The 56,858-nt window shown below is 58.0% G+C and carries 57 protein-coding genes and 1 tRNA gene (1 of these 58 only partly in view); 30 read left to right on the forward strand and 28 right to left on the reverse strand.

What is annotated here, in order from left to right; all coding sequences use genetic code 11:
• The first annotated feature begins 40 nt into the window (after positions 1–40).
• From tig to SIB58_RS14315, 5 genes are all read left to right on the forward strand, one after another.
• Entirely contained in the window at positions 41–1,486 is a 1,446-nt protein-coding gene (gene tig, locus SIB58_RS14295) for a trigger factor (protein WP_067327110.1), read from the forward strand.
• Between the two features lie 41 nt (positions 1,487–1,527).
• Positions 1,528–2,217: an ATP-dependent Clp endopeptidase proteolytic subunit ClpP gene (gene clpP / locus SIB58_RS14300; protein ID WP_066908872.1), complete on the forward strand. Its 690-nt coding sequence runs from the start codon at positions 1,528–1,530 to the stop codon at positions 2,215–2,217.
• A gap of 88 nt (positions 2,218–2,305) precedes the next feature.
• Positions 2,306–3,661 (forward strand): ATP-dependent protease ATP-binding subunit ClpX, encoded by a 1,356-nt coding sequence (clpX, locus tag SIB58_RS14305; RefSeq protein WP_066908506.1) that lies wholly within the window; start codon positions 2,306–2,308, stop codon positions 3,659–3,661.
• A gap of 126 nt (positions 3,662–3,787) precedes the next feature.
• The gene (locus SIB58_RS14310; protein WP_067327112.1) at positions 3,788–4,492 is read left to right on the forward strand and encodes a lecithin retinol acyltransferase family protein; all 705 of its coding nucleotides are present in this window, start codon (positions 3,788–3,790) and stop codon (positions 4,490–4,492) included.
• A 23-nt stretch (positions 4,493–4,515) separates the two neighbouring features.
• Positions 4,516–6,471, forward strand: coding sequence for a DNA polymerase III subunit gamma/tau (locus SIB58_RS14315; protein ID WP_066908512.1), 1,956 nt, complete (start codon positions 4,516–4,518; stop codon positions 6,469–6,471).
• Here SIB58_RS14315 and SIB58_RS14320 read toward each other — a convergent pair.
• A complete protein-coding gene (locus SIB58_RS14320) occupies positions 6,468–7,841 on the reverse strand; it encodes a glycosyltransferase (RefSeq protein ID WP_066908515.1) in 1,374 nt (457 codons plus the stop codon). The genes SIB58_RS14315 and SIB58_RS14320 overlap by 4 nt on opposite strands.
• Before the next feature lie 7 nt (positions 7,842–7,848).
• Positions 7,849–9,456, reverse strand: a complete 1,608-nt coding sequence (locus tag SIB58_RS14325) for a SpoIID/LytB domain-containing protein (protein ID WP_066908879.1) — start codon at positions 9,454–9,456, stop codon at positions 7,849–7,851.
• A gap of 106 nt (positions 9,457–9,562) precedes the next feature.
• Between SIB58_RS14325 and rpmI the strand changes: the two genes are divergently transcribed.
• The 3 genes from rpmI (at position 9,563) to SIB58_RS14340 (ending at position 10,801) form a co-directional block, all read left to right on the forward strand.
• Entirely contained in the window at positions 9,563–9,760 is a 198-nt protein-coding gene (gene rpmI / locus SIB58_RS14330) for a 50S ribosomal protein L35 (protein ID WP_066908876.1), read from the forward strand.
• A gap of 68 nt (positions 9,761–9,828) precedes the next feature.
• Positions 9,829–10,176: a 50S ribosomal protein L20 gene (gene rplT / locus SIB58_RS14335; RefSeq protein ID WP_066908518.1), complete on the forward strand. Its 348-nt coding sequence runs from the start codon at positions 9,829–9,831 to the stop codon at positions 10,174–10,176.
• 34 nt (positions 10,177–10,210) lie between these two features.
• On the forward strand, positions 10,211–10,801 hold the full coding sequence (locus tag SIB58_RS14340) for a tetratricopeptide repeat protein (RefSeq protein ID WP_067327115.1): 591 nt from the start codon (positions 10,211–10,213) through the stop codon (positions 10,799–10,801).
• Here the strand turns inward: SIB58_RS14340 and SIB58_RS14345 are convergent.
• Complete coding sequence (locus SIB58_RS14345; RefSeq protein ID WP_369813433.1) at positions 10,769–11,404, reverse strand: hypothetical protein; 636 nt, start codon at positions 11,402–11,404, stop codon at positions 10,769–10,771. The two genes, SIB58_RS14340 and SIB58_RS14345, sit on opposite strands and share 33 nt — an antisense overlap.
• Here SIB58_RS14345 and SIB58_RS14350 point away from each other — a divergent pair.
• The 4 genes from SIB58_RS14350 (at position 11,382) to SIB58_RS14365 (ending at position 14,864) form a co-directional block, all read left to right on the forward strand.
• Complete coding sequence (locus tag SIB58_RS14350; protein WP_066908882.1) at positions 11,382–12,191, forward strand: thiazole synthase; 810 nt, start codon at positions 11,382–11,384, stop codon at positions 12,189–12,191. The two genes, SIB58_RS14345 and SIB58_RS14350, sit on opposite strands and share 23 nt — an antisense overlap.
• Before the next feature lie 87 nt (positions 12,192–12,278).
• The gene (gene psb34 / locus SIB58_RS14355; protein WP_066908527.1) at positions 12,279–12,446 is read left to right on the forward strand and encodes a photosystem II assembly protein Psb34; all 168 of its coding nucleotides are present in this window, start codon (positions 12,279–12,281) and stop codon (positions 12,444–12,446) included.
• Positions 12,447–12,504: 58 nt separating this feature from the next.
• Complete coding sequence (locus tag SIB58_RS14360; protein WP_066908885.1) at positions 12,505–13,701, forward strand: NAD-dependent epimerase/dehydratase family protein; 1,197 nt, start codon at positions 12,505–12,507, stop codon at positions 13,699–13,701.
• A 14-nt stretch (positions 13,702–13,715) separates the two neighbouring features.
• A complete protein-coding gene (locus SIB58_RS14365; RefSeq protein WP_067327117.1) occupies positions 13,716–14,864 on the forward strand; it encodes a glycosyltransferase family 4 protein in 1,149 nt (382 codons plus the stop codon).
• Position 14,865: 1 nt separating this feature from the next.
• Here SIB58_RS14365 and mrdA read toward each other — a convergent pair whose 3' ends face one another.
• The 4 genes from mrdA to SIB58_RS14385 all read right to left on the reverse strand — a co-directional run bounded on the left by mrdA (position 14,866) and on the right by SIB58_RS14385 (position 18,601).
• On the reverse strand, positions 14,866–16,671 hold the full coding sequence (gene mrdA / locus SIB58_RS14370) for a penicillin-binding protein 2 (protein WP_066908533.1): 1,806 nt from the start codon (positions 16,669–16,671) through the stop codon (positions 14,866–14,868).
• A 5-nt stretch (positions 16,672–16,676) separates the two neighbouring features.
• Entirely contained in the window at positions 16,677–17,057 is a 381-nt protein-coding gene (locus tag SIB58_RS14375; RefSeq protein ID WP_066908536.1) for a hypothetical protein, read from the reverse strand.
• Positions 17,058–17,075: 18 nt separating this feature from the next.
• Complete coding sequence (locus tag SIB58_RS14380; RefSeq protein WP_067327163.1) at positions 17,076–17,687, reverse strand: hypothetical protein; 612 nt, start codon at positions 17,685–17,687, stop codon at positions 17,076–17,078.
• Between the two features lie 167 nt (positions 17,688–17,854).
• A complete protein-coding gene (locus SIB58_RS14385; RefSeq protein ID WP_074159324.1) occupies positions 17,855–18,601 on the reverse strand; it encodes a hypothetical protein in 747 nt (248 codons plus the stop codon).
• A gap of 784 nt (positions 18,602–19,385) precedes the next feature.
• Here SIB58_RS14385 and SIB58_RS14390 point away from each other — a divergent pair.
• A complete protein-coding gene (locus SIB58_RS14390; RefSeq protein WP_067327120.1) occupies positions 19,386–21,425 on the forward strand; it encodes an acyltransferase family protein in 2,040 nt (679 codons plus the stop codon).
• Positions 21,426–22,080: 655 nt separating this feature from the next.
• Here SIB58_RS14390 and guaA read toward each other — a convergent pair.
• Positions 22,081–23,667, reverse strand: coding sequence for a glutamine-hydrolyzing GMP synthase (gene guaA / locus SIB58_RS14395; RefSeq protein WP_066908542.1), 1,587 nt, complete (start codon positions 23,665–23,667; stop codon positions 22,081–22,083).
• A gap of 51 nt (positions 23,668–23,718) precedes the next feature.
• Positions 23,719–24,891 carry a cobalt-precorrin-5B (C(1))-methyltransferase CbiD gene (gene cbiD / locus SIB58_RS14400; RefSeq protein WP_067327123.1) on the reverse strand — a complete coding sequence of 391 codons (1,173 nt, stop codon included), beginning with the start codon at positions 24,889–24,891 and terminating at the stop codon, positions 23,719–23,721.
• A 53-nt stretch (positions 24,892–24,944) separates the two neighbouring features.
• Between cbiD and SIB58_RS14405 the strand changes: the two genes are divergently transcribed.
• Positions 24,945–26,096, forward strand: coding sequence for a pyridoxal-phosphate-dependent aminotransferase family protein (locus SIB58_RS14405; RefSeq protein WP_067327165.1), 1,152 nt, complete (start codon positions 24,945–24,947; stop codon positions 26,094–26,096).
• A 53-nt stretch (positions 26,097–26,149) separates the two neighbouring features.
• Positions 26,150–26,221, forward strand: a tRNA-Gly gene (locus SIB58_RS14410).
• A 417-nt stretch (positions 26,222–26,638) separates the two neighbouring features.
• On the opposite strand, the gene SIB58_RS14415 is transcribed toward SIB58_RS14410, so the two are convergent.
• Entirely contained in the window at positions 26,639–26,884 is a 246-nt protein-coding gene (locus SIB58_RS14415) for a hypothetical protein (RefSeq protein ID WP_066908552.1), read from the reverse strand.
• Between the two features lie 38 nt (positions 26,885–26,922).
• Positions 26,923–27,240, reverse strand: a complete 318-nt coding sequence (locus SIB58_RS14420) for a chemotaxis protein (protein WP_066908555.1) — start codon at positions 27,238–27,240, stop codon at positions 26,923–26,925.
• Between the two features lie 118 nt (positions 27,241–27,358).
• On the opposite strand from SIB58_RS14420, the gene SIB58_RS14425 reads away from it, so the two are divergent.
• The 3 genes from SIB58_RS14425 to SIB58_RS14435 all read left to right on the forward strand — a co-directional run bounded on the left by SIB58_RS14425 (position 27,359) and on the right by SIB58_RS14435 (position 28,785).
• Positions 27,359–27,874 (forward strand): AbrB family transcriptional regulator, encoded by a 516-nt coding sequence (locus tag SIB58_RS14425; RefSeq protein WP_066908559.1) that lies wholly within the window; start codon positions 27,359–27,361, stop codon positions 27,872–27,874.
• A 63-nt stretch (positions 27,875–27,937) separates the two neighbouring features.
• Positions 27,938–28,354 (forward strand): DUF6554 family protein, encoded by a 417-nt coding sequence (locus SIB58_RS14430; RefSeq protein WP_066908562.1) that lies wholly within the window; start codon positions 27,938–27,940, stop codon positions 28,352–28,354.
• Positions 28,355–28,359: 5 nt separating this feature from the next.
• Positions 28,360–28,785, forward strand: a complete 426-nt coding sequence (locus tag SIB58_RS14435) for a hypothetical protein (protein ID WP_231857104.1) — start codon at positions 28,360–28,362, stop codon at positions 28,783–28,785.
• Here SIB58_RS14435 and SIB58_RS14440 read toward each other — a convergent pair.
• Complete coding sequence (locus SIB58_RS14440; RefSeq protein WP_067327125.1) at positions 28,740–30,248, reverse strand: DEAD/DEAH box helicase; 1,509 nt, start codon at positions 30,246–30,248, stop codon at positions 28,740–28,742. The two genes, SIB58_RS14435 and SIB58_RS14440, sit on opposite strands and share 46 nt — an antisense overlap.
• Positions 30,249–30,498: 250 nt before the next feature.
• On the opposite strand from SIB58_RS14440, the gene SIB58_RS14445 reads away from it, so the two are divergent.
• Positions 30,499–30,930, forward strand: a complete 432-nt coding sequence (locus SIB58_RS14445) for an HNH endonuclease (protein WP_067327127.1) — start codon at positions 30,499–30,501, stop codon at positions 30,928–30,930.
• A 289-nt stretch (positions 30,931–31,219) separates the two neighbouring features.
• Complete coding sequence (locus SIB58_RS14450) at positions 31,220–32,146, forward strand: SDR family oxidoreductase (protein ID WP_067327130.1); 927 nt, start codon at positions 31,220–31,222, stop codon at positions 32,144–32,146.
• Here the strand turns inward: SIB58_RS14450 and SIB58_RS14455 are convergent.
• Positions 32,112–32,315 carry a 4-hydroxythreonine-4-phosphate dehydrogenase gene (locus SIB58_RS14455; RefSeq protein WP_231857105.1) on the reverse strand — a complete coding sequence of 68 codons (204 nt, stop codon included), beginning with the start codon at positions 32,313–32,315 and terminating at the stop codon, positions 32,112–32,114. The genes SIB58_RS14450 and SIB58_RS14455 overlap by 35 nt on opposite strands.
• Between SIB58_RS14455 and pdxA the strand changes: the two genes are divergently transcribed.
• Positions 32,302–33,336: a 4-hydroxythreonine-4-phosphate dehydrogenase PdxA gene (pdxA, locus tag SIB58_RS14460; RefSeq protein WP_067327131.1), complete on the forward strand. Its 1,035-nt coding sequence runs from the start codon at positions 32,302–32,304 to the stop codon at positions 33,334–33,336. The two genes, SIB58_RS14455 and pdxA, sit on opposite strands and share 14 nt — an antisense overlap.
• On the opposite strand, the gene accB is transcribed toward pdxA, so the two are convergent.
• Both accB and efp read right to left on the reverse strand, forming a co-directional pair.
• On the reverse strand, positions 33,323–33,808 hold the full coding sequence (accB, locus tag SIB58_RS14465; protein ID WP_067327133.1) for an acetyl-CoA carboxylase biotin carboxyl carrier protein: 486 nt from the start codon (positions 33,806–33,808) through the stop codon (positions 33,323–33,325). The genes pdxA and accB overlap by 14 nt on opposite strands.
• Positions 33,809–33,810: 2 nt before the next feature.
• Positions 33,811–34,374 (reverse strand): elongation factor P, encoded by a 564-nt coding sequence (gene efp, locus SIB58_RS14470; protein WP_066908590.1) that lies wholly within the window; start codon positions 34,372–34,374, stop codon positions 33,811–33,813.
• A gap of 32 nt (positions 34,375–34,406) precedes the next feature.
• Here efp and SIB58_RS14475 point away from each other — a divergent pair, with 32 nt between their 5' ends.
• Both SIB58_RS14475 and thiL read left to right on the forward strand, forming a co-directional pair.
• A complete protein-coding gene (locus tag SIB58_RS14475; RefSeq protein ID WP_067327135.1) occupies positions 34,407–35,525 on the forward strand; it encodes a peptidylprolyl isomerase in 1,119 nt (372 codons plus the stop codon).
• A 5-nt stretch (positions 35,526–35,530) separates the two neighbouring features.
• Positions 35,531–36,532: a thiamine-phosphate kinase gene (thiL, locus tag SIB58_RS14480; protein WP_067327139.1), complete on the forward strand. Its 1,002-nt coding sequence runs from the start codon at positions 35,531–35,533 to the stop codon at positions 36,530–36,532.
• A 52-nt stretch (positions 36,533–36,584) separates the two neighbouring features.
• Here the strand turns inward: thiL and gap are convergent, their stop codons facing one another.
• On the reverse strand, positions 36,585–37,610 hold the full coding sequence (gene gap / locus SIB58_RS14485) for a type I glyceraldehyde-3-phosphate dehydrogenase (RefSeq protein ID WP_066908599.1): 1,026 nt from the start codon (positions 37,608–37,610) through the stop codon (positions 36,585–36,587).
• Positions 37,611–37,779: 169 nt separating this feature from the next.
• On the opposite strand from gap, the gene murC reads away from it, so the two are divergent.
• From murC to SIB58_RS14500, 3 genes are read left to right on the forward strand one after another with little or no spacing between them, the layout of a single operon-like run.
• On the forward strand, positions 37,780–39,231 hold the full coding sequence (gene murC, locus SIB58_RS14490) for a UDP-N-acetylmuramate--L-alanine ligase (RefSeq protein ID WP_066908896.1): 1,452 nt from the start codon (positions 37,780–37,782) through the stop codon (positions 39,229–39,231).
• Positions 39,207–40,139, forward strand: coding sequence for a UDP-N-acetylmuramate dehydrogenase (gene murB / locus SIB58_RS14495; protein WP_066908602.1), 933 nt, complete (start codon positions 39,207–39,209; stop codon positions 40,137–40,139). The genes murC and murB overlap by 25 nt, the downstream gene beginning before the upstream one ends.
• 24 nt (positions 40,140–40,163) lie before the next feature.
• Positions 40,164–40,505, forward strand: a complete 342-nt coding sequence (locus SIB58_RS14500; RefSeq protein WP_066908605.1) for a YbaB/EbfC family nucleoid-associated protein — start codon at positions 40,164–40,166, stop codon at positions 40,503–40,505.
• Here SIB58_RS14500 and rsgA read toward each other — a convergent pair.
• From rsgA to grpE, 4 genes are read right to left on the reverse strand one after another with little or no spacing between them, the layout of a single operon-like run.
• The gene (rsgA, locus tag SIB58_RS14505; protein WP_066908899.1) at positions 40,480–41,361 is read right to left on the reverse strand and encodes a ribosome small subunit-dependent GTPase A; all 882 of its coding nucleotides are present in this window, start codon (positions 41,359–41,361) and stop codon (positions 40,480–40,482) included. The genes SIB58_RS14500 and rsgA overlap by 26 nt on opposite strands.
• 19 nt (positions 41,362–41,380) lie before the next feature.
• Positions 41,381–41,623 (reverse strand): sulfurtransferase TusA family protein, encoded by a 243-nt coding sequence (locus SIB58_RS14510; protein ID WP_066908608.1) that lies wholly within the window; start codon positions 41,621–41,623, stop codon positions 41,381–41,383.
• 2 nt (positions 41,624–41,625) lie between these two features.
• The gene (gene dnaJ, locus SIB58_RS14515; RefSeq protein WP_414494673.1) at positions 41,626–42,756 is read right to left on the reverse strand and encodes a molecular chaperone DnaJ; all 1,131 of its coding nucleotides are present in this window, start codon (positions 42,754–42,756) and stop codon (positions 41,626–41,628) included.
• Between the two features lie 42 nt (positions 42,757–42,798).
• Complete coding sequence (gene grpE, locus SIB58_RS14520) at positions 42,799–43,536, reverse strand: nucleotide exchange factor GrpE (RefSeq protein WP_066908614.1); 738 nt, start codon at positions 43,534–43,536, stop codon at positions 42,799–42,801.
• 95 nt (positions 43,537–43,631) lie between these two features.
• On the opposite strand from grpE, the gene SIB58_RS14525 reads away from it, so the two are divergent.
• Genes SIB58_RS14525 through SIB58_RS14535 form a run of 3 tightly spaced genes read left to right on the forward strand, consistent with a single transcriptional unit; the run spans position 43,632 to position 47,746 of the window.
• Positions 43,632–45,368 (forward strand): ATPase, T2SS/T4P/T4SS family, encoded by a 1,737-nt coding sequence (locus SIB58_RS14525; protein WP_067327148.1) that lies wholly within the window; start codon positions 43,632–43,634, stop codon positions 45,366–45,368.
• A 10-nt stretch (positions 45,369–45,378) separates the two neighbouring features.
• A complete protein-coding gene (locus SIB58_RS14530) occupies positions 45,379–46,452 on the forward strand; it encodes a type IV pilus twitching motility protein PilT (protein WP_067327150.1) in 1,074 nt (357 codons plus the stop codon).
• A 16-nt stretch (positions 46,453–46,468) separates the two neighbouring features.
• Entirely contained in the window at positions 46,469–47,746 is a 1,278-nt protein-coding gene (locus SIB58_RS14535; RefSeq protein ID WP_066908623.1) for a type II secretion system F family protein, read from the forward strand.
• Here SIB58_RS14535 and SIB58_RS14540 read toward each other — a convergent pair.
• Together SIB58_RS14540 and msrB are read right to left on the reverse strand one after the other, a co-directional pair.
• The gene (locus tag SIB58_RS14540; RefSeq protein ID WP_066908626.1) at positions 47,740–49,050 is read right to left on the reverse strand and encodes an NAD(P)/FAD-dependent oxidoreductase; all 1,311 of its coding nucleotides are present in this window, start codon (positions 49,048–49,050) and stop codon (positions 47,740–47,742) included. The two genes, SIB58_RS14535 and SIB58_RS14540, sit on opposite strands and share 7 nt — an antisense overlap.
• Entirely contained in the window at positions 48,980–49,489 is a 510-nt protein-coding gene (gene msrB / locus SIB58_RS14545; protein WP_066908629.1) for a peptide-methionine (R)-S-oxide reductase MsrB, read from the reverse strand. Before msrB ends, SIB58_RS14540 begins: the two co-directional genes overlap by 71 nt.
• Positions 49,490–49,558: 69 nt before the next feature.
• Between msrB and dusA the strand changes: the two genes are divergently transcribed.
• A complete protein-coding gene (gene dusA / locus SIB58_RS14550) occupies positions 49,559–50,563 on the forward strand; it encodes a tRNA dihydrouridine(20/20a) synthase DusA (RefSeq protein WP_067327153.1) in 1,005 nt (334 codons plus the stop codon).
• 25 nt (positions 50,564–50,588) lie between these two features.
• On the opposite strand, the gene SIB58_RS14555 is transcribed toward dusA, so the two are convergent.
• From SIB58_RS14555 to SIB58_RS14580, 6 genes are all read right to left on the reverse strand, one after another.
• Positions 50,589–51,212 carry an RNA recognition motif domain-containing protein gene (locus SIB58_RS14555; RefSeq protein WP_414494674.1) on the reverse strand — a complete coding sequence of 208 codons (624 nt, stop codon included), beginning with the start codon at positions 51,210–51,212 and terminating at the stop codon, positions 50,589–50,591.
• 119 nt (positions 51,213–51,331) lie between these two features.
• Positions 51,332–52,744 carry an argininosuccinate lyase gene (gene argH, locus SIB58_RS14560; protein ID WP_066908638.1) on the reverse strand — a complete coding sequence of 471 codons (1,413 nt, stop codon included), beginning with the start codon at positions 52,742–52,744 and terminating at the stop codon, positions 51,332–51,334.
• Between the two features lie 32 nt (positions 52,745–52,776).
• Complete coding sequence (locus SIB58_RS14565) at positions 52,777–54,186, reverse strand: PP2C family protein-serine/threonine phosphatase (protein WP_067327468.1); 1,410 nt, start codon at positions 54,184–54,186, stop codon at positions 52,777–52,779.
• An 82-nt stretch (positions 54,187–54,268) separates the two neighbouring features.
• The gene (gene ftsY, locus SIB58_RS14570; RefSeq protein ID WP_067327431.1) at positions 54,269–55,900 is read right to left on the reverse strand and encodes a signal recognition particle-docking protein FtsY; all 1,632 of its coding nucleotides are present in this window, start codon (positions 55,898–55,900) and stop codon (positions 54,269–54,271) included.
• A gap of 17 nt (positions 55,901–55,917) precedes the next feature.
• On the reverse strand, positions 55,918–56,544 hold the full coding sequence (nusB, locus tag SIB58_RS14575) for a transcription antitermination factor NusB (RefSeq protein ID WP_066908644.1): 627 nt from the start codon (positions 56,542–56,544) through the stop codon (positions 55,918–55,920).
• Positions 56,545–56,572: 28 nt separating this feature from the next.
• On the reverse strand, positions 56,573–56,858 hold the end of the coding sequence (locus tag SIB58_RS14580) for a DUF502 domain-containing protein (RefSeq protein WP_066908908.1). The gene runs 452 nt beyond the window's last position; only the last 286 of its 738 coding nucleotides appear in the window; its start codon lies beyond the right edge, outside the window; it ends in the stop codon at positions 56,573–56,575.

A 56,858-nucleotide genomic window follows, 5' to 3' on the forward strand; every position in this document is an offset into this window, starting at 1 on the left:
TAATTAATGTGTTGGGCTGCTTGTACCTGCGACCCAGCCGATGAGTGCCGCCAGCCTGAAGGTTTCCACCTCCTCCCGTCCCGGTAGCCGACTGGCCGTGGAGGTCGCTGTTCCTGCAGAACGCTGTGAGGCCAGTTACGAGGAAGCAATCAAGCGGCTGAGCCGCAGTGTCAATCTGCCGGGCTTCCGCAAGGGCAAAGTTCCCCGCACCGTTCTGGTTCAGCAGCTGGGTGCTCTGCGGATCCGCGCTACAGCACTGGAAACACTTGTTGACAGCGTTTGGCGTGATGCCCTCGAACAGGAAACGATTGAAGCTCTCGGCCAGCCCGAACTGAGCGGCGGCTTCGATGAACTGCTCGAGAGCTTCAAGCCTGGAGAAGGCCTCACTCTGACGTTGGAAACCGACGTCGCCCCAACACCGAAGCTGAAGAGCACGAAGGGTCTGAAGGCCGAGGCCGAAAACGTCAGCTACGACCCGGCGCGCGTGGACGAAATGCTGGAGGACTCACGCCGCCAACTGGCCACCGTGGTTCCCGTTGAAGGACGCAAGGCGGAGAAGGGAGATATCGCTGTTGTGGACTTTAAGGGCATCTACAGCGATGACGGCAGTGAGATCGAGGGCGGCAGCGCCGATTCCATGGATGTCGATCTCGAGCATGGGCGCATGATCCCAGGCTTCATTGAAGGTGTGGTGGGCATGGCAGTCGGAGACAGCAAGACGGTGGACTGCACATTCCCTGAGGACTATCCCAAGGAAGATGCACGCGGACGCAAGGCCAGCTTTGACATCGAACTGAAAGACCTCAAGACTCGCGAGCTGCCTGAGCTGAACGACGAGTTCGCGAAGCAGGCCAGCGAGCAGGAGTCCCTGGCGGATCTGCGCAGCGACCTTGAACAACGTCTCAAGGATGACGCCGAACGCCGCGCACGCAGCAACCGCCACGACGCTCTGCTGGCCGCTCTGGTGGAACAACTGGAAGTCGAACTTCCCGAAAGCCTGATCCAACAGGAGGTTCGCAATCTGGTGGAACAGACCGCTGGACAATTTGCCCAGCAGGGAATGGATGTGAAATCGCTGTTCACTCCCGAACTGGTCCGCAACCTGATGGACTCCTCACGCCCTGAAGCTGAGGAGCGCCTGCGCCGAAGCCTTGCTCTAACAGCCCTGGCAGAGAGTGAAAAGCTCACTGTCGAGGACAGCGAGCTTGAGGCCAAACTCGAGGATGTGAAGCAACAGCTTTCCGGCGAGCGCGACATCGACCCCGAGCGGCTTCGTCAGGCTGTGCTTGATGATCTGCTTCAAGAGAAGCTTCTGGGCTGGCTGGAAGAGAACAGCACCATCACCGACAAAGCTCCGGAAGACTCTGAGAAAGATGACAAGGGATCAGCCAAGAAGGCCGCAGCCAAGAGCGACAAACCCGCTGCAAAGAAAAAAACAACCAAAGCAAAAAGCGCCAAGAAGGACAGTGATGGCGCCGAAGCCTGATCTGCAGCCATAGATTGCTTGCAAAGCCCGCTAGCCGCCGAGTGATCGACGACCGCATTCACCATCCGATTCAGAACCGCTGGCGGGGGATTCAGCCTGTCTCGCAGCATCCTCAGGCAGCTCCTGGCGTGCTGCCGACAGTGGTTGAACAGTCCGGTCGAGGTGACCGCGCCTTCGACATCTATTCCAGATTGCTGCGCGAGCGGATCATCTTCTTAGGCACCGGTGTGGACGATCAGGTGGCGGACGCCCTGGTGGCTCAGCTGCTGTTCCTGGAAGCGGAGGATCCCGAGAAGGACATTCAGATCTACATCAATTCCCCAGGCGGCTCTGTGACTGCCGGCCTGGCGATCTACGACACCATGCAGCAAGTGGCGCCTGACATTGTCACCATCTGCTACGGCCTGGCAGCTTCCATGGGAGCCTTCCTGCTGTCCGGAGGTGCCAAAGGCAAGCGACTGGCGCTTCCCAATGCTCGAATCATGATCCACCAACCCCTTGGTGGTGCTCAGGGGCAAGCAGTGGATATTGAAATCCAGGCCAAGGAGATCCTGTTCCTCAAACAAACCCTCAACGGTCTCATGGCCGATCACACCGGACAGCCACTGGAGAAGATCGCTGAAGACACGGACCGTGACAACTTCATGTCTCCCGCCGAAGCCGTCACTTACGGCCTGATTGATCGCGTCGTGGACAGTTTCGGAGACGGAGAAATCGTTACGGAGGGCTGACATCAGCCCGTTCTGTCGCGATCCTCAGTACCTGGGCCGAGTTCCATTCGATCCAGCTCTGTGTTCCGACTGACCTGCGAAGCGCCCGATGGCCAAGTTCGACGCCCATCTGAAGTGCTCCTTCTGCGGAAAGTCCCAGGAGCAAGTGCGCAAGCTGATTGCAGGCCCTGGCGTCTACATCTGTGATGAGTGCATCGATCTCTGCAACGAGATCCTGGATGAGGAGCTGATCGATGCTCAGGGTGGTAGCCGGCAGGGCAATGAGCCGACCAGGAAGAGCGGCTCAAACCAGCCCCGCAAGACCTCCAAGCCTGCGCCGACCCTCGCCTCCATTCCCAAACCACAGGAGATCAAGGGTTTCCTGGACCAGCAGGTCGTGGGACAGGACGCTGCCAAGAAAATCATGTCGGTGGCGGTTTACAACCACTACAAGCGCCTGGCCTGGCAGGGAGACGGCAAAGGGGAGACTGAACAGACCGCCACCAGGCTGCACAAATCCAACATTCTTCTGATCGGCCCAACGGGCTGTGGCAAGACGCTGCTTGCCCAAACCCTCGCGGAGATGCTGGATGTGCCCTTCGCCGTGGCCGACGCCACCACCCTCACGGAAGCGGGCTACGTCGGTGAGGACGTGGAGAACATCCTGCTGCGGCTGCTCCAGAAGGCCGACATGGATGTGGATCTCGCCCAACGGGGGATCATCTACATCGACGAGATCGACAAGATCGCCCGTAAGAGCGAAAACCCATCGATCACCAGGGATGTTTCCGGTGAGGGAGTGCAGCAGGCTCTGCTCAAGATGCTTGAAGGCACTGTGGCCAACGTTCCCCCCCAGGGCGGCCGCAAGCATCCCTATCAGGACTGCATCCAGATCGACACCAGCCAGATCCTGTTCATCTGTGGTGGTGCCTTCGTGGGATTGGACGATGTGGTGCAGAAACGCATGGGTCGGAACGCCATTGGCTTCGTGCCCAGCGACAGCCGCGGTCGCGGCAAGGCCACTCGCGATCTTCAGGCTTCACAGGTGCTGCGTCACCTCGAACCGGATGATCTGGTGAAGTACGGGCTGATCCCCGAATTCATCGGTCGCATGCCCGTGAGCGCTGTCCTGGATCCGCTGGACAAACACGCTCTTGAATCCATCCTCACCGAACCGAGGGATGCCCTGGTCAAGCAGTTCCGAACCCTCTTGAGCATGGACAATGTGAAGCTTGACTTCGAGGCAGGAGCCATCGAAGCCATCGCTCAGGAGGCGCATCGTCGCAAGACCGGAGCCAGAGCTTTGCGCGGCATTGTGGAAGAGCTGATGCTCGATCTCATGTACGAGTTGCCCTCTCGCAAAAACGTGCCTGACTTCACGATCACCCGCGCCATGGTGGAGGAACACACAGGCGGCAAGGTGCTGTCTCTGCCCGGCAAGGATCGCCAGCAGGAATCAGCCTGATCGCCATGGCCAACTCTTGAGGGTTCTGAACACAACTCATTCAGACCCAACCACTGCGGTTCGGAAGCCCCCCAGTTCCTGAGAAGGAACTCCGCGACAGACTCAAGCGAGCCCTTCTTCACGGCCATGGCCACCGCCGACCATCTGAGGGTCCCTCGTCAGCACGGTTTGTTTCTGCACCACGGGATCGATCTGGGCGATGGAACGGTCGCCCATTACCTGGAGGGTCGTGAAATCCTGCGCAGCTCCCTGGAAGATTTCAGCCGCGGTGAGGAGGTGAGCATGGTCAGCCATGAACAGGCCTCACCTGCTGGGGTGACCCTGAGAAGGGCCATGAGCAGGATTGGCGAACAGAACTACAACCTGCTGTTCAACAACTGCGAGCACTTCGCCAACTGGTGCAAAACGGGTCGGCACAGGAGCGGTCAAGTGGAGGACTGGCTCCACACAGGCAGCCTCGGTGCACTCGCATTCGGCCAGCTGATGCCTGCGGCTCTGCTCACCGGACTGGGTGTGTTGCTGCGTAAAGGGGTGGTCGATGAACAGTCACGCCAACGCGCCCGGCGTGCTCTGGAACACCTGCAGAAACTGCGAATACGCCTGATGCAGAAACTGGACAGCACCCTCGAGCAGGCGGAGACCTGGATGCAAGGCATGCCTGGTCAGGGAGCCGATGAACGGGTCGATCGACGCAGTCGGCAGCTGTTGCTCACGGGCCGGGGCATCGCCGATGAACTGGCAGCCGTCGAAGACATGGAAGACAAGCTGCATTCACTGCTGGATGAGACCTCTCAAGAAGAAGGCACAGTTTCAGGACCAGAACCTCGGTAGCCTCAGCATCCTGCCGGCAGTGCATGAGCCAGCCGTACCAGCCACTGCATCACAAGTACCGGCCCCAACGGCTTGATCAGCTGGTGGGTCAGGAAGCGATTGCGGCCACCCTCGGCCATGCCCTGCGAACCGGACGCATTGCACCGGCTTATCTGTTCAGCGGACCTCGAGGAACGGGTAAGACCTCCAGCGCCCGCATCCTTGCCCGTTCACTCAACTGCCTCAGCAACGACGGCCCGACGCCGGAACCCTGTGGCAACTGCGAACTGTGCAACTCAATCGCCGCAGGCACAGCACTGGATGTGATCGAGATCGATGCCGCCTCCAACACCGGCGTCGACAACATCCGCGACCTGATCGAGCGCTCAAGGTTCGCTCCAGTGCAGGCGCGCTGGAAGGTTTATGTGGTTGACGAGTGCCACATGCTCTCCACCGCAGCCTTCAATGCGCTGCTCAAGACCCTGGAGGAACCACCTCCACAGGTGGTGTTCGTGCTGGCCACAACCGACCCACAGAGGGTTCTGCCCACCATCCTCAGCCGCTGCCAGCGATTTGACTTTCGGCGCATTCCTCTCGATGCACTCGAGCAGCACCTTCAGTGGATCGCTGCGGAGGAATCGATTCCGATCCAACCGGAAGCTCTGCATGTGGTGGCCCAACGAGCCCAGGGGGGGCTGCGCGATGCAGAGAGCTTGCTGGATCAGCTCAGCCTTCTACCTGGACCGATCGAAGCCGGAGCGGTATGGGATTTGCTGGGAGCGGTTCCTGAGCAGGAGTTGCTGGAGCTGGTGAAAGCCATGAGCACCAGTGAGCCGGTGACATTGCTGGAAGCCAGCCGGCAACTGCTTGACCGCGGCCGCGATGCCGGATCGGTGCTGCAGGGAATGGCAGGGATCCTGCGGGATCTCGTGCTGATGGCCGCTGCTCCAGATCGACCTGAGCTCACAGGTGTCTCTCCACAGTTCCGCGATCAACTGCCTCCCCTGGCCAAATCCATTGGCCGGACACGACTGCTGCAATGGCAGGGCCAGTTGCGAGGTGCTGAACAACAGCTTCGTCAGAGCGTGCAGCCTCGCCTTTGGCTGGAGGTGCTGCTGCTCGGTCTGCTGGCTGAACCAGCCGCCTCGACAGTCGCAGCAACCTCAGCACCGGCAGCAACTCGCGTGAGCTCTGCAGCTCCGGTGTCCTCATCAGCTGTTCCACCGCCAGCTCCTGCCCAGGTTCCAGCTGTTGCTGCAGCAGCTGTTGCTTCAAAAGCCGGTGCTTCAACAGCTGTGCCAGAGGTGAGCCTTCCCGACACATCCACAACCCCTTCGCCACCAAAGCAGTCCACTACTGCATCCGAACCGCAGGCACAAGAAGCTGCAACGACTCCTGCTGCAAGCCAAGACCTCGGCGAGCTCTGGCAGCAAATTCTGGCCAGCCTGGAACTTCCCTCCACGCGAATGCTGCTCTCGCAGCAAGCCCGACTGACACGGATCGACAGCCACCGCGCTGTGGTGCAGGTGTCCGGGAACTGGATGGGCATGGTGCAGAGCCGCGCAGCCTTGCTGGAGAAGGCGATTGCGAGTGCCATGGGAGGCAACCGTCAACTGGTCCTCGAAAACCATGGAGGAGCAGCACCCATGGCAGCTATGCCGAGCGCACCTGCACCCAAACCTGCACCAGCGCCGGCAGCAGTTCCCAGCAATGGCGCTCAGCTTCCTTCAACCGCTCAGTCGGCCGCTGTTGTTCCGAACAATGCAGCATCTGCAGCACCCCCATCAACATCGGCTCCTGCCCAGCCACCGCCTGCAGCTGCAGCTCCCTCGATGGCAAGCGGCCAGGCTCCTTCCGTTCAGACAGGCCATGCGACGGTGTCTTCTCAACCAACAACGGCTCCACCAGTCCGCCCTGAGCCTTCCGCCATGGATGACAAAGTGAAACGCTTCGCTGACTTCTTCAACGGTCAGGTTCTGGACGTGGACCTCAACAGCTAGATCCCAGGCTCTGAAGCCTGAAGTGTCTCTCCCTCTCCGCTGTGCGTGGTCTTGGCCCAGACCAGTCGTTTGGGAAGAAACGCCATGCGAAGGGTGACCCAGGGGATCACAAGGAACCAGTGACTGAGATAGGCGATACCAAGCAGAAGATTGAAAACACCTGGCGAAGGCAAATCGGGCCCTTCGCTGGGGCGTCGACAGCCACGCCAGTAGGCAACACCGGACACGCTGAAGGCCACGATCGACAGAGGCCAGTAAGCGGGCGTGGTGCGGCTGATCACACTCGTGAGCAGATCCGCCCAGGAGACCACGGGAAGGGCGTACTGAAGCAGGAAGAAACAAGCCACATCGCTGCGCTGGGCAGGGGTCAGACGCGACGAAATCAAGCCAGGCCAGTAGTCGAGAAAGCGTTGCAGTCCTCCTTCGGCCCAACGCTGACGCTGCTTCCAGAGTGCCTGAAGCGACTCAACAGCCTCCTCCTGCACGGGTGGATCCCAGAGGATGCCGATCCGAGCTCCCTGCAAGATCAAACGAAAACTCAGATCCAGATCGTCGGTGACGGTGTCCTCGTTGAAACCACCGCAGGCCTCCAGCAGATCGCGGCGCAAAAGCTCACCATTGCCACGAAGTTCAGCCACTCCACCACCGGCAAGCCGTCCATCCTGAAGCTGGGCATCAAATGCCATTTCCATGGCCTGAGCACGGGTTAACCAGTTGCTGCTGGCATTGGTGACTGCCTTGCGCATCTGGACAGCTGACCAGTCGCCGCTGGTTGCGAAGGGCATCAACCGTTCCAGCTGATCAGAACCCAGCTGTGCATCCGCATCAAGAATCAGCAGCCATTCACCCTTGGTCTGAGCCAGGGCGGCATTGAGAGCACCGGACTTTCCTCCACCGGCATTGCGAGGGCGGCTGATCACCTGTAGGGACGGGAATCGGATCTGAAGCTCTGCGAGGCGGTCAGGAGTGCGGTCTTCGCTGCCGTCATCCACCACACACAAGCTCAGACGACCATCGGGGTAGCGCAAGGCACTGAGCCGCTCTACAAGCCGGGTGACAACCGCTTCCTCATCTCGGGCAGCAACCACCACATCCACTGTGGGGAATAACTCTGCAGCCTTTGAAGGGGAATCGTCCGAATCGCTGCCGTTGTTCTGCGTGGTCTGCTGATCATGACCTCGCATCAAGGTGCGCAGGGCATACCCCCCGAGCAGCATCGCCAGAGTGAAGGCAGGGATCAGGCTCCGGGATGGATCCAGCCAATGGGGCACCGCACCGGCCCAGCCACAGGCCGCCAGGAAGAAGACCGTCTTGCCGCGTCGGTGATCTCCAGTCCCTGCGGCCACAGCCCTCCCACCACGACGAAACATGGGGACTTTAGGGGGCCTCAGCAGGTACGGACCCGGCAGGAACTGTGAAAGGCCCCAGCTGCGTTCCGGGGTAATAGTGCTGAAGGATCCGCTGAGCACTCCAACCGCGATCGGCCAGATCGATTGCACCTGCCTGGGACAGCCCCACTCCATGGCCAAACCCTCCGCCTCGGAAGCGCCAGACCCCCGCCCCTTCAGCTTCAACAACAAACAACGTGCTGGGCAAACGGCGAAGGGTGCGCCGGATGGCATCCAGTTTCAGAACCACAGGCGCCGCTCCACGATCCCGGTCAAGTTCAAGCGAGAGCACCCGGCCACTGGGCCCGCGCTTCTGCACGCTGATCGATGTGGGAGCAGCATTCCCCTGACCGGCAGCGGCAAGTGCCTGACCAAGCTGTCCTGCGGTGTAGACGCGACTCCAGCGAAAACGGGGATGACCTGCTCCATAAGCACCATCCCCGCCTTTCAGCAGAGACTGCACACCCTGGTTGCTGCTCAGAGGCAGGGAGAGCGACTGACCCCAGGAGCTCAGGCCATCCGCCTGCACCCTCACGTAGGGCAGTGGCTCCATGTCCCAGGCCTCCTCAGCGTGAGCACTGACTCCGCCATTGGTGGCGTGATACACGGCATGAATCGGCTGCCCATCCCACAACAAAACCTCACCAGCCGTGGCACGGATGGCCTGTCGCACCGATGGGCTGGCCATCCGTGGATCGCTGTACACCTGGCATTGGGTGTCACTGCAGAGGTGATATCCATCCAGAGCAAAGCGATGGCTGTTGGCCAAAGCCCAGGTGCGGGCCAGCACGGCCTGGGCCTGTAACGCCGCCGCTGGGGATCCGGCTCCGATCTCATGGGGCACCACACCCTCGAGATAACGCTCGAGCGGAAGCTTCTCCAGCAACGTCCAGCTGCCGTAGGCATCCGCCTGAAGACGGAACGGTCCACGCAGAACCCCACCCTTCCAGCGCATGCCGTCGGAAGCTTGCACCTGCAGAGGCCCCTGCAGGGTTCGACCACCCGTGGGGCCCTCGAGCACGGGCATCACAACACTGCTGATGCGCTCACTGACATCGCGCAATGACACACCTGAAAGATCCTGCGCATCAGCAGGAGCCCAAACCTCCCATTCGCCTGGATGGGCCACCTGAGCCTTCACCCCCTGAGCACCCCATCGCTGGGCGATCTGGTCCGCAGACTCGAAACTCGCGAAGGGTCCCGCAACACGTCGGGCAACGTCGAGAGGTTCCGGAAGAGCAACCAGTCGCCAGCTGAAGCGCAGCCGGTCAGCCGACGACACAAGCTTTCCGGTCCGATCCCGCAGTTGCAGAGGAGCCGCTCCCGCGCTGATCAACGTCAATTGAGCAGCCGATCGATCGGGCCGCGTTCCCGCCCCGAGATGATCATCGAGTGATACCCAGAGAACGGAATTCCTGGCCGAGGGCGGCAAGGGAACGCGTCGATGAGTCGGAACCGCAACAACCTCAGACTGAGGAGAAGGCTGCTCAATGACCTGCTGCTCAATGACCTCGGCCTGACAGCCCAGGGCAGCACAGACCGGAAGCCAGATCCAGGGGAGGAGTCTGAAGACTGCATCTGGTGCAGAACGAGACATGGCAGCGGGCTTGACAGCGGATCTGAGCATGAAGCTGGACAAAGGGTTTGGCTGAAGGGGGGGTGAGGTTCTATGTTTGTCGTTTGTGCAACGCGTCGCCAGAGAAATGCCCAAGCTCAAGACCCGCAAAGCAGCCGCCAAGCGGTTCAAAGCAACAGGCACAGGCAAATTCCTGCGACGTCGCGCATTTCACAATCACCTCCTGGATCACAAAAGTCCGAAATTGAAGCGACACCTGAAAACGAAAGCTGTCGTTGATCGCACTGACGAAGAGCGCGTGGCCCTGATGATGCCCTACGCCTGAGTCCTAGCTCGCTTTCAGAGCAGTGACGGATCTGAACACATCTCCCTTAACTCCCTTTCTCAAGACCCATGGCACGCGTTAAAAGAGGCAACGTCGCCCGTAAGCGGCGCAACAAGATCCTCCGCCTGGCTCGCGGCTTCCGCGGCAGCAACGGAACCCTCTTCCGCACCGCCAATCAGCGGGTCATGAAGGCTTTGTGCAACGCCTACCGTGACCGGCGGCGGCGTAAGCGTGATTTTCGCCGTTTGTGGATTGCCAGAATCAACGCTGCAGCTCGCTTGAATGGGGTGAGTTACAGCCGTTTGATCGGTGGCCTCAAAAAAGCGGATGTGCGCCTGAACCGCAAAATGCTGGCACAAATGGCAGTGGCGGACCCCTCCAGCTTCGCCAATGTGGTGAATGCAACTCAGGCTTGAATAGCGTCCCTTCACGGGCGCTCAACCAGCCTTCATGAATTCCTTCCTGCCGCAGACCTACCTGCTTGGGCTGATCGGCTTGCTTGCAATTGCTGCCGTCATTGCAGGTCGTCAGCTTCTACGAGTGCGTCGTGATGAATTGGAGCTCATTCGTCTCGAGCAGTCCGAAGCCGGATCCTCCAAAGATGCCGGCGATCTTTATGAGCTCGCCTGTGTCCAACTACGCAAGCGTCTGTACCCGAAGGCCACAGCGACATTGCGTCAGGCCGTGAAACGCCTGAACCAAGAACCCCAGGAAGCACGGGCACTGATCCAGAACGCACTGGGATTTTCTCTGGCTGCTCAGAAGGATTTTTCTGGCGCTGTGCGTCATTACAAATTCGCTCTGCAGGCGAAGCAGGATTATCCAGTGGCCCTCAACAATCTCGCCTTTGCACAGGAGCGACTTCTCAACAGGGAGGAGGCAGCTGAGCTGTACCGCAAAGTGCTAACGCTTGACCCCGCGAACAAAACAGCAAAAAACCGACTGAAACGTTTGGAGCGGACAGCCAAAGGTCGAACAAGCAGCTCATTCATCGAACCGCAGAAGAACTCACCAGAGAGCCCTGACGGCAGGGGCTTCTGAACCAGGGCAGCTTGGAGCCAGACTGAGGCTGCCTCCACGATTGGTGATTCGTGGAGCCTGCCAACTCGAAAGGGTCATCCCTTGAAGACCGAGGTAACTGCCACCCGGCTCGAGTTCATCCGTGAGCTGGCTAGCGAGAGGCAATAAATCCACTTGGTCAGATGAGGCATTGAGATTGCCCTGCACCGGAGTGCTGATCTCGCCGATCTGCATGTTTCCCCTCAGATCAACCATCTGTCCGATGGGCTGAACACTCGCCAGGGTGAGCTTCACATCGACGCTGTTGCCGCTTGTGAAAGACATATAACTGCCGCACCACTCTCTGGGCATCGACGTTGCGATATTGGCGGCCCTGGCGATCGGATCAAAACGCTGAACCAAACCTTCAATCTCAAGTGGATCCTCCAAGGTGGAGGCATCAAGAGGTAAGGACGGTTCGAACGTCGCCGGAATCTCGATCGGCGCGTTCATGTCCATAGTGATGGGCATGACGAGAACGGATGATTGCCGCAGGGTAGGTCCCTCAACCGTGGCCTGTTCGACTTCCGATCCGGTTCCCCACCAGTCCGCAGCTCCTTCAATGGCATCGACCCCGCCCAGCACCGACCCACTTCTGATCGGTGGTCGGCAGTTCAACAGCAGGCTGTTCACCGGCACGGGCAAATATCCCAATCTGGAAGCGATGCAGCAAAGCCTCGTTCGCTCCGATTGCGACATGGTGACCGTGGCCGTCAGGCGCGTGCAAACCGTGGCAGCCGGACATGCCGGCCTGATGGAGGCCATCGACTGGACACGGATCTGGATGCTGCCCAACACCGCAGGCTGTGCCAATGCTGATGAAGCCGTGCGCGTAGCCAGGCTGGGCCGCGAGCTGGCCAAGCTTGCAGGTCAGGAGGACAACACGTTTGTGAAGCTGGAGGTGATTCCTGACGGCCGTCACCTGTTACCTGACCCCTTCGGAACTCTTGAGGCTGCCGAACAGCTTGTGAAGGAAGGATTTACGGTGCTGCCCTACATCAATGCCGATCCGCTGCTTGCACAACGGCTGGAGGAGGTGGGCTGCGCAACAGTGATGCCTCTGGGCTCACCGATCGGATCCGGTCAGGGACTGCGCAACGCTTCCAACATTGCGCTGATCATCGAGAACGCCGGTGTTCCAGTCGTGGTGGACGCAGGGATCGGGGTACCGAGTGAAGCCGCTGCGGCCCTGGAAATGGGTGCTGATGCGGTCTTGGTGAACAGCGCCATTGCCCTGGCGGGCAACCCAGCGGCCATGGCTGAAGCGATGGGTCAGGCCGTTCAAGCGGGTCGCACGGCTTACCTTTCAGGCCGACTTCCGAAACTCGAACAAGCCAGTGCCAGCTCTCCAACCACCGGCCTGGTCAAGTAAAGAGTGGTGAAGTGACATGAAGCAAGCGACATAAAAGAGGTCGTTAAGCAATTGCACTCATAAGGTCCGTCCAGTCACAAAGGACCCATGCAGGTCACAACCGAAGACGGTGGACGTCTGAATGCCTTCGCCAAGGAACCGCGCATGGAGGTGATTGCCAAGGAAACCAGCCGCAGCAGTGCCTCCAGAGTGTTGATCATCAGCGGCTCAGTACTGGTGGTGGCACTGATGGCCCTGACCGTGGCGATCAGCTGAAAACCCTGTAGTAGCTTGCACCTCATTGGCGGCTCGCACGCTTCAGCAGGAGTTTGGGGTGAAAGTTCTCGTTCTCGGTGGTGACGGCTTCTGCGGCTGGCCCTGCGCCGTGAATCTGGCGGATCAGGGCCACGATGTTGTGATCGTGGACAACCTGAGCCGGCGCAAGATCGACATCGATCTGGAGGTTGAATCACTCACACCAATTGCGAACATCGGTGATCGCCTCAAAGCCTGGCAGGAGACAGGCGGCAAGCCCATGCGCTTCGTCCATATGGACATTGCGCATGAATATCAGCGCCTGGTGGATCTGCTCAACCAGGAAAAACCCGAAGCTGTGGTGCACTTCGCTGAGCAGCGCGCAGCTCCCTATTCGATGAAAAGCAGCGCAACCAAGCGCTACACCGTCGACAACAACGTCAATGGCACCCACAACCTGCTGGCCGCCATCGTGGAATCCGGCCAAGACATTCATGTGGTCCACCTGGGCACCATGGGCGTCTACGGGTATGGCTCGCACAGAGGCGCCACCATCCCTGAGGGCTATTTGAAGGTGGAGGTCCCCCAACCCGATGGCAGTCGCTTTGAGGAAGAGATCCTTCATCCAGCCAGCCCCGGCAGTGTCTATCACATGACCAAGACGCTGGATCAGCTGCTCTTCCTCTACTACAACAAAAACGACAAGGTGCGAATCACAGACCTGCATCAGGGCATCGTCTGGGGCACGAACACAGAGGCGACGGATCGCGACCCACGACTCACCAATCGTTTTGATTACGACGGAGACTACGGAACAGTGCTCAACCGCTTCCTGATGCAAGCGGCCATCGGCTATCCACTCACCGTGCACGGCACAGGAGGCCAGACCCGTGCCTTCATCCACATCCGCGACTCCGTGCGCTGTGTCCAGCTGGCCCTGGACAATCCCCCCGACCAAGGCGAACGGGTCAAGATCTTCAACCAGATGACCGAAAGCCATCAGGTGGGCGAGTTGGCCAACAAAGTGGCCGCCCTCACCGGAGCCAAGGTGAACAACCTGCCCAACCCTCGCAATGAAGCAGTTGAAAACGACCTGATCGTGGACAATCGTTGTTTCATTGAGCTGGGGCTCAACCCCACAACACTCGACGACGGTCTGTTGAAAGAAGTGGTGGAAATCGCCACTCGTTACGCCGATCGCTGCGATCGCAACCGCATCCTCTGCACCTCTGCCTGGACCAAAACCCAGGCACAAGCCATCGGCTCCGCCTCCTGAATCAGGCCCTTCCCTTGAAAATCGCCTTCTTCACCGAAACCTTCCTGCCCAAGGTCGACGGCATCGTGACCCGCCTCACCAAAACGGTGAAGCACCTGGTGGACGCCGGCGATGAGGTGATGGTGTTCTGCCCGGAAGGCTGTCCAGAGGACTACATGGGTGCCCGCCTGATCGGTGTGCCCGCGATGCCTCTGCCGCTCTATCCGGAGCTGAAGCTGGCTCTTCCGCGGCCGGCTGTATCCGAAGCGATTGACAATTTCCAGCCTGACCTCATCCACGTTGTCAATCCAGCGGTGCTGGGGCTCGGGGGTATCTGGCTGGCCAAGACCAAATCCATCCCGCTGGTTGCCAGTTATCACACCCATCTGCCCAAGTACCTCGAGCACTACGGCATGGGCATGCTCGAACCACTGCTGTGGGAACTCCTGAAAGCCGCCCATAACCAGGCCCTTTTGAATCTGTGCACCTCCACCGCCATGGTTCAGGAGCTGAGTGAAAAGGGCATTCAGCACACCGATCTCTGGCAGCGAGGGGTAGACACCGAACTGTTCAGTCCTGAACTGCGCAGCAATGCCATGCGTCATCGCCTCACTGGTGATCAAGACGACCGCGGTGCTCTGCTGCTCTACGTGGGCCGGCTCTCCGCCGAGAAGCAGATCGAGCGCATCAAACCCGTGCTCGAAGCACTTCCCGATGCTCGTCTGGCGCTGGTCGGCGACGGACCCCACCGCCAGCAGCTGGAAAAGCATTTCGAAGGCACGGCCACCACATTTGTGGGCTATCTCGCCGGTGAAGAGCTGGCCAGCGCCTATGCAAGCGGTGATGCCTTCCTCTTCCCCTCCAGTACCGAGACTCTCGGACTGGTCCTGCTGGAAGCGATGGCAGCTGGTTGCCCTGTGGTAGGAGCCAATCGCGGCGGCATTCCAGACATCATCACCGACGGCGTCAATGGCTGTTTGTATGAACCCGACGGCACTGATGGAGGTGCTGCCAGCCTGATCACAGCCACGCGTCGCCTGCTAGGCAATGACATCGAACGCCAGTCGCTGCGGAGAGCTGCCCGGGACGAAGCGGAACGCTGGGGCTGGGCTGGTGCAACTGAGCAGTTGCGGGACTACTACCGCAAGGTTCTCCAGAAGCAGCAACTCAGCGCTGCCGCCTGAATCATGGTTTGCCGCGCGTGCGGTTCCAGACCTCCATCACCTTTTTGGCCATCGGCAGTGCGTGCACGGATCCTCCACCAGGTGTGTTCTGAGCGAACGCCACGATCACGATCTTCCCCTCCGGATAGGGCGCATACGTAGCGAACCAGGCATGGTCCGGTCCACCGGTACTGTCTTCAGCTGTACCCGTCTTGCCCCCGGCCGGTGGAATGCCAGGACCATTCAATCCGTAACCGGTGCCATCAGACACCACCTTGCGCAAACCCTCTCGGATCTTGTTGAGGGTGGAGGGTTTGATATCCACCTTGGAGCGCCTGGCAGGGTCAGTCCAGTCCAGCCCCTGATCAGCCAGATGAGGCGTGACCAGCCAACCACCATTTGCGAACACCGAATAAGCCCTGGCCAACTGCAGGGGAGTGATCTGCACCACCGACTGGCCGATGGAAGCACTGGCCATGTCCTCAGGAATCCACGGGGTTGTTCCGGGGTCGGCCCAGCCCCGACCCGCCGCCGCCCACGCTTCGTCACCCACCAGGCCCACACTTTCCTCCCAGCCGATCTCGATTCCGGTCTTTTGTTGGAAACCGAGTGCGTCTGCAGCTTTCTTCAGCGCAAGGGATCCCGAGCCAACACCAACTTGGTAGAAAAAGGTGTTGCTGGAAAAACGCAAGGCATCGGCATAGCCGATACGACCGAAGCCTGCACCGTTGTGATCAGGGAAGCAATGACCTCCGTAGGTAATGCAGGCGGTGGTGTTGAGTTTCGTATCGGCAGGAAACTTACCGGACTCCATGCCGGCCATCGCCGTAACAGCCTTCCATGTGCTGCCGGGGTCATAGGCATTCATGGACCGGCTGAGCAGGGGCTTTTTCGGATTGGAAAACAGTGCGTCGTACTCCTTCTGGGTGGTGACGAGCTTGGAAAAGAAATTGGGATCGAACGTGGGTTTGCTGGCCAGAGCAAGAATGGCCCCATTACTGGGATCCATGGCGACGATCGCGCCACCAGGCTTGTCAGCTAAGGCCTGCTCCGCAGCCTTCTGAAGATCCAGATCAAGAGTGAGCTTGAGGTCCTTGCCGGCCACCGAAGGACGATCCCCGAGATGACGCTGCACCTCACCCATGGCATTCACCTCCAGCATCTGCCCACCCCAGGCACCGCGGAGATGACTTTCATAGGCCGCCTCCACGCCGATGCGTCCAATGCGATCTCGAATTTTGTATCCCTTTTCAGCAAGGGTCTTGTACTCCTCCTCCGTGATTGGCTGGGTGTAACCCAGGGCATGGGCTGCCAGGGTTCCATGGGGGTAGAAGCGCAGAATGTCCACATCCACCTGGGCACCCTTCAATCCCAGCGACTGCTCACGGAAACGCAGAACCTGTTCAGGCTTGAGGTCCGTAGCCAGATTGATGCGATAACCGTCCCGCGCCTGTCCGCTGCCACGGCGCTGATCCAGCACGGCCGCATCAAGGCTGAGCAAACGGGCCAGACGATCACGCAGGTCGGGCCAGCTGGCATCATCCACCAAGCGTGGCTCAACATAGAGGGAATAGGTCAATTTGCTGGAGGCCAAGACCCGCCCTTTGCGATCCAGCAGTCGTCCTCGCGTGGGTGAACGAGGGACAAGGCGAATGCGATTCTCATCAGCCAGTTGGCGGTAGCGGGAACCCTCAAGCAGCTGAAGCCACACCAGACGAGAGACCATCGCCGCACTCACCAACAGCACGAGCGCCAGAAACACCAGTGGCTGCTGGCGCAAACCAGTTTGACGCTGACCATCTCGTTGCGAGAAGCCGGAACCCGCCATCCCAGTCAACTCACCTTGTTCATCAGCGCATCCAAGCGCTGGAGACGCCCATCAATCCTTTCCAGGACGTCCTGCAGCTGCAAAGAGTCTCCCTGATCCGAATCCAGCTGGACCTGCGGCTCCATAGGATCATCCACCTCCACCTGCACTGACACCACAGGATTGCCTAGCCCAGGGCTGATCTGATCCAAACGTTCACGGACCTCCCGTGCCGCTGCTTCACCCTGCTGGCGCAGATCACCAAGGGGATCATTGCCCCTGGCAACAGACTCCACCGCCTTGGCAGGACCATCGCTGCGGACGCGATCGACAAAGGCCAGTCCCATCGGCAGAACCTCCTGCATCAGCGCCAGGCGCAACGAATCGAGTGGTTGGCTTTCAGCCATAGAGGCAAGCCTGATGATTCAACGAAGTCCAGTCTGCTCCGCAGGGAGAACAAGTGTCGGACAGGCTGAACGAGATGATCCCAATGTCCAGCCGATCACACCTGACAACACAACAATCGCCACGATCGGTACCAAAGCATGATGCGTGGTGTCGAGGGCAATCCACTCGGACCAGCCGCGCCAGAAGCGATCGCGTTCGAACCGCCGCTTCTCCCTCGTTTGAAGTCGAGACCGCCTTCGGTACGACTTCTCCACCCAACGTTCGAAGGAGCGCTTTTTGGTGATCGCCATCTTGCGCTCGACCTCAAGCAGTTGGCCGGAAGTGAGCTCAGGGTGAAAGGTTCCGATCAGTTCCAGGCTTTTCAGGAACATCTCCACGGCGCCATCCTTGATCTCCTGATCTGTGGGATCAAGCAGAGGCCACTCCAACTCTGGATAGAAACGACCACGGTTCTGCTGGATCTGATCCTCATTCAACTGTCCGGGTTCTCGCAGCCACCGATCAGTGTTGCTGTCAAAACGTCGCCAGTAGAGGAAAGGGTTGATGTAAATGGTCTTACCAGCAAGCTGGATGCTGTCCTGCTGGAGACGTCGCTGCAGTTGTTGGTCCTGCTGTTGGGCAGCGGTCACATCCTTGATGCCGGGGACCAAGGATATCGGTGCTGGCATCGACCTACCAGCCCCCTTAAAGGACTCATTGACACTCCACTCTCCACCCAACGTTGAACGGCATAAAAAAGCGTTGGCTCTTTTCAAAGAACCAACGCCGAACTGATCCGTGCAACGAACCGTCTGACTCAGAATTGAGACAGTGCTCTCCACTGCGTGGGAAGAAGTTTGGCCACCAATTCAAACTGACCGTTGCCCATCGGCTTCACCACATAGGAAACTCCCATTGGATCGGGATAAATCCCATCAGGTGGCACCACTCCCATGGTGACTCCCTGGAAGGGATCATCATGACCAACGAGGAATGTATTGGTGCCTGAGGCCGGCTTTGCCGAAAGGAGCGGAGCCACCCTATTCGCGTATTCCTTGTAATCCTGAGGCGTGCAATCCACACAAGGCAGGAAATTCAGATTTGAATTTTTTGAGTATTTACCAAAGGCAAGCTGAGCGGTGTTGTAAGCACGGCAGTAATCGCTGGAAATCACATCGCCAACTGGAATTCTTGCGGCCTTAACGCCGCGACCAATCTCAACAGCCTCTTTTTTGCCGTCCGGACTCAGACGACGCTGCGTGTTGCAATCGGCAAGATTCAGATTTGGACTGACCTGATCACCCCAGTCCTTGTTGGTCCTTGCGTGACGCAAATAGATCACATATCCACCGCGGCGCAGATCGTTGGCAAGCTGTTTGGCACCTACACGATTAATGAAATCGGTGTTTCGCTGATCTCCGGAAATCGTCGCGGCGTTAATTTCGTAATCCTCAACAGCCGCTTTCGCCGAATGGGTGTTCGTCGCGATTGAGGCTGCCAGAAGACCTCCGGCGACCAGGGCCGCAGAAGCCGAAACAAGACGGATGTTCTTCAGGTAATTCATTGCAAAAAGCAATATCAACTTGAACGTAGACACAAGGCCACAACTGGACAAGTAAAATAAATTACATCAACTTCAGAGACAGGCTAGAAGAGACAGGCTAGAAGAGACAGGCTAGAAGAGACAGGCTAGAATGTATCAACGAGACTTTAATTGGCATTGATTTGATACACTAAAATCGCGTTTAGCCTAGAAATATATATATCGACCTCGTAACACGAATCCAATCTGACAGGAAATAATTTATAAGTCCGCCTTCTGGTCTTCATTTCCGGAGCAACACCGTCCGTGATTGTGTTGGATATAGGGTTGGATGGCGCTGGCAATCAAAGAGCGAAACACTAAAACTTTTAGCCTAACCACTTAGAGAGATTCTGGCCATGGCAACAAACCTAAACATAGCAGTGAATCACCTTTCTCATCGACTGAATTGGGTCAGCATTCTGAGATGGGAGCATGGCATACAAGGTGAACTTAATGGATGTCGAGACTAGGATCGATGGCCGAGCAACCACAACCATGGCTAGAGAAATAATGGAAAGACGCAAAACTCTCCAAGCAAATGGGTCATACCATGACGCCAGGCTCATCCTACAAGGGCTGTAGCGACTGAAACACCAGATCAACGCTAGTAAAGCCTGTTCAGTAAAGATACTGAATGGCCAGCAACTACAACCGTTTTTTAAAATAAATAATACCCCATTGATTGATGACAACCATTCAAATCATTTTCAAACGATATGCGTGATAAAATATAAGTTCCTATAAGCCCTCACTCTTTGAAGAAATGACATCGAGGGCGAGCGACAGTAAGTCTATTTATCAATCTAAAAGCAGTCGGTATCGACCTGAGATAGATGGCCTCAGGGCATTTGCAGTTATTGTAGTCATTATCAATCATTTCAACAAGGACATCCTTCCAGGAGGATACCTTGGGGTAGATATCTTTTTTGTGATATCTGGATATGTCATTACATCATCACTGCTCGGAAGACCTAGCAAAGATTTCAAGGACTTCATCAGTGGTTTCTATGAACGAAGGATCAAACGACTCGTGCCAGCATTATCAGTTTTTGTACTGATCACGAGTATTGCAATCTGCCTATTCGATCCATCACCAGATGCATCATTAAAAACTGGCCTGACTTCATTATTCGGCCTATCCAATCTCTACCTTTTAAAGCAGTCAACAGATTATTTTGCTCAATCAACAGAATTCAATGTCTTCACGCACACATGGTCCCTGGGAGTTGAAGAGCAGTTCTACGTCATCTTTCCCTTTCTAATTTGGTTTTCAGGATTTGGAAGGCAAACTAAAAATGGTGCTCGCAATCTTTTTCTGGCCGTTGGAGTGCTGACAATGACATCATTGATTGGATTTCTATATCTGTATCCAGTCAATCAACCGGCAGCATATTTCTGGATGCCGACAAGGTTCTGGGAGATGGCAGCGGGATGTCTGATCTTTATCGTATTTCACAGACATACATCCCTCGAGCAATTCCTTGCGAAGTTTCCACCACTTCTATTGGTTGCGTTGATGATCGGTGTGATGTATCGACCGATGTCGATGGCAGCATCATCGACAGTTGTATTGGTAGCTCTGTCATCCATCCTGATGGCGTCCTTAAAGGAAGGAACAGCCGCATTCAGAATTTTCACTAATTCAAAAGTTATTTATATCGGTGTCATCTCTTATTCACTCTATCTATGGCATTGGGGAGTACTTTCTATCAGTCGCTGGACCATTGGTGTCCACTGGTGGTCTGTGCCGATCCAGGTCGCCCTGATGCTGGGTCTGGCAATCGCTTCTTATCGATACATTGAGACGCCACTACGAACCGGCAACTGGCTTGGAAGGCGATGGAAGACCTTGACGCTTGGTGGGGGAGTATTGGTAGCTCTTTCCGGAGGTCTCTTTGCACTTAAAAAACCTTTGAGAGGCCAACTATTCGTTGGAAAAGAAACTTTTGAAAAAAGCACACCCTTTATCAAGGGAAAACAATGCCAGCCAAGAATTTCTGAATTGTCCTCTTGCTACTATGTTGATAACAAAAGCAATGAAACTCTTTGGGTCCTGGGCGACAGTCATGCAGGTGCTCTTTACATGGCAGCAGAAGAGACAGCAAGCATTCAAAATATGAATTTGAAGTTATATACAGCTCAAGGAACGCCTTTCCCCCCGGTTGGCCATTATAGAAAATCAAAAAAGCAACAAGATCTTCAAACGCTAGATGACTTTAGGTTGATTGAGGACACACTCAAACGACAATTAAAAAGTGGCGATGTTGTCTTACTATCTATGAGACTGCCCTATCACTTTGGCGGAACATATTATGAGCGGCCAGCCTCCGACTTCATGTTTCCCAGACGAGATGGTTCTTTTGGATCTCAGAAAGAGTATTTCAACGAGTGGGTCTCCTCAGTGAAAAAGCTTGCCGCCTTGGCACAAGATCGTGGAGCGATGCTTATCATTCAAACTCCAACTCCTGAATGGAAAAGAGAAAAAGCAAAACAATGCTCTAACCCAGATTTACAGTGGTTCAATTCACTTCAAAAAGAAACCTGTAACATTGAAAGCAGTTTTTTTAACAACAAAGAAACGGGTATTTACAGGCATTTATTCCGACAAATAAATCAACTATCAAAATCTCGCAAAAATATTCGACTGCTTGATACATATTCAATTGTCTGTCCAGAAAAAACTTGCAATTTCAATGATGGTAAAGTGGACATTTACCGAGATGACGACCACCTCTCTTATCAATGGGCAGAGGATATGCTTTCTCCTGAACTTTCAAAATTGATTAAGCAGAGAAACCAATAGCTATCTCAATTAATATTTCACTGCAATACTGGCCTTACTAAGCTTTGATGAATATCCAGAATCGATTCACCACCACACCAGACAGCCACAAAGAGCGTTGAGAGGTGAATGAAAAGGGGTTATGCAAACCCAGTCCAGGATCTTTCGCTATTTGTTCCACATGAAGCGAAATATTATGGAAAACTTACTGCATGTCGCTTTGCTAAGTTCAGCTGCTAAAACTTTCAAAGTCTTTTTTAATTCCATAACCCACACATCATCAGACTTCGCAAATATCGGAAGCATCGAGACCGCTAAATTCTGGCTGTCGACCACACCTTCCTCTAGCCGCCTCTTAGGTCATGTCGCCGTTCGTTACAATCATCTTCCTGCAACGAAAACTGAACTATAGCGACATCATTCTGCAATTCTTTTTATCAGAGTTACGCCTGCACTTAATCACACCGCTTACAGAAGACCAGTGGATGCCCGTAGTGGTATTCGATGAAATTTCAAAATCGCTTGGAGACTAATAGCTTGAATATACCCATTCCTCTGAGGAGAAAGTGACGAAATGAAACTTCAAAGCCGCATAATCAAAATACTTTTCAGTCAGTCTCAGATATTATGTTTGAGTCCATATTTAGGCGGTGCAAAGGGAATTTACCCCCCTGAACTATTCCCACTCAATCGTGCCAGGCGGTTTGCTGGTGATGTCCAGAACCACACGGTTCACACCTTTCACCTCATTGACAATGCGATTGGAAATGGTCTCCATCAGGTCGTAGGGCAATCTTGACCAATCTGCGGTCATACCGTCTTCACTGGAAACGCAGCGGAGCACAATCGGCCAGGCATAGGTGCGCTTGTCACCCATGACTCCCACTGACCGCACAGGCAACAGAACGGCGAAGGCCTGCCAGATGTCGTGATACAGACCGGCTTCCTTCACCTCTTCGCGCACGATCAAGTCCGCGTCACGCAGGCAATCAAGTTTCTCCGCTGTGACTTCACCAAGGATGCGAATCGCCAGACCCGGACCAGGGAAGGGATGACGACGCACGATCTCCTCAGGAAGTCCGAGCGAGCGACCGACTTTGCGCACTTCGTCTTTGAACAACTTGCGCAGCGGTTCCACCAGCTTGAACTGAAGATCCTTGGGGAGACCACCCACGTTGTGGTGGCTCTTGATCTTCACAGCCACTCGCTCACCGGTCTTGGGATCGACATTGGTCCCAGCACTCTCGATCACATCGGGATAGAGCGTGCCCTGGGCCAGATAATCAAAGGGACCGAGGCGACGGCTCTCCTCTTCAAAAACACGGATGAATTCGGTGCCGATGATCTTGCGCTTCTGCTCCGGATCTGTGACGTCCTTGAGCTTGGTCAGAAATCGTTGCCGGGCCTTGATGTACTCAACGTGAATATTGAACTTGCGGTCGAAGAAGTCCATCAGGAACTCAGGCTCACCCTTGCGCATGAAGCCCTGATCAATAAACATGCAGGTGAGTTGATCACCAATGGCCTTCTTGAGCAGAAAAGCCAGGGTTGAGGAATCCACGCCACCTGAGAGAGCGAGCAACACCCTCTTCTCGCCAACCTGATCGCGAATCTGTTTGACAGCTTCCTCAATGAACGTTGCTGTCGTCCAGTCAGGCTCGCAGCCGCAGATGTGATAAACGAAATTGCGGATCATCGCCATGCCGCAGGTGGAATGCACCACCTCGGGATGGAACTGCACCCCATACAACTGGCGCTCATGGTGAGCGACGGCCGCCTCGGGGGTATTCGCTGTATGGGCAAGACGCACAAAGCCCTCCGGAAGAGCTTCCACCGAATCCCCATGACTCATCCACATCGTGGAGCCGTTATCCACATTGGTGAGCAGGTCCGTGGGATCGTCCACCTCGAGCGGTGCTTTGCCGTACTCCGCTTTACCGGTGGCTGCCACCACACGTCCGCCCAACTGCTGCACCATCAGCTGCATGCCGTAACAGACGCCGAGCACCGGAATCCCCATCGACCAGATCTGTGGGTCACAGAGAGGAGCACCATCGGCATACACCGAACTGGGGCCTCCGCTGAGGATGATCCCCTTAGGCGCAAGTTGGCGTAGCTCTTCAACAGAGGTGCTGTATCCCAGCACCACGGAAAACACTTCGGTCTCTCGCACCCGGCGGGCAATCAGTTCGGAGTACTGGGAGCCGAAATCAAGAATGACGATTGCCGGCTGTCGCTGACCTTCAATCGGAACCTGGGACATCTCACACGAAAGCCGTGGAACGGTAGGCCGCGGAAATCGGCCGCCAATGGTTCAGCGTAGAGAAGGGCCTTGACCTGAATCAGCAGCCACGGGATGGAGTTGAACGCCGCAATGCCGAAGCATCAGTCGTCCTTCAGGGCCTGCCCAATGCAGCTGACGCTCGCGATTGAACAGGGCTGCCCCAACGTGCATGCCGGTGCAGCCATAGCGCTTCAGATAAGCCTCACTCCGCCCTTCAACCGCCTCAGCCACGGCCATCCAGAGCGCCATGGCCTGCTCGCGATCATGGGCTTGCAGCCAACCCCAGGCCTGTTCGATCGAGGCAGCTTGAAGCAGGGCACGAATGGATTCCAGACTGAGATCCTGCTGCACGGCCAGAGCAGCCAACACCTCCAGGCGTGCATCAGCGAGGTGGTGGTGGGTGTGAAAGATCCCTCCTGCCAATTTGATCAGTTTTCCGTGATAGCCGAGCACGAGCAGCTGCTGCACTCTGGATTCGGCAGCAGCCACCAACAGGGGCCCGATCCAGTTTCCTGACTTCAATAGCGGCTGCTGATCGGACAGTCCCAGCTGCTGCGCCAGATCCAAACCGTTTTCACCGATGACAAGCGTCAACCGACCTGCGAAACCGGTCTGATCCGTGAGCTCACGCAACCGCTCACGAGCCAACTGCAGCTGATCAGGGGAAGCACTGGTCTGCACCTCCGCCTGGGTGCCAATCAAGGCGAGACCCTCAACCACACCGAAAGCGGAATTGCTGGTTCGCAGTGCCAACTCCCGCCCACGCGGCAACACCACCTCCACGTCCAGGCCGCCCAAAACCGGCAACAGATCGCTGAGATTGAGCTCAAGCAACTCTCGAGCGAAACCAGAAATACAAAGTGAACCGTCTTGTTTCAGCCGACCAACGCCCTGGCCGGCGTGGATCTGCAATCCCTTTCTGGAGGAGCTTCGGCTCACAAGCACCCAGATCTCCAGGCCGCGGGTGAGATCCAATCCAGTACCGGGATCACAGATGCTGATCGCCAGTGCCTTCTGACCGCCATCCAGCAGCGATGCCGCATGCACCTCCACCCGACGAACTCCCTGCTCAGAAGGGATCCTGAGGTCAACACTCTTGGGTACGGCAGACCCAGCCAGTACAAGCGCCGCAGCGCGCGCCGCCGCCGCCACCCAGACAGGCAGAGTCAACCCGGTTCCTGAAAAGGCATGTGTTGTGGCGATGGGAGGCCATGCAGATCATTTTTTAGGATGAACGATTGGCACCCCTTGCGCCCGTGCAGGAAAAGCTCACCCTGATGATCCCGGGACCTACCCCGGTGCCCGAAACAGTGCTCAAGGCCATGGGCCGCCACCCGATCGGCCATCGCAGCAGCGAATTCCAGGCCGTGGTGGAACGCACCAATGCGCAGCTGCGCTGGCTGCATCAGACCAGCAGCGATGTGCTCGTGATCACCGGTAGCGGCACTGCCTCCATGGAAGCGGGCATCATCAACACGCTCAGCCGTGGAGACAAGGTGCTCTGTGGTGATAACGGCAAGTTCGGTGAACGCTGGGTGAAAGTGTCAAAGGCCTACGGCCTTGATGTGGAAGTGATCAAAGCCGAATGGGGTCAACCCCTCGATCCAGACGCATTTCGCAGCGCACTGGAAGCCGACACTGCCAAATCGATCAAGGCTGTGATCCTCACCCACTCCGAAACCTCCACCGGAGTGATCAATGACCTTGAGGCCATCAGTGGCCATGTAAGAGCCCACGGCACGGCCCTCACCATTGCTGACTGCGTCACCAGTCTTGGAGCTGCCAATGTGCCGATGGATACCTGGGGCTTGGATGTTGTTGCCTCCGGATCCCAAAAGGGCTACATGATGCCCCCCGGCCTGAGCTTCGTTGCCTTGAGCGAACGAGCCTGGAAGGCCTACGAACGTTCCGATCTGCCGAAGTTCTATCTGGACCTTGGCCCTTACAGGAAAACGGCTGCCAAAAACAGCAATCCCTTCACCCCAGCAGTGAATCTCTATTTCGCTCTGGAAGCAGCATTGGAGATGATGCAAGCCGAAGGTCTGGAATCAATTATTTCCAGGCATGCAAAGCACAGCAATGCCACCTTGGCAGCCATGAAGGCCATCGGTCTGCCGCTGTTCGCCGCAGAAGGCCACAGCAGCCCTGCCATCACCGCAGTAGCACCCGATGGCATCGATGCCGAACAGTTGCGTAAGGCTGTGAAAGAGCGATATCAGATTCTGCTCGCTGGTGGCCAAGACCATCTCAAAGGCAAGGTGTTCCGCATCGGACATCTTGGATTTGTCTGCGACCGAGATTTGCTGATGGCGGTGGCAGCAATCGAATCAGTTCTGCAGTCTCTCGGCCTGCACAAGAGATCCATGGGTGCTGGATTGAGCGCAGCTTCGGAAATCCTGAATCAGTGAGATGCCAGAATGACCGTCGAAAAACAGGCAAACTAGGGTAACATTATTAAAATGCGGGTGTAATTCAGTGGTAGAATGTCAGCTTCCCAAGCTGAACGTCGCCGGTTCAAATCCGGTCACCCGCTTGAATTGATTGATCAACAATGATCAGTAGATGATCAACTTCGATTACCCCAGCTTGACGTTGAAGCCCTGGGTTTAATCAGTTGAACCACCTGGGGCCCAACACTCCCAGCCCTGCGTTCGTGATTGAGAGCCTTCAAGATCAGTTGAGCTGATCCAGCGGTGTTTCCTTCACTTGCCTGGGCGCGAGCTTGTTCAAACCATTGTCTTGCGCGACTGAGCAGTTGCTCTCGGTCAGGCTCCACGGATTGAAAAGGTACAGGAGATTTCAACAACGCCGTCACAGCGACAAATAAACCATTGCATTAATATTAACAAATGACCGCGGAAAATATCAATCCATAAAAAAGCTCACATAAGAATTATGAGACCTCAAGCATGCATTTCAACAGCGCTCCATTCAGCGATCAAATGACACCTCAGGTGCCTGGTTCTTCGATATTACCGCCCAGGTCAGCAATCTGAGCACGCAACTGATCAGATTTGGATTGATCGCCGCGGGTGATGGCAACGGCCAAGGCGAATTCAAGCTTTTCAAGCTGATGACCACCCTCGAAGAAGCCGCTGGAGCCGGCGGACGACAATCCCGATGAGCCTGAAGCAAGGGAACAACGGCTCTTGCCGGCATTGCGAGGACCAGAGGTTGAGAAAGTGGTGGCTGCCATGGTTGGCTTTCTTTTTATTTTGCCACCTCCGACCAGCCTTACGCGGCCGCAGCCTCGTGGTCAGACTCACTCATTGAAGGCTGAGACAACATTTCAGCTGAATTGGAAACCGCATCCGAACAAAGCTCAGTGCTGTTCAACAACTCCTGGCAATCGAGCAGCAGTTGATCCACGTCATCCAGACGCTGCCGTTGTTCAGCCGGCATGGTTTCAGCCTCACTGCGCTGCTGACGCACTTGCAGCTCCAGGCTCTCCAGGCGCTGTTCAAGCTTGACCAGACGCTGCGAAAGGGCGTTGAGCATCTGGGCGACATCTTCCGCCGTACGAGTGATGCGGAAGGATACGGACTGAGTCATCCGAAGACGGGCGAGTGCTGGCCTGATGACAACACATGGGTGACCAAGTCTCAAGAGCTGTCAATCGAAGCGATCCCTCTCTGGCTTCAAACTGAGAGATCTGCTGCCTGCGGCTGCCATGCCTTCTCTGATGATCCTGCTGGTGTATGCCCTGGCCGGAACTGGTATGGGACTACTCGCTCTGAAAACTGGGATTCCAGCTGCACCGCTTGCGGGCGCACTGATCGGTGCTGCAGTGGTGAGCATGAGCGGGCGTCTTGAGCTTGCCGAATGGCCGCCCGGTACGCGCACTGCTCTTCAGATCGGAATCGGAACGGTGATCGGCACCGGACTGACGCAAACATCTCTCGAGCAGCTGCAAAATCTCTGGAAGCCAGCGGTGCTGATCACGCTCACGCTGGTGATGACAGGTCTGGTGGTTGGTCTATGGGCCAGTCGTCTGCTTGGCGTTGATCCTCTGATCACCCTGCTGGGAGCAGCGCCCGGTGGAATCAGCGGCATGAGCCTGGTCGGAGAGGATTACGGCGTCGGTGCCGCTGTTGCGGCACTCCATGCAGTGCGACTGATCACCGTGCTTCTGGTCCTGCCACTGGTGGTGAAACTGCTCACACCTCTCGGGCTTGGTAATTCCTGATTCCCCTCTGGACAGCCAAACACAAGCCGATACGTTGACGCAGATCGCCTTTTCTGTCCATCAATGGCCAGCCTCCGCACCCGCCTCGCCGTCCTGCTGCCACTGGCGGGGATGCTGCTCGCAGCTGCACCTGTTGAGGCGGCGAGCGCCGACTCCAAAAAGGGCGCTCAGGTGTATTGCTACATGCGCAGCAACGGCAATGATCACTCTGTGAGCTTCAAAGCCTCCTATGCCCTGATCAAACGTCAGAGCAGTGGCGTGTTCAAGACATCCCCAGAGCATGCGGCTGTGATGATCACCGAAACAGTGGTGGAGGAACCCGGCAGCTATCCGGATTGCGGTCGATATCTGGGGGATCTGTTTGGACGCAAAAGCTCCAAGAAGTCTTCAAGCGCCAGCAGTGCCAGCACAATCACGAACAGCAGCTCCAACGGTGCAACTTCAACGGACTGGGATGCTGATGATCGATACAGCTACTGAAACCGTTGACATTGCTTAGGCCTGCGCGAGCCGATTGGCGGTCCAGATGGCCGCATTCGCTTCTCCTGATTGGTGCTCTGCTACTCACGATCCAGGCCTGCAGGAACGCCAAGAGTCCCCAAGCTGTTTCAGCCGATGCCCAGGTGAAAGCATCCAGCTGCCTTGAAGATCTCAATTTGCAGCGACTGGACAAAGCCCTTGATCATTGCAATGCGGTTGTGGTGAGTCACCCTGGCAATCCAGTGCCGCTGACCGACAGGTCACTGATCCAGACACTGATGGGGCGTGATGAAGAGGCCTGTGTTGATGTGAGCCAGGCCTTATCCCTGCTCAAAGACCAGAACAAATCCAGAGATCCTCTGCTCGAGCACGAGCTGGACGTGCGTCAGCAATCCTGCAAACAACGGGCCACCATGGCTGGTAACGGCTGACGATCCACGCTGATACGACGTGGGCCCAGGAGCAACTCGATCTTGTCAGCCTTGCTGGCCACAAGACCATCCACAAGCTGATCGGCCAGACCAAGCTGAAGCCAATGGCTGGTCAGCCCGCCATCCATGCCGATGCGGTGGCAACGATCCTCCGCCTGGTCAACATCGCCCGGGGTCCAGGGCCTCTCCAGAAGCACGACCTGACGTGCCCGATGCAGTGTGAATCCCAACCCTCCGCAGCCATAGGTCGCCAAAAGCAGATCCGTTCCACCAGCCTGAAAATGATCCACAGCAGCCTGTCGCTGTTCTGGTTTTTGCCGACCGGTTAACAGTTCACCACCCAGCCGCTGCTGCAGGAGCTGAAGCGGTGACACGAAGGAGCTGAACAGCACGATCGCCTGACCATCAACACGCAACTGCTCCACCAGCGCCTGAGCAGCTGGAAGCTTGAATTCCGCCGCAATCATGCGCAGGGAGGTGAGCACGGCAAGTGATTCAGCATCCGAACGCACTTCACCGATCTGCACACGGCGGCGATAGTCCTCCACCACAAGACGCAGGCGGTGATCGAATCCAAGCGCCTGATCAGCAGCCAGTGAAACGCCATGGCAGCGACGCTGCTTGGCTGGAAGACCCAGCACCTGCTGCTTGCGTCGATGCAGAATCAATGGCCGGGTGAGGCGCCGCAACTCCTCCAGACGACTTGCACCATCAGCACGCCAACGGCGCCGACCACCCTGCTCACTCCAGTGTCCCTGGCAAAAAATCTCCTCAAATGAACGCTGATCGCGAGCCAGTGGATGATCCATGGCAGCCAGCAGAGGAAAAAACTGAATCGGTCGACCATTGCGGACGGGTGTGCCCGTGAGCATCCAGACCGCCCGCAGCCGCGGATGGCGGGCCAAGCGCAACAGGGCCTGGGTCCGCTGAGCCTGGAGTGACTGGGCGTAATGGGCTTCATCAACCACGAGAAGTGTTCCCGCTTCCGGAAGGTCGCCCGGTAAGCGGGCCCAGCTGTGCAGTGTGCACTCGAGATCAAGAGACTTCGCTTCACGCTGCCAGTGCGGGTGAAGTCCCACAGGAGCGATCACCATCAGGCGCAGAGGCACTACACGCAGCAAGGCGCGAGCCGCCAGAAGGGATGTGAGCGTCTTTCCCAAACCCATCTCATCAGCCAACAAGGCTCCACGACGAGCCAGCAGCCAGCGCGCACCCGAGCGTTGATGAGGAAGCGGTGTACGACCATCAGAAAGAGGCCGATCCAGGTCGGCACTGGCCATCAGCTCCCGGTGATGAGGAAGAGGCGGCAGTGGATGACGGTGCCAGTCCAGCCAACGCACCAGTTCCTCTTCAACCCGAAAACGTGAGCCCAAACGGTCGAGCAGGCACTCTGCTGCGGCCAGGGGAAATTCCCAGCCATGCTTCGAGCCTTTCCAGAGTCCCCGAGGCCTGATCCGACCCATCTGCGCGTGGGTCACGGCATCAAAGGGGTAGGTGACCCTCACAAGTCCTGAAGGGGTGAGCCCAAGGCTGCAGCTGGACGTTGATGAAGCCGTAACTACAACTCAGCAAATGAAATTGTATTGCTTCTTCTGAGCGCCACAAGGGGCTTGAACCTCAAATATCACACTTGAAAAAGTGCCAAAAATGCAGCGAAGAACACATTGACGAACCCAGCGAAAGCGACAGAATTATCACAACCGAACCATTCGGATGCATAACAGGGACGCGGTTTTCCTTGAAGATCTATGCCCTAAACTGCGAGTCCGAAGATGGCGTCAATCGCTACACACTCACACCGGTAAAAGCTGCATTTACTGCGGAAAACAATCAGAATCTATTGACCATATACTTCCAAGAGCTAAGGGTGGTTTAAGCGTTACAGAAAATTGTGTTCCCGCCTGCCTCTCATGCAATGGACACAAATCAGATTCCGATGTTTTTGATTGGTATCGTCGCCAGCGCTTTTACGATCCGCGCCGAGCCATGGCGATCCGTGCCTGGATGGATGGTGATTTGCGCCTTGCACTAAGACTTCTGCAATGGGCACAACCGGAACTGAATCAAACCACCAATGCATCGATGGCACCGGATGCATCTCTCAGCAATCAGGGACATCAGGACTGGGGCGTTGAGGCTGCCTGAACCAACACAGCCCGATTCCTGATCACCAGACTCTGCAAGCCTCTGCTGAATGATGCTGCTGACAGATTGATGCCTGCTGTTGAGGCTGCTCAGGTGCCAGCAAAAAGGCCGCACTCACCAAGACCGAGGCAAACAAGGTCGCAGCCAAGCGACGCAACGCAGCATTCTCGCCAGTCGAGATCACAATGCTGCGATTATCGGCGCTTCGAGGCAGCATGGATGCCGATGAGGACATCAGGGGAAGACAGGAACTGGTCACGGCTGCATTGCCACTGATACGTTTGTACTCATGCCGGAATCACTTGTCAACCGCTGCCGATCGCTGCCCGCTGGATCCACGCTGTGCGTCCTTGGAGCTGGCTTCAGTGGGCGTCGGGTCGCGGCCCTGGCTGAAGCACTGAACATCAGGGTGCTCACCACCCGCAGAAACCCCGATCCCGAAAGCAGAGCTCTGCGCTTTGACACTGACCAGAACGTGCTGCCATCGGACTCAGAGCTGCATGGTGTCACCCATCTGCTAAGCACCATTCCCCCAGGCCGTGATCAGACCGACCCTGTTTTGCGGACACTGGGGTCTCAGCTCAGTCGACTGCCCCTTCGCTGGGCCGGCTATCTGTCCACCACCGGCATCTACGGCGACACAGGAGGGGCCTGGGTCAGTGAAACGGATGCACCGCGACCAGGCCAGGATCGCAGCCGCAGACGTCTGATCTGCGAACGAGAGTGGCTGAACAGCGGACTCCCCGTACAGATTCTGCGCTTACCGGGGATCTACGGACCGGGTCGCTCACCTCTGGCCGCAGTGAAGGCTGGCACCCTGAAACCCGTACACAAGCCAGGACAGGTGTTCTGCAGGGTGCACGTCGACGACATCGCCGCGGCCTGCCTGCACCTGATGCACTGCTCTGCGGCAGGGCAGCACCCTCCTGTCGTGAACATCTGTGATCACGAGCCAGCTCCGAGTCATGTGATGCAGCGTCATGCCGCAGACCTTTTGGACTGCGATCTGCCGGAAGCTCGCCATTACGTGGATGCCGAGGCAGACATGAGTGCCATGGCCCGTAGCTTCTGGGCCGAAAATCGCAGGGTGAGCAACGATCTTCTCTGCAAGACACTTGGCTACACCCTGATTCATCCCAACTTCCGCAGCGGACTCTCCCACTGCCTGGAAGCGGAGAGACTCACGGAGGATCCGACTCGGTGCGCTCCGGACTGAGCAGAGGAATCCGATCCAGCCTCAAGGGCTGATCAGGATCAATGAAGTTCAGACCTGCATCATGCAGCATGCGACTCCACTGAACTTCCAGCCAGCCCTGGCGAAGCGCCGTTCCCAGGCCGTAGAGCAACAGGCCGATCACCAGCCAACGCAGCATGACCTCATCCATCGAATGCCATGACGCTAAACAGCGCCTTGTGATCGCACTCGGTGATCCTGCTGGAATCGGCATGGAAGTCACGCTGAAAGCCCTGGCTGATCCCAGGCGACCAGCGGACATGCCGATGCCTCTGCTTGTGGGCTGCAGGGCCAGCCTGCAACAGACCGCTGACCATCTGAGATTGCACACGCCAGACCCCATCGCGGATCCAGATGTACTGACGATTGAGGATCTACCGGTACCTGGAGGGCCTCTGCTTCCCGGCGATGCAGGAGCCAGAAGCGGAGAAGCCGGGTTCCGATGGCTGAGCAGAGCTGTGGAGCTGGTCCAACAACAACAAGCACGGGCACTGGTGACAGCACCGATCGCGAAACATGCCTGGCATCAAGCCGGACATCACTATCCCGGTCAGACCGAACGTCTGGCGGAACTCGATGGACGCAAAACTGCCTCCATGCTGTTCACGGCTGTCTCCCCGGCAACCGGATGGAGGCTGAACACTTTGCTGGCCACCACGCACATCCCGCTTGGTCAGGTTCCAGCAGTGCTCACGGCAGACCTGGTTGAACGCAAGCTCGATGAACTGGCAGGGTTCTGCCTGCGCTTCAATCCTGCTCCTCAATTGCTGGTGGCCGGCCTCAACCCGCATGCCGGAGAGCAAGGGCAACTCGGAGAAGAGGAGCAGCTGTGGTTGAAGCCGTTGCTGGAGCGGTGGGCGAGCGAGCATCCCTGCTTTCAGCTGAAAGGCCCTCTACCGCCAGACAGCTGCTGGCTGAGTGCGGCTAAGGCCTGGAGCAACGATTCTGGTCAGATCGGACCTGATGGAATCCTGGCCCTTTATCACGATCAGGGCCTGATTCCGGTGAAGTTGCTGGCCTTCGATCAGGCCGTGAACACCACTCTGGGCTTGTCTTTTCTGCGAACCTCTCCAGACCACGGCACAGGCTTTGATATCGCCGGACAAGGAGTGGCAAGGGGAGAAAGCATGCTGGCCGCCATCCAGGCGGCCTGGGAGCTCAGCCGGGCTTGACGCGCATCAGCACCTGACCGAATTCCACTGGAGTGCCGTTATCCACAAGGATTTCCACCACCTCGCCTGCAACCTCCGCTTCCAGCTCGTTCATGAGCTTCATCGCCTCAAGAATGCAGATCGTCTGACCGGCATTGATCCGATTACCGATCTCCACGAAGGGAGCTTCCCCCGGAGCAGGAGCGGTGTAGAAGGTCCCGACCATCGGTGCCGTGACATCAACCAGATCAGAACGGGAACCCGCCGCAGGCGGTGGGGCTGCTGAAGCTGTTTCCCCCTGGGCAGGGAAATCAGCGACAGGGGCCGGGGGCACAGCCTGGACAGCAGGGGCCACCGGGGCAGCCACCGCTGTGACCGGCAGGTTGCGACGAACCTCCAGGCGAAAGTCGTCGCCTTCAAGGCGGAACTCCTGGATATCACTCTCACCCAGGGCATCCAAAAGCTTGTGCAGCTGATCGTGATCGAGTTGCATGATCAGCTGCTCTCCCGACCCAGGTAGGAATCGTTGCGGGTATCCACCTTGATCTTCTCGCCAATCGAAAGGAACAGAGGAACCATCACCTGAGCACCGGTTTCGAGGATCGCAGGCTTGGTTCCACCAGTGGCAGTGTCACCTTTCACGCCAGGGTCGGTCTGGGTGATCTCCAGCACAACGGAGTTGGGCAATTCAACTTCAAGGGGCTTCTCGTTCCACGAGACCACACTCACTTCCATCCCCTCCTTGAGGTATTTGCGGCTGTCACCAATCTGCTGAGCGGTGAGCCGGGTCTCCTCATAGCTCGACATGTCCATAAAGACATAGTCCTCACCTTCCATGTAGGTGTGCTGGAGGGTGGTTTTCTCCAGCAAAGCCTGAGGCACCATCTCTCCGGCGCGAAAGGTTTTGTCAACAACGCTGCCGGTCTGGACAGCCTTGAGCTTGGTGCGAACGAAGGCCGAACCTTTGCCAGGCTTCACGTGCAGGAACTCGACCACGCGCCAAACGGCACCGTCGAGCTCAATCGTGGTGCCGGTGCGAAAGTCGTTGCTGGAGATCATTCCCGCCGAACGGTTCAGGGGATCATACGGCTGTGCCAAAGTCCTTTCAGCACCTGGGGTTCTCCTTGGCGATTCGGTTGGGATTTCAGCGCTTGAGCGCATGGCTTATCAGCCTGCTGATGCTGGTTGGGGTGACCTGGACCCCAGCGGCCTGGGCGGGACTCCCCCAGGGAAACGCCGTGCAGGATCCAGCGGCGATCCTGCGCGATTCGTTACCCATGAATCAGCAGGACCTGCGCGATCTTCAGCATCAGCTTGAAAGCACCAGTGATGACCTGCGTGCCAAGCGCTGGAGCGCTCTCGGACGCGGCCTCAAGCGCACCCAGTCCCAGCTGAGCAATAGGAGGAGCGCAATCATCGCCGCGATGCCCATGGACGATCAATCAAAGGCTGAACAGATCCTTGATGCGGTAGCTGATGACCTGAACGTTCTGCAGGAACGCGTTGAAGACAAAGACAAATCGGGATTTATCCAGTCACGGCGCCAGACCCTCAGCCAGATCGGTGATCTGGAAGCACTGCTGATTGATGACCGACTGCCAGCGATCCCATCGGAATTCGATGCCCTGCCAAGGCTGGCCGGCCGAGCCACTGTGGTGATCGAAACCACGGAAGGCGATCTCACTGCCGTGGTGGATGGTTACAACGCACCGCTCACCGCCGGTGCTTTCATCGATCTCAGCCTGAAGGGCTTCTATGACGGATTGCCTTTCAACCGTGCCGAAGACTTCTACATCCTGCAGAGCGGCGATCCCAAAGGCCCTGACATCGGCTATGTGGATCCAAAAACCAAGCAGGAACGTCACGTGCCCCTCGAAATCCGTGTTCCCGATGAGCCGGAAACCCTTTACAACCAGACCTTCGAAGACGTGGGTCTGTTCAAAGCCACTCCAGTGCTTCCCTTCGCCACTCTGGGAACGTTGGGTTGGGCACACTCCGATCAGGCCCTCGATGACGGCTCATCCCAGTTCTTTCTGTTTCTCTACGAAGCGGAGTTGACGCCAGCAGGGCTGAATCTTGTGGATGGGCGCAATGCAGCCTTCGGCTATGTCGTTGACGGGTTCGATGTACTCGAAGAACTGGGCGTCAACGATGAGATCAAGAAGATCAGAGTTGTTGAAGGTGCAGATCGACTCCAGCAGCACGCCTGAGCTCCGTGACGCTCACACTGGCGAAGCTGGGTGAAGCGGAGCTGCTCAGGCGGCTGGCCTGCTTTGCTCCACCAGGCCAGCTGGCTGATGACACGTGCACCCTGGCCTCCGACACCCGGCAGCTGCTAGTGAACACCGACGTTCTGGTGGAAGACATTCACTTCAGTGACCGCACGACTAGCCCTGAGGATGTGGGCTGGCGGGCCGTCGCGACCAACCTGTCGGATCTGGCAGCCAGCGGTGCCATTGCTGTGGATGGGATCACGGTTGCTCTGGTGGCACCTGGAAACACTCACTGGAGCTGGGTGGAGGATCTTTACCGCGGGATCAGCGAAGCTCTCAGCTGCTTCGGAGGCATCCTGCTGGGAGGGGATTGCTCCGCAGGCAGCCAAAGACTGATCTCGGTCACTGCACTGGGCCGTGTCGGCCCCCTGCGTCTGCACCGCGCTGATGCCTGTCCAGGTGACTGGCTCGTGACCAGCGGAGCCCATGGCCTGAGCCGGCTGGGGCTTGCACTTCTGCAGGGCGATCCAGCACTTGATGAGAACGAGACGCTGACGGTCAGCCTGCGGGACCTGGCCATCTCCCGGCATCAACGACCCATTCCGCGGCTGGATGCCTTGAACACTCTGTTGGATCAAAAACCCAAGGACATGCCCTGGCGAGCCGCCGGCACAGACAGCAGCGATGGCCTTCTGGCAGCGGTGCAGGCACTTTGCAGCAGCAGTCATTGCGGTGCTCAGCTGACGCGGGAATGGCTGCCAAAGTCAACGGACTGGCCTTCAGGCAGCCGGTGGGACGAATGGTGCCTCAACGGCGGCGAGGATTTCGAGCTGGTGCTGAGTCTTCCACCGGCCTGGGCACAACGCTGGATTGACCATCAACCGGGCAGCCACCGGATCGGCTCGATCACGGGCGACAGCAATGCAATTGTGTGGAGTGACACCAGACGTCCTGTTGCCGCTGCAGGATTTGATCACTTCGGCTCCTCACTGAATGATGCATGACCAAAAAAAATCCCTCCCGCAGGGAGGGATGAGCCATCAGATCAGATCCTGATCATTTCCAGTTTCTGGCCACCACCTCGGCGAGGTCCACGACTCTTTGGCTGTAGCCCCACTCGTTGTCGTACCAGGCAACGATCTTGAAGAAGTTGTCGCCCATGGCAAGGGTCAGATCCGCGTCAAAGATGGTCGACTGATTGGTACCCGCGTAGTCGCTGGACACCAGGGGCAGATCGCCGTACTTGATGATCTTGCTCATGGGACCATCAGCAGCAGCCTTGAGGATCGACTTGATCTCATCGACGGAAGAGGCACGGTTGGACTCAAACACCAGGTCAACGGCTGAAACGTTCGGAGTGGGAACGCGCATCGCGATACCGGTGAATTTGCCCTTCACAGCGGGATAAACCAGAGCAACAGCCTGGGCTGCACCTGTGGAGGTGGGAACCATGTTCACAGCAGCAGCGCGGGCACGGCGCAGATCGCGATGGTTGTTATCGAGAATCCGCTGGTCGCCTGTGTAGCTGTGAATGGTGGTCATCAGGCCACGATTGATGCCGATCGACTGATCGATCACTTTCACCAGGGGAGCGAGGCAGTTGGTGGTGCAACTGGCATTGCTGAGGATGTCGAAATCTTCATGACGGTATTGATCCTCATTCACGCCCACCACGAATGTGCCGACCTTGGGGCCTTTACCTGGAGCGGTGAGAATCACCTTCTTGGCGCCGGCCTTGATGTGCATGCTGGCCTTCTCATCGGTGTTGAAGACACCGGTCGACTCCAGAACCAGATCGACTCCCCAGTCCTTCCAGGGGCAGTTGAGGGGATTGCGGTCGGAGAAGAACTTCACCTGCTTGCCATTGACGATCATCGAGTCGTCAGTGGTTTCGATCTTCACGCTGGGATCAAGCTTGCCCAGGATGGAGTCATAAGTGAGCAGGTGAGCACTGGTCTTGGGGTCTGAAGTGGCATTCACTCCGACAATCTCGATATCGGTGTCTGCGCCACGGCTGATCCAACCGCGCATCACATTGCGACCGATTCGGCCGAATCCATTGATCGCAACGCGCAGGGTCATAACAGAAGCGGACAATCCGCAGGGAATGGCCGCTGATCATACAGAAATCGCTAATTTCCAATGAATGAGCTTTTTCATCGAATGATTGAGGGGGCGAGCGCGACAGTCTGCGCCAATTAGTGGTCAGCAGGAAATGCTGATTTATGGTGCGCGTCCATGGCATTTGTTTTTGAGCAGATCGCTTGACAGCCCTTCCTCAGTGCACTTCATCGGTGCGGGCGGAATTGGCATGTCTGCCCTGGCTCGAATTCTGCTCAGCCGCGGTCACAGAGTGAGTGGCTCCGACCGCAGGATGTCTCCCGCAATGGAAGCGCTGCAGTCGCTTGGGATGGTTGCTTTCGCCTCCCAGACGGCACAGAACTTTGATGAACTGAAAAAACGAGGTCTAGCAACGCCGTTGGTGGTGATCAGCAGCGCCATCCCGGACAGCAATCCGGAACTGGCTGCAGCCCGCCAATCGCAACTGACTGTCTGGCACCGCTCCGATCTGCTCGCTGCCCTGATCGATCAACAGCCTTCCATCGCGGTAGCAGGCAGTCATGGCAAGACCACCACGAGCACGGTGGTTACCTCACTTCTTCACAGTGCTGGAGAAGATCCCACCGCTGTGATCGGTGGCATCGTTCCCTGTTACGGAAGCAATGGACATGCAGGTTCAGGCCGTCTGCTGGTGGCAGAAGCCGATGAATCCGACGGCTCCCTGGTGAAATTCAACGCAACCCTGGGCGTGATTACCAATCTGGAACTGGATCACACTGACCATTACAGGGATCTGGATGATCTGATCACCACCATGCGGCGCTTCGCAGCCGGTTGCGGTCGACTGCTTGCCAATCAGGACGACCCGATCCTGAGCGAACACTTCCAAGCTGATGCCTGGTGGTCAGTGCAACGCAGCGACAACGTTGATTTCGCCGCTCTGCCGGTAGCCCTCGAAGGCGACCACACGGTTGCAGATCTCTATGAACAATCTGAGTACGTCGGTCAAATCACGTTGCCGCTGCCAGGCCTTCACAACCTGAGCAATGCCCTGGGAGCTCTAGCTGCCTGCCGTTTGGAGGGAATCCCTCTCGAGCGTCTGGTCAAACACCTCAACGAGCTCAAGACACCTGGTCGCCGCTTCGACTATCGCGGCGACTGGCAGGGACGTCTGGTGGTCGACGACTACGCCCATCATCCCAGTGAGGTGGCTGCGACCCTTGCGATGGCCACTCTCATGGTGTCCAGTGGGCGAAGCCCGCTGCCGCGCAGCCCGAAACGACTGATGGCCGTGTTTCAACCCCATCGATACAGCCGCACGCAGGAATTTCAGAATGAGTTCGCGCTGGCGCTCTCCAACGTCGACATCGTTGTCTTGGCTCCGGTGTTCTCAGCTGGTGAAGACCCCATCCCCGGTGTCAGCAGCTCAGGCCTGGCGTCATGCATTCAGCAACACAGTGCCGATCAGACGGTTCTGGTGGCCGAGACCATGGACGAGCTGGCTGATCTGGTTCGGGAACACAGCTGTGCTGATGACCTCGTCCTGGCGATGGGAGCCGGTGATGTGAACAGTCTCTGGTCGCGGCTTTCACCGAACGCATTGCAGGAGCAGACGTCATGTCAGTCGACACTGACAGCTTGAGAGACCTGAAGGACCAGGGAATCCTGCAGGAGCAGGTTTCCCTGGCCCACTACACAACATGGCGAGTGGGCGGACCGGCGCAATGGCTGGCCGAACCGAATGAGGCCCGGCAGATTCCCACCCTGCTTCATTGGGCAGCCAATGAAGGGTTACCCCTCCGCGTGATCGGTGCAGGCTCCAATCTGCTGATTGCTGATGCAGGGCTTCCAGGACTCACGCTCTGCCTGCGACGGTTGCAGGGACTTGATCTTGATGCCCAGAGCGGCAGGGTGCGGGCAAGCTCCGGTGAACCGATCCCAACCCTGGCAAGGCGTGCCGCGAGAAAAGGATTGCAGGGGCTGGAATGGGCCGTGGGCATCCCTGGGACGGTGGGCGGAGCCGCTGTGATGAACGCCGGTGCTCAGGGTGGCTGTACGGCTGAACGATTGATCAGCGTGGATGTCGTTCCTCTAGAAAGCAACGATTTCAGGATCAGGAGGCTTGAGCGGGAATCGCTCGATTTCGCTTACCGCCACAGTGCTCTTCAAACCCAGCCGTTACTGGTCGTGGCCGCTGAATTTCAGCTTGAAGCAGGTCATGATCCGGTCGAGCTGCAACAACGCACCAGCGGAAATCTCAACCATCGCACCAGCACCCAGCCCTACAAACAACCGAGCTGTGGCAGCGTCTTTCGCAATCCAGAACCTGCCAAGGCCGGTCGTTTGATCGAGGGCCTTGGCCTGAAAGGCCGACGTGTCGGTGGGGCGCAGGTCTCTGAAGTGCATGCCAATTTCATTGTCAACACCGGTGGAGCCCGAGCTGCCGATATCCGCAACCTGATCGGCTTGGTGCAACGGGAGGTGGCCGATGCCCACGGCATCCATCTCCAGCCTGAAGTGAAACGACTGGGATTCGAGATGGCGGCCTAACCTTTCTGTTCCTTCAGCGATGCCATGGCCGGGTTCGGACTTCCCAATTTTGGACAGCTCACCGAAGCCTTCCGCAAGGCACAGCAAATCCAGCAAGACGCTCAGAAACTGCAGGAAGAGCTCGATGCCATGGAGATCGAAGGCAGCAGCGAAGACGGACGAGCCTGCATCTGGCTCTCCGGCAACCAGCAGCCACTGCGTGTGAAATTGGATCCCAGCCTGCTGAGTGAAGGGCAGGAAGCTGCTGAAGCCGCCACACTCGCAGCGCTTCAATCGGCCTACGAACGCTCAACTGGCACCATGAAGGAGCGGATGCAGGAACTCACCGGCGGCCTCGACCTCAACCTGCCCGGAATGGGCGGCTGATCTCAAGAAGCTCCTCCACAGCTTTGCGATACATGGGATAACGCTCCCAGTCGCGGGTCACGCCACAGCCTGGTTCATCCCGGTGCAGGCAGTCACGGAAACGGCAGGGATGTTGGTCAAGCTGGACACGCAGCTCTGGGAACAGCACCTCCAGATTGGAGACATCATCCGGTAACTCCGGGCGGTTGAACCCCGGAGTGTCGGCAACCCTGGAGCCAGGGGAGAACGCATGCAATTCCACATGACGCGTGGTGTGACGCCCCCTCTGCAGGCGACCTGAAACCTCACCCACCCGTAACGCCAGTCCTGGCAGGAGACCATTCAGCAACGAACTCTTTCCCACCCCCGAGGGGCCGCAAAGCACAGAGATCGGAACGGTCTCCAGTTGCGCGCGCAGCTCCTCAAGCCCCATGCCAGAACGCGTGGAAACAAGAATCGGTTCATAGCCCCATCCCTGCAGACGTTTGCGTAGTTGTGACAGAGCATCGGCATCCAGCAGATCGCACTTGGTCAGCACCAGCAAAACCTGCAATCCGGTCTTCTCAGCCGTGAGCAGAAACCTGCTGACCTGATCGGCATCAAGAGCAGGTTGCTCAACGGCAACCGCCACCAGGATGCAGGAGGCGTTGGCCACGGGAGGACGAACCAGAAAACTGCTCCGAGGTTCCACATCGGCAACCACGGCCCTGGCGTGATCACAATCAATGGCTTCCACCCGTACACGATCACCCACATGGACCGCTGCACCACGATGGTTGAGTCGGGTGCGACGTGTGCAGAGAAGACGGGGAGGAACATCGACAGGCGGGGCCTCAAGCTCCACATCGAGGTAGTTGGCCTGAAGTGCAACAACCATGCCCGGATGCAGTTGATGGCTAATCACCGGCACAGATCACCTTCAGCCGCACCTGAGCATCGGAGAGGCGCTCCACATGGACCTGATGGCCATCACGACGCAGTCCCGGAACCACCATCTCTTCAGGTTCACCAGGATCAAGATCCACCTGAAGGCACTGACCGGAGGTCATGCTCTCAAGCGTGAGCCGACAGCGAATGAAATTGAGCGGACAGGGCGTCCCACAGAGATCGAGCTGACGATCGGGGAGACGTTCCGTCATGGTCAACGCTGTCCGAACAGACGTGCAAACAGACCGCTCTTGTGGTGGTGATGCTGCTCTCCCCTGGCGGAGTGATGACCGGCAAGCTCCTCAAGCAGTCCCCTTTCTTCATGATTGAGACGGGTGGGGAGCTTCACATTGACCGTGATGCGCTGATTGCCGCGGGCCACAGGATTACCCAGCTTGGGAATGCCTTTGTTTTCCAGAGTCAAAACGGCATTGGGTTGAGTCCCAGCAGGAATCTCAAGGCTGGTTGGACCATCCACGGTGTCCACCTCGATGGTGTCTCCAAGGATCGCCTGCAGGTAGCTGACCTTCACCTCGGAGTGGACCGTCAATCCATCCCTCTGCAAGGAGGGGTGTGGTTTGACGGTCAGGAACACGTACAAGTCGCCAGAAGGACCTCCGCGAAGACCGGCATTGCCCTCACCGGTCACCCTCAGACGGGTACCGGTGTCAACACCGGCTGGAATGTTGATGCGCAGCTTCTTGCGCACCTGACTCACGCCCTGGCCGCCGCAGGCATTGCAAGGATCAGCAATCACCTGACCACTGCCATTGCAGCTGGGACATTCAGCCACTTGGGTGAAACTGCCGAAAGGGGTCCGGGTTGCCCGGCGCACCTGGCCGACTCCACCACAGGTGGAGCAGGTGGTGGGACCACTGCCGCTCTTGGCACCACTGCCGGAGCATGTGCTGCATGTCTCCAGATGAGGAACACGAATCTCCCGCTCCTGTCCGAAAACCCCCTGCTCGAAGTCGATCGTGAGGTCATAACGAAGGTCATCCCCTTGCTGAGGACCACGGCGACGTTGCTGACGACCACCACCGGCGGCCCCACCGAACCCACTGAAGAAGGTTTCAAAAATATCGGCGAAACCACCCATGTCGCCCATGTCGGGCATGCCAGCAGCGCCCCCGAGCCCAGCCTCACCGAATTGGTCGTAGCGGCCTCGGGTCTGGGGATCGCTAAGAACCTCGTAGGCGCGACCGATCTCCTTGAAGCGATCCTCTGCGCCCGGATCCTTGTTGATGTCGGGGTGGTACTGGCGAGCCAGTCGCCGATAGGCCCGTTTGAGGGTGTCGGCATCGGCATCCCTGCTGACACCGAGCAGCTCGTAATAATCGGCCATCAGCTCGACGTCCCGAAGATCACAGTAAAAGCAGGGGTCTGATCAACTGTTGGCATCTCCCGAAGCCTCCCCTTCAGACGCGACCTCGGCATCAGAGGTGGACGTCTCGCTGCCGGCAGCCTGTTGCGGGCCAGGCCCCATCGACACCTTGACCATGGCGTGACGCAGAACGCGGCCGTCGAGGTGATAGCCGCGCTGCAGCTCCTCAATCACCACGTCTTCTGGATGCTCCTCACTGGGCTCACGCAGCACCGCCTCGTGCAGGGTTGGATCAAACTCCTGGCCGACCACTCGCATCGGAGCAACACCAAGCTGTTTGAGCACCTCAACCAGCTGCTTATAGAGCCCCTGGTAGCTGCGGTGGAGCCCCTGGGCTTCCTCCGTCTGAGGATCGAGCTGCTGACGGGCACGCTCGAAATTATCCACGACGGGAAGGATTTCACTGAGAGTGCTGCAGATGAGCTGAAGCTTGAGATCGTCCTGGTCACGACTCTGACGCTTGCGAAAGTTGTCGAAGTCGGCAGCGATACGAACGTACTGACCGCGCAACACCTCATGCTCCTCTCTGAGCGCGGAGTGTTCCTTCTCGAGCTGCTCAAGACGGGCCTCGTTCTCCACGGACTGGGAAGTTGACTCCGATGCGGCTGCGCCTTCAGCAGACGATGCCTCATCCACGACTGATGTCTTGTCCTGAGTTTCGGTTGGATTCACGGCAGGTTGCTGGCCGTCGGAACCAGCCGATGACGGATCCTGCGCTGGGGTGGAAGCATCGCCACTCATGCTGACCGGTTGCGAATTCACGTTTAGACATGTTGATAGGTGAGGCAGTCCTCCCACAAGCGGGGGAAGCCCGCACCTTTCTGTGAATTTGATCCGTGAGCGACAAAAGCCGGCCTCTGGAACTGGAATTGCTCCTTCAGAGGACCCTTCCAGGCAACCTCGGCATCGCTGATGAACCGGTTCTGCTCGAAGAACTGGAGACCATGGGATTTGATCCCATTCGTCATGCCGCGCTTGCGGAGAGCCTGACGGAACTGCTCAGCAGGAAACCCGCTGTCAGCGATGAAGCTGCTGCGCCCTACCAGGAACCGGCAATCACGGAAACATCGCAGCAATCCAAGGCTGAAGTGGCGACCAACAGCCAGCCCACGGCTCCGGAAAATTCAAAAACCGAAACTGTGGCGGAGACCGCCACCTCCTACCTCAAAGATTTCAGCGTTGACGGGGTGCTGGAGGCTGATCCCGATGAGGCGGACGCCGACTCCTCGAAACCGGTCGATCTGGAATCCGGGCTCAACGATGCAGAACGCTCACCGGTGATCGATCTGGTGGATCGCATCCTGATGCAGGCCCTTGTACTGGGTGCCAGCGACATCCATGTGGAGCCTCAGCAGGCCGGCCTCCAACTGCGCTTTCGTCAGGACGGCGTGCTGCAGAGACAGATCGAACCGCTTCCGAGCCGGCTGGTACCGGCCGTGACCTCCAGATTCAAGATCATGGCGGAACTCGACATCGCTGAACGCCGGCTCCCTCAGGACGGCCGCATCCGACGCCGCTTCCAGAACAGGACCGTGGATTTCCGGGTCAACAGTCTGCCGAGCCGCTACGGGGAGAAAATCGTTCTGCGGCTTCTGGACAGCTCCGCCACGCAGCTGGGGCTTGACAAGCTGATTTCCGATCCTGATGCCCTAAAGCTGGTGCGCACCCTGGGGTCCAAACCCTTCGGAATGATCCTGGTCACAGGACCGACCGGATCAGGGAAGTCCACAACGCTGTACTCCCTGCTGGCGGAACGCAACGAACCGGGGATCAACATTTCCACGGTGGAGGATCCGATCGAATACGCCCTGCCGGGGATCACCCAATGTCAGGTGAACCGAGAAAAAGGCTTCGATTTCAGCCAGGCACTGAGGGCCTTCATGCGTCAGGACCCGGACGTGCTGCTGGTGGGTGAAACGCGCGATCTGGAAACGGCGAAAACAGCCATCGAAGCGGCACTCACCGGTCACCTGGTGCTGACCACCCTCCACTGCAATGACGCTCCAAGCGCCATCGCCCGCCTCGACGAGATGGGCGTGGAGCCGTTCATGGTCAGTGCCTCACTGATCGGGATCGTCTCCCAGCGTCTGCTTCGGCGGGTCTGCTCCAAGTGCCGAATCGCCTACCGGCCTGATTCCGAGGAACTGGGTCGCTTCGGCCTGATGGCTAGCAACGAGGCAAACGTCAGGTTTTTTAGAGCCAACCACCATGAAGGCGAGGCCAATCCCTGCCCCCAGTGTCAGGGCAGTGGTTACAAAGGGCGAGTGGGGGTCTACGAAGTGCTGCGCATGAATGAGGCGCTGGCAACCACCGTGGCCAAAGGTGCCACCACTGACATGGTGCGCCAGCTGGCCCTTGAGGGAGGCATGAAGACCCTTCTGGGCTACAGCCTCGATCTGGTGAGGGAGGGACACACGACCCTGGAGGAAGTAGGCCGCATGGTGCTCACCGATTCCGGCCTCGAATCGGAGCGACGGGCCAGAGCCCTGAGCACGCTCACCTGCAGCGGCTGTGGTGGCGGACTCCAGGAAGGTTGGCTGGAATGTCCGTACTGCCTGACCCCACGTCACTGAGGAGCGAGCGATGGAGCTGATGATCGAAGACCTGATGGAAGAGCTGGTGAAAGGCGGGGGCAGTGATCTGCACATCGCCAGCGGCCAGCCCCCCTACGGACGCTTCAGCGGTCAACTGCGATCGATGCGTGATGAAGCCCTGCTCGAGGAGAGCTGCAACCGGTTGATCTTCTCAATGCTCAACAACAGCCAGCGCAAGACGCTGGAGCAGACATGGGAACTCGACTGCGCCTACGGCCTCAAGGGAGTGGCCCGATTCAGGGTGAACGTCTATCGCCAGAAAGGCAGCTATGCGGCCTGTCTGAGAGCGCTCGGAAGCTCGATCCCAAGCATTGAGATGCTGAACCTGCCACCGGTGGTGGTGGAAACCAGCAAGCGACCAAGGGGTCTGGTGCTGGTCACCGGACCCACAGGCTCAGGCAAGACGACCACCCTGGCGGCTCTGCTGGATCACATCAATCACACCCGCGCCGAGCACATCCTCACGATTGAGGACCCGATCGAGTTCGTCTACAAAAGCGACCAAAGTCTTGTCCACCAGCGCCAGCTCAATGAAGACACCCGCAGCTTTGGCAATGCGCTCAGGGCAGCACTTCGGGAAGACCCGGACGTGATTCTGGTGGGTGAGATGCGCGACCTGGAGACGATTCAACTGGCGATCAGCGCCGCAGAGACTGGTCACCTGGTGTTTGGAACTCTGCACACCAGTTCCGCAGCTCAGACGGTGGACCGCATGGTGGATGTGTTCCCGCCCGCACAGCAGACCCAGATCCGCGTGCAACTGTCCGGAAGTCTGGTGGCGGTCTTCTCCCAGACGCTCTGCCGTCGCAGCAATCCCGCGCCTGGCCAGTTCGGCCGGGTGATGGCGCAGGAAATCATGATCAACACTCCTGCCATCGCCAACCTAATTCGCGAAGGCAAGACGGCCCAGCTCTACTCACAGATCCAGACCGGCGGTGAACTGGGCATGCAGACCCTGGAGAAAGCGCTGGCAGATCTCGTGACAGATGGCGACATCGATCAACAGGAAGCACTGGCCAAAGCCAGCAAGCCCTCAGAGCTGGAACGACTTATGAGCAGCTGACGGTAAGAGCAACGCCATGGCCACCTTCACTGCCACCTACACCTCCGCGACCGGTCAGGAGCGGACCGTAACGGTCAAAGCCAACGATGTGACCACAGCGAAGCGTCAGTTAAGGCGGCGGGGCATCAAAGCCACCGAGTTGCGAGCGAGCGAAACCGGTTCCGGACGAAACAGAAAAAAAGGACCTGCCGCCAAAGCCGATGAAGCATCCGGCGGAAGCTTTCTCAGCATGGATCTGGGAGAAGCCTTCCAGAAACCTCCGGGAGTGAAGGAGAAAGCGGTCTGGGCCAGCAAGCTGGCGGCGCTGGTGGATGCAGGGGTGCCGATCGTGCGCAGTCTCGATCTGATGGCCACGCAGCAGAAGCTGCCGATGTTCAAGAAAGCGCTCATCGCTGTGGGCATGGAGGTGAACCAGGGAACTGCGATGGGAGCAGCGATGCGCCAGTGGCCGAAGGTGTTCGATCAACTGACGGTGGCCATGGTGGAGGCCGGAGAAGCTGGCGGAGTTCTCGATGAATCCCTAAAACGGCTGTCCAAACTTCTGGAGGACAACGCCCGCCTGCAGAACCAGATCAAGGGTGCAATGGGCTACCCCGTGGCCGTACTGGTGATCGCGATTCTGGTGTTCCTGGGCATGACCATTTTTCTGATCCCGACCTTTGCCGGCATCTTTGAAGATCTGGGCGCAGAGCTGCCTCTGTTCACCCAGCTGATGGTGGATCTGAGCAAGCTTCTGCGTTCTTCAGCCGCTCTAGTCTTCGCCGGTGGGCTGCTTGTGGCTATCTGGTTGTTCAGCCGCTACTACGCGACTGATAAAGGCCGTCGCGTGGTGGATCGCTTAATGCTGAGGCTGCCGCTGTTCGGTGATCTGATCATGAAAACCGCAACCGCCCAGTTCTGCCGGATCTTCAGCTCACTGACCAAAGCCGGTGTGCCGATCCTGATGTCACTGGAAATCTCCAGTGAAACAGCGGGAAATTCGATTATTTCCGATGCGATCCTCGACTCCAGAGCAATGGTTCAGGAAGGCGTTCTGCTGAGCGCGGCACTGACGCGGCAGAAGGTTCTGCCAGACATGGCCCTGAGCATGCTCTCGATCGGCGAGGAGACCGGCGAAATGGACCGAATGCTCAGCAAGGTGGCCGACTTCTACGAAGACGAGGTGGCCACGTCCGTGAAGGCACTCACCTCGATGCTGGAACCGGCAATGATCGTGGTGGTGGGAGGCATCGTTGGCTCGATCCTGCTGGCGATGTATCTGCCGATGTTCAGTGTTTTTGATCAGATTCAGTAGCGAGCTCCTGAGGTTTCGACAGCTGCAATGGCCTGTCCCGCCAGCCAGCCGCCGCTCCAGCAGGCCTGGAAGTTAAATCCACCGGTGACACCATCCACGTCCAGCAGTTCGCCTGCGACATAGAGCCCCGGACAGCGACGACTTTCCATCGTGGCCAGGTTCACTTCACCCAGGGCCACTCCACCAGCAGTGACAAACTCCTCACCAAATGGGCCCCGGCCCTGAATCAGCAGCCGCTGAGCGCAGAGAATGTCGACCAGATGACGCTCAGCCTTCAAGGGCAGATCCGCCCAACGGCGCTCACCCTCCAGAGCAACGGAAGACAGAAAGGCATGCCACAAGCGACGCGGCAAGTGTTCAAAGGGATTGGCCGCAATCAAGGTGCGTCGAGCCTTGTCCAACCGCCACTGCCGCAGCCTCTGCTCAACACCCTGGCGGCCCAGGCCGCCACTCCAGTCCACCTTCAGTTCTCCCTTGTAGTGACTTTGATGAAGCGCCCGGGCCGCAAAAGCGGAGAGGCGCAGCGTTGCAGGACCACTGAGTCCGCGGTGGGTGATCAGCACCCGACCGGTCTGACGGAAACGCTGATCCCCGAGCTTCAGATCAAGGTTCACGTCATCAATGGCAATGCCGCTGCAGGCAGCAAGTGTTTTGGTACTCAGCGACAGGCTGAACAAAGAGGGAACCGGCGGCACCAATTGATGACCGAGGGACTCCGCAAGCTGTCGACCACTGGGATGACCACCGGTGGCCAGCATCAGCTTGCGAGCCTTCAATGGCTGCTCTAGCCCACGGCCCTCAACCACAAAACCACCATCCGTCTGCGCCGCAACCTGCTGCACCAACACTTTGGTCCGCAGCTGCACACCCACCGCAGTGGCAGCGTTCTGCAGGCAGTGGATCACCGCCTCCGAACGGTTCTGCTGCGGAAACATGCGTCCGTCAGGTTCCTCAACAAGGGTGAGGCCATGCTCATCAAACCAGGCAATCGCATCACCACAGGCAAAACGACTGAATGGGCCACGCAAAGGCCTACTGCCACGGGGGTAATGGCTGGAAAGTTCCGCCGGATCCCAGCAGGCATGTGTCACATTGCAGCGGCCTCCACCACTGATGCGAACCTTCTGAAGTGGCTCCGGCGTGGCTTCCAGAACCACAACCTGGCGCAGACCCTGTTCCGCCGCGGTGATCGCTGCCATGTAGCCGGCCGGACCACCGCCGATCACAATCAGGTCAAGCGGCCTGGAAGCGCAGTGCGACGCCGTTGTTGCAGTAGCGCTTGCCGGTGGGCCTGGGACCGTCATTGAACACATGACCCTGATGGCCGCCGCAGCGGCTGCAGTGGTATTCCGTGCGCGGAACAATCAACTTGAAATCTACTTTCGTGTCGATGGCACCTGCCAGGGGCTGCCAGAAGCTTGGCCAGCCAGTGCCACTGTCGTACTTAGCCTGCGATGAGAAAAGCGAAAGATCGCAACCAGCACAGTGATAGATGCCCGCTCTCTTCTCGCTGTTCAGCGCACTGGTAAACGGGGGCTCGGTGCCTTCCCTGCGAAGCACCTGATAGGACTCTGGCGACAAACGTTTCTTCCACTCCTGATCGGAGAGATTCCACTGGGAATCCGACGCATCAGAGGCCGCGGAAACCTGCTTCGGAGCCCGGAAAACACCAACCAGACCTGAAACCATTGCAACCAGCATGGAGCGTCTGCTCAACAGCCACTTTTCGATGGTGGAGGGCATCACTGATGGCGAGTTAGTGCTGAGACCGTTCTAGACAACTCGGAACCAGGAACCAGGCAGCATGGAGGGATGGATTCCCACACCAGAACCGATCGGGAACCTTGCTGGCGCTTCAGCATCGCTCCAATGCTGGACTGCACAGACCGGCATTTTCGCCAGCTGATGCGCCAGATCAGCTGTCATGCACTGCTGTACAGCGAAATGGTGGTGGCGCAGGCGCTTCACTACACCAAGCGAAGGGAACGCCTGCTCGACTTCGATGTGGAGGAGCATCCAATCGCCCTCCAAGTTGGCGGTGATCAGCCACAACTGCTCGCAGAGGCCGCTCGCATGGCAGCGGACTGGGGCTATGACGAAATCAACCTCAATGTGGGCTGCCCAAGCCCTCGGGTTCAGGCCGGCAATTTCGGAGCCTGCCTGATGGCAGAACCCGAACGCGTGGCCCGCTGTGTGGAAGCGATGGTGTCCGCCACTGCCCTGCCGGTGACGGTGAAACACCGGGTGGGTATCGATGATCTCGATAGCGACACCCTGCTCACTGCTTTTGTGGATCAGCTGGCCGTGGCCGGTGCCAGCCGCTTCAGCGTGCACGCTCGCAAAGCCTGGCTGGATGGCCTCGATCCCAAACAGAACCGCACAATCCCTCCGTTACAGCATGAGCGGGTGATCGCGCTCAAACAACGAAGGCCCGAGCTCATGATCGAGCTGAACGGCGGACTCGACACCCCGGAGCAGTGCCTGTCCGCTCTGAATCATTGCGACGGCGCAATGGTTGGCCGGGCCGCCTATGCCCATCCTCTGCGCTGGGCAACCATGGATGCCCTGATCTATGGCGAGGCTGCACGGGCCGTGAAAGCCTCAGATGTAATCAAAGGCCTGATGCCCCATGCCGAACGCCACCTGGAACGGGGTGGACGTCTTTGGGATCTCTGCCGCCACCTGGTGCAACTGGTGGAAGGAGTGCCGGGTGCCCGCCACTGGCGACGCGAGCTCGGTGAGCAAGCCCAGCGGCCAGGGGCAGACCTCAGGGTGCTGGAACGTTCAGCCCGGCAACTCACAGATGCCGGGCTTTAAACAGTGAACTGAACAAATCGGTGTATCAGCCTTCGGCGCCGCCATAGCCGCCGTAGTCATCTCCACCGCTATCACCGCCGCCGCCATAGCCACCACTGCCATAACCGCTTCCACCACCATCGGTCTGGGAAGCACCACCACGACGACGACTGCGGCGACCCTCTTCAACACCACCTCCGTAAGCAGAACCGGACTGGTCGCCACCGCCAGCAGCTCCACCACCGCTGTATCCACCACCGGAGGAACCGCCTCCATAGCTGCGATCTTCCCAACCACGTGCACCGGAGCGACGATCGCCGCCGCCACCGCCGTAGCCACCACCGCCGCCACCGCCGTAGCCACCACCGCCGCCACCGCCGTAGCCACCACCGCCGCCGTAGCCGCCACCACCACGACGAGGTGCACTCCCGCGGGGCTCAGCCTTGTTGATACGAAGGGGACGACCCATTAACTCAGCGCCCTGGAGAGCTTCGATCGCAGCGGCTTCCGCCGCTTCATCGACCATCTCCACGAAAGCGAAACCACGTTTGCGACCGGTGTCACGCTCAAGAGGAAGGGCACAGTTCGTGACCTCTCCATGAGCGGCGAACAGTTCGATCACGTCCTCCTGCTCAGCGCGGAAGGGCAGATTGCCGACAAAAATGCTCACTTGACTGCTGGACCTGAAGAGAAAGGACCCAATCGGATCAGACAAGCCATCGGTACAGGATCCAACGAAGGATCAATAACCTCTGGCGCACTCAGCGTAGACCCGGTCTCGCGAAATGATCATTGATTCGCTAGACCAAGCCTTTCGCTCCAGAGCGCCAACTGCTCCTCGACCCGCTCAAAGCCAGTGCCACCTTCACTAAGACGAGCGGCAACAACCTGACGGGGCGCCAGGGCATCAAAAAGATCGGCGTCAATGGAAGGATGAAACTGCTGCCAACGTTCAAGGCTCAGATCACGCAGCAACAGTCCATCACTCAGACACTGCTTCACCACCGAACCAACGATCTGATACGCCTCGCGGAATGGGACCTGTCGGGACACCAGATAGTCGGCCACATCGGTGGCATTGGAAAAATCAGAACCAACGGCGGCTTCCAGCCGATCAGGACGAAAACTCAGCCCTTCCTCGATCAGGATCGTCATCGCCTCGATGCACTGAACGCTGGTGTTCACCACATCAAACAGCGCTTCCTTGTCTTCCTGAAAATCCTTGTTGTAGGCCAGCGGCAGGCCCTTGATCATGGTCAGCAGCCCCTGTAGATGACCAAAGACCCGACCGCACTTGCCACGGACCAGTTCAGGAACATCAGGATTCTTCTTCTGCGGCATGAGGCTGCTGCCAGTGGCGCAACGATCACTCAGGCGCACAAAGCCGCATTCCTCTGAGGCCCAGAAGATCACCTCCTCGGCCAGACGGCTGAGGTGCACCATCAACAAGGATGCAGCAGCTGAGAACTCCACAGCGAAATCGCGATCACTCACAGCATCAAGGCTGTTGGCATAAACATCCTCGAATTCCAAGGCTGCGGCGGTGCTGCGACGATCAATCGGCACTGGCGTTCCAGCCAGAGCTGCAGCACCCAGAGGTGAGCAGTTGACACGCTTGCGCACATCCTGAAACCGTTGACGATCCCGCTCGAGCATCTCCACGTAAGCAAGCAGATGGTGCGCCAAACAAACGGGCTGCGCCCTCTGTAAGTGGGTGTAACCAGGAATCAGAGTGTTGCGGTGCTCAAGCGCTTGACGCAGAAGAGCCGTCTGAAACATCCGCACCTGCGGGTCGAGCTCATCGATTCGACGACGAAGCCACAAACGCAGATCCGTGCCCACCTGATCATTGCGACTGCGGCCGGTGTGCAGCTTTTTTCCCACCGGCCCCAGCAGAGCAATCAGCCGGCGCTCGACAGCGAAGTGCACATCTTCGTCGTCGAGGCCGGGATTGAAGCTGCCGGCAGCCGCCTCTGCGCGGATCTGTTCCAGGCCGCTGCAGAGCTGATCAGCCTCCACCGACTCAATCACGCCGCACTCGGCCAACATGCGGGCATGGGCCACTGAACCATCCAAATCCTCCTGAAGGAGATGGATGTCGAACCCGATCGAGGCATTGAACCGTTCGATCGCGGGATGCAGTCCCTGTTCGAACCGGTCACTCCAGGTGGCGGAGCCTCCGCCCGTCACTCCACCGGCCATGGACGACTCTCAACACAGATTCATTCAGCTTGTCAGGCAGGAGACCGTGGAACCGATGGCAACATCACCTCTTCCCGAACCTTTAGGACCACCATCGAAGCATCATCCTCGAGCTGTCTGTCGGCTCCTACAAAGCGATCAAGACGACCGAACAATTGATCAAGGATTCCCTGCGAACCGGTACCCGAACGGCAGGCGGTCTCAAGGTTACGGATCAGACGCGCTTCATCGAAACGATCACCGGTCAACCCCGGAGCCTCGGTGACGCCATCGGTGTAATACAACAACACATCGCCGGGTTCGAGCACCGTGGAACCACTTCCGTATTCCGCCTCAGGCTGCAGACCGATCAACAGACCCGGTGCATCCAGACGACTGATGCAGCGTTGCTGAGCCCGCCAGATCAACGGTGGATTGTGGGCAGCATTGGCAAAGCGAAGTCGACGCGTTCGCGGATCAAAATCCGAATAGAACAGCGTCACAAAGCGATGCGACTGGGACAGATCCTCGAGCGCGAGCTGGTTGAGGTCATGAAGGATGCGGTCCGGCGGTAATCCGCTCAGCACTTCCGCACGCAACATGCCGCGCAGCATCGTCATCAACAGACCGGCTGGAACACCCTTGCCCATCACATCGCCCATCACCAGTGACCAGCGACCACGCTCACGACGACGACCGATCAACTCCGGGCGCGTGGGGATGAAGTCGTAGTAATCACCACCCACCTGAAAAGCCGGACGGCAACGGGCCGCCAGTTCGACACCCTCAATCACCGGACAATGATCCGGCAACAACTGGGCCTGAATCTCGGCACCAATGCTGAGCTGGCGATCCATTCGCTCATGCAGACGGGCCTCCTGGAGCATCTGATCGTTTTCGATCGCAACCCCTGTGAGATCTGCCACCAGCTGCACATTGCGCCGATGGGCATCACTCCAGACCAGCGAGCCAGACGTGTTGAACACATAGAGACGTCCGCGCTGGCGACCTCGAGCCACCAGAGAAGTGGCGAAAACACCGGCCGATCCGAGGTGACTCTGCACCAGTCGATCCAGGCCGAGCACAAGGGCATCATCGGAGCCAAACCCGGCCGAACGTCCAGGCTCATGGTTGATCACCGCCTGAAGCAACGTCTCCGAGCGCAACACGGACAGCATCTGCAACTGGTCAGTCCACAGCCGCCCGTCGGCCTGAAATGGGATGAGCAGTGCTCCATCAACCCCCACCAGACGAGCAACCACCACTGGGACAAGCTCAAGAAACCGATTGAGGTTGGTGAAACTGCGCAGAGCAAAACCAATCGAAACCAGCAGCTCCTGATTGGCGCGCTGTTCCTTGGACAGACTGTCCAACAACTGACGCAGTGATGTTGTCGCTGTCAGAGACGAAGGCCCGGGACGAAGCGGGGAAGCCGGATGGCGCCGTGATGGATTGCTGCTCACGGCAACCCCTGGCAGGAACCGCAAGGTAGCAACTCTGACCGGAGAAAGCTGAACCCCTCAATCCGCCGTTGAGGGATGAACGTCAGCGACCCGCCAGCAGGGCTTCAACAAACTCGAAACTGTTGAACGGACGCAGATCCCGGATCCCCTCACCGGCTCCGATAAAGCGGATCGGCAGACCAGCCTCAGAGGCGACCGCCAGAGCCACCCCGCCTCTGGCCGTGCCGTCGAGCTTGGTGATCACCACCCCTGTGAGTCCAGCGGCTTTGGCAAACGCCATCGCCTGTTTAAGGCCATTCTGTCCCTGGCTGGCATCGAGCACGAGCAGGGATTCCACTTGAGCTTCTGGAGCCAGTCGATCCACAACACGACGAATCTTCTCCAGTTCCTCCATCAGGTTGTGCTTCGTCTGCAGGCGACCGGCCGTGTCCACCAGCACCAGGTCAGTGCCCTTGGCACGGGCGGCTCCAATGGCATCGAAGACCACAGCTGCCGGATCAGCGTTGGATGAGGCATTGGCAATCACCGGCACATCACTGCGGTCTCCCCAGACCTGCACCTGCTGAACCGCCGCAGCCCTGAAGGTGTCGGCTGCGGCGATCATCGCCGAGTAACCACTACGGACCGCGAGGTTGGCGAGTTTGCCGAGCGTAGTGGTCTTGCCGACACCATTCACACCAACCATCAGCCACACATTGAGCTGATCACGCTGAGGAGCCAGCAACTTCACGCCACTGTCAAGCGTGGGCTGGTCGAGCAGATCACGCAATTGTTCCTTGAGGAAGCGGATGCCTTCAGTGGGATCCACCACCTGTTCATTCATGCGCCGTCGCAAAGCATCCAGCACCTGATCGGTGGCCTGAACTCCAGCATCTGCGCGCAGAAGCAACGTCTCGAGGTCGTCAAGTACCTCCGGTGAGAGCGGGTCGTCACCAAGATTTTCCAGCAAACCTGTGACAAAGCCCTGACGGGTCTTTTCGAGACCCTGACGCAGACGGCCAAGCCAGTCGATCTCTTCGAGGGTGATCTGATCAGCCCGAACCCCTTGGGCAGCAAGGACCTCTGCTGACCAGGTGAACGTTTCATCGAACTCACCAAGACTGGGTTCATCGGACTGATCAGCGGTCTGCTGAGGCTGAACAGAATCGGCCTTTGCTGGTTCAGCAGCAACTGGGGCTGAAGCCTGCTCCAGCTGCTGCTGTCGTTCCTGCCGCTGAGCCGCAGCCTGCTCAAGCAGAGACAGTCCGGGTACAGGCGTTTCAACAGGAACAGCAACTGGTGCAGACGGCTGTTGTTGAGCAGAAGACTGTTGTTCAGCAGACGGCTTGGGCGAATCGGGTTCCGATACTGGAACCGCAGAGTCGGGCGCAGGTGGCTCGGGAGACACCGCAACCGGTTCAGCACTGACGGATGATTCCGTCGCGACTGACTGCGTGGTCTTTTCAAGCTCCTTCTGGGCTTTCAGACGGGCATAGGCCTGCCGTGCCCACTCAAGCGGGTCATCCTCAGCGGAAGCATCGGCGGACTGATCCGTTGACTCCTGAGCGGATTCAGCTCCAGCTGGCTCCAGTTCGGACTGGGATAATTCTTCTACTGATGTGGTCTCTGCTGAGCTGTCCTGAGTGGTTGCAGGGTCGATGGTCTGCTCAGACTTCGATGGCTGCTCAGGCGGCTGAGGAGCCTCGCGGCTTCGATTGAACCAGTCGTAAACCATTCGAATAAAGGCAGCGCCTAAGCGGTGGCGTTCTGAAGACGCCGCAGAACTCCATTGATCATGCGACGGCCCTGTTCATCGCTGTAGCGATTGGCCAGCTCCACGGCTTCACTGCAGGCCACGGAAGCCGGCGTGTTCATGGAACGGAGATCGACCACTGCCAGGCGCAGGATGTCGCGATCAATGCGAGGCAGTCGGCTGAGTCTCCAACCCTCCATGACTCCATCCAGTTGATTGTCGATGTCCTGCCGAGACTTCAGGACGAGCTGAATTCGACGCATGGCTTCCTGTCGAACCTGTTCTTGATCAGCAAGCGCCAGAAGACGAGGCAACTCAAGACTGGCCGAAAGACCATTGAGCACCTGTTCGGCTCCAGTGAGCGTGTCGCGCAGATGGGTACGCACAGCGGCGATATCGGTGGAGGCACTGCCGTCCTGCAACTCGCTGTCGAGCAGTGACTGCTGAGCCTTTTCCAAATCCCCAGCGCAATGATCAAGCACCTCGCGCCAGTGCTGCATCAGGCTGTCGAGGGCTTTCTGAAGCAGTGTCTCAAGATTGTCCTGCGCCGTCGAGGATCGCTCTCCCTCAGCGCACTGACCGAGAACAAACAGTGCAAGCTCACGGGAGAGGGTTCGGGTTTGCATAAGCAGCGAAAAGTATCGAACGAACGACTCAGGATGATGAGGGTGCCACAGATGCTCTGAGCTGGGCGATCAGACTGGAAAAACTGCGATTCACCGGTGCTTCGCGTTCATCCGGATTCACAATGCCAGCGGAGATGATCGTTCTGAAAGCATCCTCAACGGAAATATCGAGTTCTCTGACGGACGCTTCGGGCACAAGGGTGTACCAACCTGTGGTGGGGTTGGGTGCCGTCGGGATGAACACACTCAGCAGGTTCTGACCAAGATCTGACTGAAGGGAAGGTCCAACCTGGCCTGTGACAAAACCGACGCTG

The organism is Synechococcus sp. MIT S9504 (genome assembly GCF_047497135.1).
Taxonomy (GTDB): domain Bacteria; phylum Cyanobacteriota; class Cyanobacteriia; order PCC-6307; family Cyanobiaceae; genus Synechococcus_C.

Excerpts from the sequence above, each read along its gene's own strand:
- tig (WP_067327110.1), top strand. The coding sequence starts at position 41 with ATGAGTGCCGCCAGCCTGAAGGTTTCCACCTCCTCCCGTCCCGGTAGC.
- clpX (WP_066908506.1), top strand. The coding sequence starts at position 2,306 with ATGGCCAAGTTCGACGCCCATCTGAAGTGCTCCTTCTGCGGAAAGTCC.
- SIB58_RS14310 (WP_067327112.1), top strand. The coding sequence starts at position 3,788 with ATGGCCACCGCCGACCATCTGAGGGTCCCTCGTCAGCACGGTTTGTTT.
- SIB58_RS14315 (WP_066908512.1), top strand. The coding sequence starts at position 4,516 with ATGAGCCAGCCGTACCAGCCACTGCATCACAAGTACCGGCCCCAACGG.
- SIB58_RS14320 (WP_066908515.1), bottom strand. The coding sequence starts at position 7,841 with ATGTTTCGTCGTGGTGGGAGGGCTGTGGCCGCAGGGACTGGAGATCAC.
- SIB58_RS14325 (WP_066908879.1), bottom strand. The coding sequence starts at position 9,456 with ATGTCTCGTTCTGCACCAGATGCAGTCTTCAGACTCCTCCCCTGGATC.
- rpmI (WP_066908876.1), top strand. The coding sequence starts at position 9,563 with ATGCCCAAGCTCAAGACCCGCAAAGCAGCCGCCAAGCGGTTCAAAGCA.
- rplT (WP_066908518.1), top strand. The coding sequence starts at position 9,829 with ATGGCACGCGTTAAAAGAGGCAACGTCGCCCGTAAGCGGCGCAACAAG.
- SIB58_RS14340 (WP_067327115.1), top strand. The coding sequence starts at position 10,211 with ATGAATTCCTTCCTGCCGCAGACCTACCTGCTTGGGCTGATCGGCTTG.
- SIB58_RS14350 (WP_066908882.1), top strand. The coding sequence starts at position 11,382 with ATGGCATCGACCCCGCCCAGCACCGACCCACTTCTGATCGGTGGTCGG.
- psb34 (WP_066908527.1), top strand. The coding sequence starts at position 12,279 with ATGCAGGTCACAACCGAAGACGGTGGACGTCTGAATGCCTTCGCCAAG.
- mrdA (WP_066908533.1), bottom strand. The coding sequence starts at position 16,671 with ATGGCGGGTTCCGGCTTCTCGCAACGAGATGGTCAGCGTCAAACTGGT.
- SIB58_RS14375 (WP_066908536.1), bottom strand. The coding sequence starts at position 17,057 with ATGGCTGAAAGCCAACCACTCGATTCGTTGCGCCTGGCGCTGATGCAG.
- SIB58_RS14385 (WP_074159324.1), bottom strand. The coding sequence starts at position 18,601 with ATGAATTACCTGAAGAACATCCGTCTTGTTTCGGCTTCTGCGGCCCTG.
- SIB58_RS14390 (WP_067327120.1), top strand. The coding sequence starts at position 19,386 with ATGACATCGAGGGCGAGCGACAGTAAGTCTATTTATCAATCTAAAAGC.
- guaA (WP_066908542.1), bottom strand. The coding sequence starts at position 23,667 with ATGTCCCAGGTTCCGATTGAAGGTCAGCGACAGCCGGCAATCGTCATT.
- SIB58_RS14415 (WP_066908552.1), bottom strand. The coding sequence starts at position 26,884 with ATGGCAGCCACCACTTTCTCAACCTCTGGTCCTCGCAATGCCGGCAAG.
- SIB58_RS14420 (WP_066908555.1), bottom strand. The coding sequence starts at position 27,240 with ATGACTCAGTCCGTATCCTTCCGCATCACTCGTACGGCGGAAGATGTC.
- SIB58_RS14425 (WP_066908559.1), top strand. The coding sequence starts at position 27,359 with ATGCCTTCTCTGATGATCCTGCTGGTGTATGCCCTGGCCGGAACTGGT.
- SIB58_RS14430 (WP_066908562.1), top strand. The coding sequence starts at position 27,938 with ATGGCCAGCCTCCGCACCCGCCTCGCCGTCCTGCTGCCACTGGCGGGG.
- SIB58_RS14440 (WP_067327125.1), bottom strand. The coding sequence starts at position 30,248 with ATGGGTCGGATCAGGCCTCGGGGACTCTGGAAAGGCTCGAAGCATGGC.
- SIB58_RS14445 (WP_067327127.1), top strand. The coding sequence starts at position 30,499 with ATGCATAACAGGGACGCGGTTTTCCTTGAAGATCTATGCCCTAAACTG.
- SIB58_RS14450 (WP_067327130.1), top strand. The coding sequence starts at position 31,220 with ATGCCGGAATCACTTGTCAACCGCTGCCGATCGCTGCCCGCTGGATCC.
- pdxA (WP_067327131.1), top strand. The coding sequence starts at position 32,302 with ATGACCTCATCCATCGAATGCCATGACGCTAAACAGCGCCTTGTGATC.
- SIB58_RS14455 (WP_231857105.1), bottom strand. The coding sequence starts at position 32,315 with ATGGATGAGGTCATGCTGCGTTGGCTGGTGATCGGCCTGTTGCTCTAC.
- accB (WP_067327133.1), bottom strand. The coding sequence starts at position 33,808 with ATGCAACTCGATCACGATCAGCTGCACAAGCTTTTGGATGCCCTGGGT.
- efp (WP_066908590.1), bottom strand. The coding sequence starts at position 34,374 with ATGATCTCCAGCAACGACTTTCGCACCGGCACCACGATTGAGCTCGAC.
- gap (WP_066908599.1), bottom strand. The coding sequence starts at position 37,610 with ATGACCCTGCGCGTTGCGATCAATGGATTCGGCCGAATCGGTCGCAAT.
- murB (WP_066908602.1), top strand. The coding sequence starts at position 39,207 with ATGTCAGTCGACACTGACAGCTTGAGAGACCTGAAGGACCAGGGAATC.
- SIB58_RS14500 (WP_066908605.1), top strand. The coding sequence starts at position 40,164 with ATGGCCGGGTTCGGACTTCCCAATTTTGGACAGCTCACCGAAGCCTTC.
- rsgA (WP_066908899.1), bottom strand. The coding sequence starts at position 41,361 with ATGGTTGTTGCACTTCAGGCCAACTACCTCGATGTGGAGCTTGAGGCC.
- SIB58_RS14510 (WP_066908608.1), bottom strand. The coding sequence starts at position 41,623 with ATGACGGAACGTCTCCCCGATCGTCAGCTCGATCTCTGTGGGACGCCC.
- dnaJ (WP_414494673.1), bottom strand. The coding sequence starts at position 42,756 with ATGGCCGATTATTACGAGCTGCTCGGTGTCAGCAGGGATGCCGATGCC.
- grpE (WP_066908614.1), bottom strand. The coding sequence starts at position 43,536 with ATGAGTGGCGATGCTTCCACCCCAGCGCAGGATCCGTCATCGGCTGGT.
- SIB58_RS14530 (WP_067327150.1), top strand. The coding sequence starts at position 45,379 with ATGGAGCTGATGATCGAAGACCTGATGGAAGAGCTGGTGAAAGGCGGG.
- SIB58_RS14535 (WP_066908623.1), top strand. The coding sequence starts at position 46,469 with ATGGCCACCTTCACTGCCACCTACACCTCCGCGACCGGTCAGGAGCGG.
- SIB58_RS14540 (WP_066908626.1), bottom strand. The coding sequence starts at position 49,050 with ATGACGGTCCCAGGCCCACCGGCAAGCGCTACTGCAACAACGGCGTCG.
- msrB (WP_066908629.1), bottom strand. The coding sequence starts at position 49,489 with ATGCCCTCCACCATCGAAAAGTGGCTGTTGAGCAGACGCTCCATGCTG.
- dusA (WP_067327153.1), top strand. The coding sequence starts at position 49,559 with ATGGATTCCCACACCAGAACCGATCGGGAACCTTGCTGGCGCTTCAGC.
- argH (WP_066908638.1), bottom strand. The coding sequence starts at position 52,744 with ATGGCCGGTGGAGTGACGGGCGGAGGCTCCGCCACCTGGAGTGACCGG.
- ftsY (WP_067327431.1), bottom strand. The coding sequence starts at position 55,900 with ATGGTTTACGACTGGTTCAATCGAAGCCGCGAGGCTCCTCAGCCGCCT.
- nusB (WP_066908644.1), bottom strand. The coding sequence starts at position 56,544 with ATGCAAACCCGAACCCTCTCCCGTGAGCTTGCACTGTTTGTTCTCGGT.